The following is a 57,218-nucleotide window of genomic DNA, read 5'->3' as shown; positions in this document are numbered from 1 at the left end:
TTCTTCGCCTTGGCGCCGAGGGTCTTGAGCTGGGTGGCCTGGGTGATCAGGTTGCCATTGCCTTCGACCAGCTTGCTGACCGCCGCCTGCTGGGACTTGGCGGCACGGTCCAGGTGGCGGCCGATGTCGGTCACGTCGTCAACGAAGCCCGCGAACTTGTCGTAGAGCAGGCCGGCGCGGTTGGCGATGTCTTCCGCGTTCTTCTGCTGGCGCTCCACCTGCCACAGGCTGCCGACGGTGCGCAGCAGGGTGATCAGCGTGGTCGGCGTCGCCATGGTGATGTTCAGGCCGATGGCGAATCCGGTCAGGTCCGGGCTTTCCTGCAGCGCGGCGGCAAAGGCCCCTTCAATGGGCACGAACATTATCACGTAGTCGGTGGTCGCCCCGGTGATCCGGGAATAGTCCTTCGATGACAGGCCGCGGATATGCTGGCGCAGGGATTCGACATGGCGTTTCAGCGCCGCCGCCTGCTCCGCCTCCGTCTCCGCATTGACATAGGCCTCGAACGCCACCAGCGAGACCTTGGAATCGATGATGATCTTGTGCTCGTTCGGCAGGTTGACCACCACGTCGGGACGCAGCCGCTCTCCGCTGTCGAGGGTTTCACTCTGCTGGGTGGAGAACTCCTCCCCCTCCCGCAGGCCCGACTTCTCCAGGATCGTGGCCAGGATCATCTCGCCCCAGGCCCCCTGGGTCTGGGTCTTGCCCTTCAGCGCGCGGGTCAGGTTCAGGGTCTCCTGGGTCATCTGCGTGCTGTGCTTCTGCAGGGACTCGATCTGCTGTTTCAGGGCCGCCTGCCCTGCCGCCGCCTGCCGCTGGGCATCGGTCATGCCGGTCTGGAACTCCACGATCTTCTGGCGCAGCGGGTTCAGCAGCCCGTCAAGCTGTTCCCGGTTCTGTTCCTTGAAGGTCGTGGCATGGCCCTTCAGCACCGTGTCGGCCAGTTCCCTGAACTCCTTCGTCATCCGCTCGCGCGCGTCGGTCAGTTCCTTCAGGCGTTCCTCCGCCCGCGCCTGATCCTTCTCCTGCGCCTGCTTCAGGCTTGCATGCTCGACCTTCAGGTCACCCAGCGCGGCGGTCTCGCGCTGTAGGTCCGCGCGCAGCCGCTCCAGCATCTCATCCCGTTCGGCGAGGCGTTTCGCGGCATTGGCGCTGTCCGCCTCCAGCGTGGCAATGCGCCGGTCCTTCTCCGCATTCTCGGACCGGGCCTGCTGCAAGGCAGCTTCCGCCTGGTCCCGCGCGGCAACGATGGCCGCGTCCGGGTCCTGCTGGCCGGTGCTGCGGCGGATCGCAATGAAGGCTGCGACGGCGACAAGAACCGCGCCGCCCAGGGCAACCGCAACCAACAGGGCTGGTTCCATGGATCAGGACTCGTTTCGGGTGATCGGGTTCGCATCATCGGCCTGTTCGCGGGGATTCGGAACTCCAAAGCCCACGTCCAGATAATCCCGCTCCGGGACATGGAACAGTTCGACCGGGCGTTCCCGCGGATTCAGGTCGTATTGCGGCGCCTCGACCAGATCGTCGAGGAACAGCATCAAGGGGGCCCCGCTGTTGTGATGGCGCAGCGGAAAGCCCACGGCTTCAGCCACTGTCCGCTTGCCGGACAGATAGTGCGCCCGGTTGATGACACGCATGCCGCAGGGATGGTTCGCGGTGCAATGGAGGTGATGGTAGGCGTCCGCCTTGCGCTCGGGGCTGACGAAATCCAGGTAATCGCGCCCCGTAGGATCCAGCCCGAACCGCTCCGCGATTGCAGTACCGACCAGACGCAGAATGGATTTGCCTAGTGTCGCCAGATCATGGATCAGCAGATAGGGCAACAGGGGCTTGATCTGCCCGGGATCGATCATTGCCCTGGTCGGGACGCCGTCAGGAGTCTCCGCACGCAGGTTCCACCAGTAGTCACTCAGCGCCTGGCAACGGGGGCTGCGAAAAGCTGTCTTGTGAGTCGCCTTGTGCACAATATTCCTTTTGCCACACACGAACCCTGCCCGGCCAGCGGTGCGCCGGTTGAGCTATACTGTAGCATACCGGTTGTATTTCTCAGGTGACAGGCGGTACCGCTTGGCTAGTCTGCCGGAAGATCCTGCCTCAGACGGAAGCCTCCCATGACCCTACGCCCCGGACGCCAGTTCCTTCAGGTTCCCGGCCCGACGAACATTCCCGACCGCATCCTGAACGCCATGCATCGTCCGGCGCTGGATTTCGCCAGCCCCGGCTTCATGGACATCGCCATCGACTGCTTCGAGAGGGTGAAGCCGCTGTTCGGCACGGACGGGGAAGTCTTCTTCTACACCGCCTCCGGTCACGGCGCCTGGGAAGCCGCCTTCGTCAACCTGTTCGAAACGGGCGACACCATCCTGATGCCGGAGACGGGCCGCTTCTCCCTGACCTGGGGCGAGATGGCGAGTTCCTTCGGCCTGAAGATCGAGACCATTCCGAACGACTGGCGCACCGCCATCGATGTCGACGCGCTGGAGGATATCCTGCGCCGCGACACCGATCACCGGATCAAGGCCGTGCTGGCCGTGCATACGGAGACCGCGACCGGCGTCACCTCCGATGTGCGGGCCATGCGCACCGCCATCAATGCCGCCGGTCATCCGGCCCTGCTGGTCATCGATGCCATCGCGTCCTTCATGACCACACCCCTGCCGATGGATGAATGGGGTATCGATGTGGTGATCGCGGCCTGCCAGAAGGGGCTGATGATGCCGCCCGGCCTGTCCTTCACCGCCGCCGGACCGAAGGCCCTTGCGGCGACGCGGCGTGTCGGCACCCTGCGCGACTACTGGTCATGGGACGCGCGGCTGGGGATGGAGCAGTACCGCCGGTTCTGCGGCACGGCACCGGAGCATCTGATCTTCGGCCTGCGGGAATCCATCACCATGCTGAACGAATGGGGTTTGGATGCCGTCTTCGCCCGCCACGAGCGCCTGGCCGGTGCTGTCCGGGCCGCGGTGGCCGAGTGGTGCCGCGGTGGCGCGCTGGAATTCAACGCGCTGCACCCGGAACAGCGGGCATCGTCCCTGACCGTGGTGCGGCGGACCGATGGCGGTGACGCCGACGAAATCCGCCAGACCGCGCGGGAAACTTTCGACGTTGCCGTGGGTGGCGGGCTGTCGCACCTGGCCGGGCTGGTGTTTCGCATCGGACACATGGGCGACCTGAACGACCCCATGATCCTGGGTTCCCTCGCCGGGATCGAGGCCGCCCTGATGCAATGCAACGTGCCGCACGAAAGCGGACTCAGGGCGGCCACAGAACACCTCTCCACCACCGCACCGGTGCTGGAGAACCGGGATACCAGACGTATCGTCTGAGACGTCGCCGCGCCCTCAGCCCCCCAGTTCGCGACTGCGCTTCGCCGCCGCCTCAACGGCACGGCGTATCAGGGGGGCCAGTCCGTCGTCGGCCATCAGCACTTCCAGCGCCGCCTGCGTGGTACCGCCGGGGCTGGTGACATTCTTGCGCAAGGTTCCCGGATCCTCCGACGCGGCATGGGCCAGCGCACCCGCGCCATAGACGGTCTGGGACGCCAGTTGCGCCGCCAGATCCTCCGGCAGACCAGCGTCGATACCCGCCGCCGTCATGCATTCGATCATGTGAAACACATAGGCCGGCCCCGAACCGGACACGGCCGTCACCGCGTCCATCAGGCTCTCGTCGTCGATCCAGGCGACTGCACCGACGGCAGACAGCAATGCATCGGCACGCGCCCGCATGGCCTCCGTGACATGGGCATTGGGACAGGCGACCAGCATGCCCTTGCCCACGGCGGCCGGCGTGTTCGGCATGGTGCGGACGATGGCCGCCGCCTCCCCCAGCACCCCCTCGAAGAAGCCGATGGTGGTGCCTGCGGCGATGGACAGGAACTGGGTGTCCGGCCCCACGAAACGCGCAAACTCCCCCGTCACGTCCGCCATCATCTGGGGCTTGACCGCCAGAACCACGCAATCCGGCCAGAAACCGTCAGGCAGGTCGGCAGCGGCAGCGACCGCATTGACGCCGCGCGCGCGCAGCGGTGCGCGCAGGGCCTCGGCCGGTTCGATGACGAATACGGTTCCCGGATCCGTGCCTTCATCCAGCCAGCCGGACAGCATTGCGCCGCCCATCTTGCCGCAACCGACCAGCAACAATCCCTTCGCCATGTGGAGTCTCCCGCAGGTTCAGTTCCAATTGGGGTCGTCACCGACCTTGATCACGCGCTTGCCGAAGTTCTCGCCCGCCAGCATGCCGATGAAGGCGGCAGGCGCATTCTCCAGTCCGAACATCATGTCCTCGGCCACCGCCATGGTGCCATCGGCAATATGTCCGGCGGTCTCGTCAATGAACTGCTCGATCAGGTGCGCATGATCCCGCACCACGAAGCCACGCATGTTGAGGCGTTTCGAGACGACCTCGTTCACATGCTTCAGATGATAGGGCTCGGCCAGATTGTACTGGCTGATCATGCCGCAGACCGCGATCCGGGCGAAGGGATTGGCATGGGCCAGAACCGCATCCAGCGTCTCCCCGCCCACATTCTCGAAATCCACATCGATGCCATCGGCACAGTGCAGCCGCAGCGCCTCCAGCACGCTGGGCGCGATGCGATAGTTGAAACCGTCGTGGAAGCCGCATTCCCCGGTGATGAAGCGCACCTTCTCGTCACTGCCGGCGCTGCCCACGACGCGGGCTCCGGCAATCCGTGCCAACTGTCCCGCGACCTGCCCGACGGCCCCGGACGCGGCGGAGACGAAGACGGTCTCCCCCGGCTTCGGCTCCCCTATCAGCATCATGCCGACATAGGCGGTGAGGCCGGGAAAACCCAGCGTGCCCAGGTAGTAGGAAAGTGGCGCACGCGCGGAATCGACGCGGCGCAGGCTCTCCCCGCCCTTCGCCACGGACCAGTCGGCCCAGTCGAGCATGCCATAGACGAAATCGCCTTCCCGGAAGTCGGCGTTGCGGCTCTGCGCCACTTCACCGATGACCCGGCCGAACAGCGGCTGACCGATCTCGAACCCCGCGGCATAGGCCACGCCGCCCCCCATCAGGCCGCGCATGTAGGGATCAACGGACATGTAGATGTGCCGGACCAGCACATCCCCCTCCCCCAGGTCGGGCGTGACCGCTTCCTGCATCGCGAAATTCTCTGGCACCACAACCGTCTGCGGTCGGCTGGCAAGTGTTACCTGTCGTGTCGTTGGCATGGGCTTCCCCCCCGGACTTCATGTCATGACGACGTGTCGGCGGACAGTGTGACAGGTCTGGACCGGAAGCCTCAAGCCTGCTGAACGCGGGGCGGCATCCAGCGCAGCGCCATGATGGTGATGTCATCGGACGCAGGCGCCCCGTCAGCATGACGTTTCACGTCTTCGTAGAGCGTCAGGCTGAGGTCCTCCGACACCGCCCCCGGCTGCAGGCGGGCGATCAGTTCGTGCAGGCGGTCGTTGCCGTAGAGCTCGCCGCCGTCGTTCATCGCCTCCCCGATCCCGTCGGAGGTGATGAGCATCATCTCCCCCGGTGCCAGATCGACGCTGTCGGCCATGTACATGAAATCATCAAGGACACAGACCGGCGGGCCACCCCCGCCATCCAGCACCCGGATCCCCTCGGTTCCCGGCGTGAAGATCAGCGGCGGTTCATGGCCCGCGTTGCAATAGTCCAGATGACCCGTCCGCAGGTCGAGAATGCCCGCGAACAGGGTCACGAACAGCATGTTCGGATTTTCCCGACTGATCTCCTCGTTCGCGGCGGTCATGATGTCGTCGATCTGCTGGCGGTCACGCAGTACGGCCGATTTGTAGAGGGCCTTGGAAATGGCCATGAACAGGCTGGCCGGAACGCCCTTGCCGGAGACGTCGCCGACCGACAGGAACAGCCTGTCGTCGTCGATCATGAAGAAGTCGTAGAGGTCGCCGCCAACGTCGCGTGCCGGTTCCAGCATGGCGGCAAGGGAGAGCTGGCTGCTGATGTCGGGCAGGCTGTCCAGGCCCGGCAGCAGGCCAAGCTGGATCTCCCGTGCGGCGTCCAGTTCACCCTGCAGCCGCGCCCGTTCCTCCCGCTGCAACTGGAGGTGACGCCCCAGGGCCCGGCGGTGCGCATTCGCGATCATCAGGGTCATGCTGAGCATGGCAATACCCGTGACAACCCCGGTCAGGGTGGCCCCCATGGTATCGACGAAGACCCGCTCCGTCGCATAGGCCAGCAGGCCGCCGGCAACCGTCAGGGCCAGGACCAGCAGGATCAGCGGAATGCCGAAGCGCAGACGCAGGACGGGCACGACAAAGACGACCAGCAGGCCGACAGCGACCAGCACCGCCAGTTCCAGCCAGCGGGTCCAGCCCGGCCGGGAGATGAAATATTCCTCGTCCACGGCTTCGATCATCTGCGCATGCACATCGATACCCGGCGCGCGATAACGCAGCGGGGATGTCTGCAGGTCGACCAGCCCCTGTCCGGTCAGGCCGATCATGGCGATCGCCCCCTCCAGCGACAGCGCCACCTCGTCGTCGCGCAGCACGTCTACAGCCGAGACATAGCGGCTGGCGAACGGCGGCGAGAAGGGCACGTAGATGGTGCCATCCGCCTCCGTCGGGATGAACCAGTCACCGATCTGCAGACCATCGACCCGCCCGTCCGCGCCCCTGACCGTGATCAGCCCCCCGAGCGCGACCCGCAGCATCTCCATGGCGAAGGACGGCACGGGGCGCCCGTCGATCATCGCCACAGCCGGGAGTCTGCGGATGATCGCATCCGGGTCCTCGATGGCGTTCAGCAGTCCCTGCCCGGCGGCAGCGGCCGAGACGTCCGCGACCGACTGGTCCGCACCGGGGAATGTCGGCAGCACCTGCTTCAGTGCCGGATCGGTGAGCGCCACGGGCACGGTTCGCACGGGGCCGTTGACGCCCGTGCGGGTGCGGGTCCCCCCAAGGCCCAGGACGACAGGCCAGGCACCGACGACTTCCGCGAGAATGGCATCGTAGTCCGGCAGGGTCCTGACATAGCCAAGCACATCCGGCGGCGCATCGGTCATGCGGTCAGCCAGATGCCGGGGGGATTGCCGGTCCGGGTCGAGAAACAGCACATCGACCCCGATGGCCAGCGCGCCGCCCTGCCCCATCCGGTCGATCAGGTCGGCGACCACGGTACGCGGCCAGGGCCACTGGCCGATCTCGGCGATGCTGCGCTCGTCCACCGCGACGATCACCGGCAGGTTGCTTTCCACCGGACGCGGCATCAGCTGCTGCGACAGGTCGTAGAATTCGCGCCGGAGCGGGTTGTCGGCCAGGAAGGTCACATCCGCCAGCAGGCACAGCGCCAGCACCACAAGCCCCAGCACCCGACCGCGCCAGACAGTGACAAGGCCGCGCAGCCCGTCCATCTCCGCGCGAACGTCGTCGGAACCGTCTGCCATTGCGGATTGCGGGCCTGAGACTGCTGCGCTGTCAGTCATGCCCCCGGTCCGCCTTTCAAAGGTCGATTTCTAGCCCGTCATAGGAGGCAATGACGGTCAGCGGCGGGCCGTCACCACGCGAGATCTCCTCGAACCGCCGGGTCTCGGCCAGCACCTGATCGATCTGCGCGTCGCTGTAGACCGGTTCATGATGGAACATGCACAGCATCTTCACACCCGCCATCTGACAGAGTTCGACCCCGACCATGTTGGAGGAATGGCCCCAGTCCTCCTTCAGCGAGGTTGCGTCGGCGAGGGAATACATGGAATCGAAGACCACGGCGTCGGCATCCCGGAAGTAGCGGATGAAGTAGTCCGTCTCCTCCTGATCCTCCAGCTTGTGCTCCGAGTCCGTCGAATAGACCGCAACCTTGCCGTCCTTCTCGAACCGGTAGCCATAGGAGTCTCCGGCGTGCAACTGGCGGAACGGCGTCACCGTCATGCCCGCGATCTCGTAGGTCTGGTCCGGTTCGAGCGGCACGAACTCGATGGTCGCACCGAGAAAATCGAACGGCACGGGAAAGCTCGGATTGTCCTGCTGGCGGCGGTAGGCCATCTCCAGCACGTCGTGGCAGCCATGGATGCGGATCACGTTGCCCGGAATGAAGGCGGGAATGAAGAAGGGGAACCCCATGATGTGGTCCCAGTGCACATGGCTCTGGAAGATGTTGTAGACCTGCGGCGCGCCCGGCCCGTGCTTGCCCAGCGCATGCAGCGCAAGCCTGCGCGCACCCGACCCCATGTCGCAGACGACATATTCGTCGCCCCCGGTCTCGATCTGGACGCAGGAGCTCTCGCCGCCATAGGTCCCGCGCATGTTGAAGGGCAGGGCATCGATGGCGCTGTCCGGGTCACCCCCGGCCTCGATCACCGCCTTGACCGCTGCACCGATCTTCTCCCGCAGGTGATCCGCATTCATCGAGGTCGGAATGGAACCGCGAGTCCCCCAGAAACGGATCCGCATGGTGCTTCAGTCCTCGTCCGTGTACGCCGCTGCGGCCAGTGCCGACACCGCCTGCAGCGCCTTCGGCATTTCGTCGAACGTCGGGAAGACCTTGTCGAAGTGACTGATCGTGAAGACCTCCTTCACCACCTCCTGCATGGAGGCAATGCGGATCGTCACACCCTTCGGCTTGGCCTGCTTGTTGGCCACCATCAGCGCCCGGAGACCAACACTGGAGATGTAATCGACCTTAGACAGATCGACCACGATCTGCTTCTCGGTTCCGACCGCCGCATCCACCAGCCCGGAGAGTTCCTTCTGGAAATCGCCGGCTGACGACTGATCAATCCTGCCCTCAGCCCGGACGACAATCGCGTCGCCATAGGTCGCCGTTGTCACCTTCATTTTGCAGTGTTCCCGTCCTGCAGATCGCCCCTCGCCGACAATCATAGTGCCAGCCCCCCTTGGTCGGCAACGCCTACTGCCTGCGATTGACGTTTCAGTGGGGTGCACCATCCTGTGAGGGAGCAAATTCATGAGGAGAGACCGGAGATGGCCGAATTCGAACTGTTCTGCTTCGCGCAGTCGGGCAATGCCTACAAGGCGGCACTGATGCTGAACATGTCCGGCGCGGACTGGCAGCCGCGCTTCGTCGATTTCTTCAACGGGGAGCACCGCTCGCCCGAGTATCTCGCCATCAACGAAATGGGAGAGGTTCCCGTGCTGCGGCACGGCGATGTCGCGCTCAGCCAGTCCGGCGTGATCCTGAACTATCTGGCGGAACAGATCGGCCAGTTCGGCCCGCAGAACAAGGACGAGGAACGCGAGATCCTGCGCTGGATGCTGTTCGACAACCACAAGTTCACCTCCAACATCGCCACCTACCGCTTCATGGCCGTGCTGGCCAAGGTCGGTGACCCGGCGGTGCACGAATTCCTGAAGGGCCGGATGATGCAGGCGCTGAAGGTGGTGGAACGGCGGCTGGCACAGAACGAATTCCTGCTGGGCGACCGCATGACCATCGCCGACTTCTCCCTGCTCGGGTACCTCTACTACCCGGACGAATTCCACATGACCGGCTGGCCGGACTTCCCCAACATCAGGCGCTGGACGGAGCAGGTGCAGGGCATGAAGGGCTGGGTCGGCCCCTATGAACTGATGCCGCAGAAGGGCTGACCCGAACGACACGGGCCATGTCGCTGAACCGCAGGACAGCGCTGATCGTCGCTCTGGTCGGCCTGTTTGCGGTCAGCCATGGCGTGATCTTCATCCGGCTGGCGGGGGACGCTCCGGCGCTGCTCATCGCGCTCGCCCGGGTCGCCATCGCGACCGCCGTGATGGCGCCGTTTGGCCTGCTTGCCCTGTCCGCCCGCGCCGAACTGCCCGCTGGCGCGATGCGCCGCGCTGTCGTCGCGTCCCTGCTCGGCGGGCTGTTCCTCGCCCTGCATTTCGCAAGCTGGATCACCTCGCTGGAGCGGATCTCGATTGCGGAATCGACGATCCTGGTCAGCCTGACCCCTGTCTGGGTTGCCCTGATCGACGTGGCGACAGGGCGGGGCATGCCGAACCGGCGCCTGCTGCTGGCCATCGCACTCTGCCTGACGGGAACCCTGGTGCTTGCCCTCGACGGCGTGCAGCGTCTCGACGGGGATCCGGCCGGCCTGCTGCTGGCGGTGGCGGGCGGACTGTTCATGGCGCTCTACCTGATCAGCGGGCGGCGGGCGCGCGCCGTGCTGCAGACTTCGTCCTATGCCACGCTCTGCTATGGCACCGCAGCCCTGCTGCTGGGCGCTGCCGTAGGCGCCCTCGACGTGGAGGTCACCGGCTACGGCTGGCCGACCTGGACCGCGCTGCTGGCGCTGGGTCTGGTCAGCCAGGTGATCGGCCACACCAGCTACAACTGGACCCTCGCCACCCTGCCCCCGGCCTTCGTCGCCATCTGCCTGCTGGGGGAACCGGTGCTGGGCGCGTTGCTCGGCTGGCTCTATCTGGGCGAGGCGGTTTCCATGGCGGCGTTCGGCGCGGGCATCCTCATCCTGTCCGGCATCGGCATCGCAATCAGCGCGGAGATCAGACGAGGCTGATCGACAGTGATGCCCATGAACAGGTAGGCTTAATATTTTGAACAGGTAGGGCAGACTAATTCCATTGACTTGCATTTTACATTGACAGAAACGATGCGTATTCATGGTTGAAATTATCATTAAATGCTTGACTGGCTCTCAACCAATATGCATGAAAATAATGATAATAAAATATTAAATTATTCACAATTTTATATTATTTGAAATTTGTCTGATGCTTATTATTTTTTCTTGGCACTAAACCAGGAGAGCAAAAAATTTCGAGAAATGAATGGTGCGCCAGAATGGCTCTGGTTTCTGGTTCAAATGATATATGTTCTTATTTCTGTCTTTCTGACAAAGAAAATTGAGAAATCTCAGATTTTTTTAGAACTAAGGAGTATTTGAGAACTATATCACATCAAATCGACATGTCTTTTTGTAGCCGTCAAACAGAAAAAAGATGATCCATTGCGTAGATCTCGTATCATATTTTCGATAATAATTGCTTTGAATATGATTTCATTTTTAATATTACCTACTATGTTTTCGTGGGCGATTGGAGTGGCCTTTTTTCGCTGACAATGTAATTTTTGTTGACAACTTTCTCATGCACCACACTCAATTGAATATTGATTTGATTTTGTGGAGAAAACTGGCGCGGTAGGCGTGTTTGACGGCGAATATTCAGGAATGACAGCCTCATCAGAGATGAGGATATGAACGACCGAGCATTGGCGCAGGGTTGAATGTCAAACCTTCAGGCTGGCGTCACTAGACGGCAGCCTTGTCCATGAACCGGGCCAGCTTGATGTCCAGTTCGGTCAGGCCACCGGCATCATGGGTGGAGAGCGTGACTTCCACCTTGTTGTAGACGTTGAACCATTCCGGATGGTGATCCATCTTCTCCGCCTTCAGGGCCACGCGGCTCATGAAGCCGAAGGCGGCGTTGAAGTCCTTGAACTGGAACGTGCGGGTGATGGCATCACGCCCGTCCACCAGCGACCAGTCGCTGATGCTGGCCAGGGCTTCACCACGTTCGCTTTCTGTCAGTTTCGTCGCCATTGGAAGCTCTCCCGTTCAGTGTGTCAGATCGCGGATCAGGGGCGCGGCGTCCGGCCAGCCTGCCAGCAGCGCGTCGCGCTGACCGATCTCGAAATCCGCGAAGTCGAAACCGGGGGCTACCGTCGTGCCCAGCAGGGCAAACCCCTGCCCGCCCCGCACACGTGCACCCTGCCACACGTTGCGCGGCACCACCACCTGAGGGCGCTGGCCCGCCGCCAGATCGTTGCCGATGGTGACAAGCCGGTGGCCGCCGTCCGGCATCAGCCAGAGCTGCTCCACCGGGTCGCCCAGATAGAAGTGGAAGATCTCGTCGGAGCGCAGCCGGTGCAGGGTGGAGATCGCCGCCGCCTCCAGCATGTAATAGATCGCGGTCGAGACGGATCGGGGGCCGTCGTAGCCTGCGGGCAGCGCCTCGGCGGCCAGTTGCTCCGGCGCGCGATGGATCTCCGCGAACCAGCCCCCTTCCGGATGCGGTTGCATGTCCAGCATCCGCCTGATCTCCGCCGCAGTCGTCATCAGCCACTCTCCCGGTCGATACGCCCTCAATCGGGCACAGCCGGTGCGGCATCGTCAAGCTTGCGGCACATCGCACCGCCGCCTAGAACCACACGACCCTGAGCGGAGAGACGGGCAATGGCCACAGGTGATGGCGAGGACAAGGACCGGCGGGCTGGCAAGGCTGCCGCCGAGGCGGAGAAGCAGGCACGGCTGGCCGCACGGCTGCGGGAGAACCTGAAACGCCGCCGCGCGCCGCGCAAGACAGGTGAGCGCCCGGCGGGAGCCATCAAGAACACCGAAAAGCACTGAAAAGCATTGACCTGCCGCGGAATCGCCTGATTTGTGCGGGACTTCAGGCTGCAGGGTGAATCGCAACCACCCCGAATCGTGATCAGACAGACAGGAACGACATGGACAGCATTGTCATTCGGGGCGGCAAGCCGCTGAACGGGACCATTGCCATCAGTGGAGCCAAGAACGCCGCCCTGCCGCTGATGGTCGCGACCCTGCTGACCGATGAACCCGTCACGCTGACCAATGTCCCCGACCTGATGGACATCGCGACCATGGCCGCCCTGCTGCGCGGACACGGGACCATTGCCGAGGACAGGGACGGCGGCACCTGGCACCTGCATACGCCCGACATCACCAGCACCACCGCCCCCTATGACATCGTGCGCAAGATGCGTGCGAGCGTGCTGGTGCTCGGCCCCCTGCTGGCACGGGAGCGTCAGGCGACGGTGTCCCTGCCCGGCGGCTGCGCCATCGGCACCCGACCCGTGAACATCCACATCGACGGCCTGGTCGCCATGGGTGCCGAGATCGAGATCGAGGGCGGCTACATGAAGGCCCGCGCGCCGCAAGGGCTGCGGGGCGCGCGCATCACCATGTCGAATGTCTCCGTCGGCGCGACGGAGAACCTGCTGACCGCCGCTGTGCTGGCCGACGGCACCACGGTGCTGGAGAATGCGGCACGGGAGCCGGAGATCGCCGACCTGATCGACCTGCTGGTCGCCATGGGCGCGGAGATCGAGGGACGCGGCACCGACCGCCTGACCGTTCATGGCAAGGACCGGCTGCACGGCGCTGCGCACCGGGTGCTGCCGGACCGGATCGAGACCGGCACCTTTGCGGTGGCTGCGGCCATCACGGGGGGCGATATCCTGCTGGCCGGGGCTGATCCCGAGATCGTCGAGGCCATCATGGAACCGATCTCCCGCGCCGGGGCCACCATCGACGACCTGCCGGAGGGAATCCGGGTCCGCCGCAACGGGGCCGGTATCCTGGGCGTCGACGTCATGACCCAGCCCTATCCCGGCTTCCCGACAGACATGCAGGCGCAGATCATGGCGCTGATGTCGGTCAGTCACGGCGCGGCGATGATCACGGAAACGATCTTCGAGAACCGTTTCATGCATGTGCCGGAGCTTGGTCGCATGGGCGCGAACATCACGGTTCACGGCGGCTCCGCCCTCGTCCGGGGGGTGCCGGGGCTGAAGGGTGCGCCGGTCATGGCGACCGATCTGCGCGCCTCTGTCTCGCTGGTGCTGGCCGGTCTGGCCGCAGAAGGTGAAACCGTCGTCAATCGCGTCTATCATCTGGACCGGGGATACGAACGGCTGGAGGCCAAGCTGGTGGCCTGTGGCGCGGATGTGGAGAGGGTCAGGGAATAGTCGATGGAGCGAGGGGGTCAGGGCGAACCGCTGCCACGGCTGCATCTTCACGCAGTCAATGCAGATGATCTGGAGATATTGAGCGCCGCACTGGTCAGCATGACCGTGAAGCGCGCCGATCTCGCCCTGCAGAAGGCGCGGCGGCGGCTGGCCTTCGTCGGCAACCGGTTCCGCTGGGAGGATGAGCGGCTGGACGGCATGGGCGGCAGCCGCATCCGTGCCGGTGTGCAGATCAACGACGTGATCCGGGTGAGGACGCAGGGCATGGCAACGCTGGAGGGGGAGACGGTGCTGGAACTGCTTTCCATCAGCCAGAGGCCGCTCGACGCCCCAGCTGCGGAACTGACCCTGAACTTTGCCGGTGGAATGACCATGCTGCTGGACGTGGACTGCATCGACGTGCTGATGGACGATATGGGGCGGCCTTGGTATACGCCCAACCAGCCCGACCACGGGCTGGACGATCCGGAGCAGCACAACAGCGAAAGCTGAACCCCATGACCACGACCGAACCGCTTGTCATCGCCCTGCCGAAGGGCCGCATTCTCAAGGAAGCCATGCCGCTTGTCCGCGCTGCGGGGATCGAGCCGGAGGCTGCCTTCGATGATCCGAAGTCGCGCCAGCTGCGGTTTGCCACCAACCATCCGGGGGTGGAGATCATCCGGGTCCGGTCCTTCGACGTGGCCACCTTCGTCGCCTTCGGCGCGGCGCAGCTCGGCATTGCCGGTCATGACGTGCTGATGGAATTCGACTATTCGGACATCTACGCGCCGCTGGACCTGGGCATCGGCTTCTGCCGCCTGGCCGTGGCCGAACCGGCCGAACTGTCACGCACCGACGACCCGTCCCGCTGGTCGCACGTCCGTGTTGCGACCAAGTACCCGCACATCACCGCCACCCACTTCGCCAAGCGTGGTGTGCAGGCAGAGTGCATCAAGCTGAATGGTGCCATGGAACTGGCGCCGACACTGGGCCTGTGCCGCCGCATCGTCGATCTGGTCTCCACCGGTTCCACGCTGAAGGCCAACGGGCTGGTGGAAGTGGAGCACATTGCCGACATCACCAGCCGCCTGATCGTCAACCGTACCGCGCTGAAGACCCGGCCCGTGGAGATTCAGGGCTGGATCGAGCAGTTCCGGAGGGCGGTCGATGCTGAAGCGGCTTGATCGTTCCGCGCCATCCTTCGACGCCGACTTCGAGGCGCTGCTGAATGACAAGCGGGAGACATCGGAGGATGTCGACGCCACCGTCACGGACATCATCGCCACGGTCAGGCGGGATGGCGACGCGGCCCTGATCGAATATACCCGCCGCTTTGACCGGATGGATCTGACCAGTCCCGAGGACCTTCGTTTCACGGACGAAGAGATCGCCGCTGCGGAAGGGCAATGCGCGCCGGAGACACTGGCCGCGCTGGACATCGCCGCAGGCCGTATCGAAGCGTTTCACGCCCGCCAGCGCCCCGCCGATGACCGTTTCACCGACGAGGAGGGTGTCGTGCTCGGCGCGCGCTGGACCGCGATCGGTGCGGTCGGGCTCTATGTCCCCGGCGGCACCGCCTCCTATCCCTCCTCCGTGCTGATGAACGCCATCCCGGCGCGGGTCGCGGGGGTGGAGCGGGTGGCCATGGTGGTGCCGACACCGGACGGTGTCATCAACCCGCTGGTGATCGCCGCCGCGCGCCGCGCGGGTGTCAGCGAGATCTACCGTCTCGGCGGCGCGCAGGCCGTCGCGGCACTGGCCTATGGCACCCCCAGCATAGCCCCGGTCGACAAGATCGTCGGCCCCGGCAATGCCTGGGTCGCGGCTGCCAAGCGTCGGGTCTTCGGGCAGGTCGGCATCGACATGATCGCGGGACCGTCAGAGATCCTCGTCGTCGCTGACGGGGAAAATGATCCGGCCTGGATCGCCGCCGACCTGCTGTCCCAGTCGGAACATGATGTCTCGGCCCAGGCGATCCTGATCACCAACGATCCCCTGTTCGCGGATCGGGTGGCGGAAGCGGTCGAGAGCCATCTGCAGTCCCTCGACCGCTCCGGCATGGCGCGGCAGAGCTGGGAGAGTCACGGCGCGATCATTCTGGTCGGCGACCTGGATGACGCCCCTGCCCTGGTGGACCGCCTGGCACCGGAGCACCTGGAACTGGCCGTCAGCGACCCGGAGGCCCTGATGGCCCGGGTTCGCAATGCCGGTGCAATCTTCCTGGGCCGCTATACGCCGGAGGCCATTGGCGACTATGTGGCCGGGCCGAACCATGTCCTGCCCACCGCGCGCAGTGCCCGTTTTTCCTCCGGCCTCAACCTGCTGGACTTCATGAAGCGCACCACCTTCGTGGGCTGTGATGCCGACAGCCTGCGCCGGATCGGCCCCGCAGCCGCAACGCTGGCGGACGCGGAGGGGCTGACCGCCCATGCGCTGTCCGTCCGCATCCGAAACAACGGGTGAAAGCATGGCCGACCACGCGGACAGGATTGTCGAGATCACGCTGGATGACAGCTCCATCAAGAGCTGGGGTCCGGATGTGGACCACGAACGGCGCGTGGCGATCTTCGACCTGATCGAGGCCAACAACTTCAAGCCTTTGGGGGATGAATTCAGCGGTCCCTTCGCGGTGCATCTGCTGATCGAGGACAACCGTCTTGTCATCGACATCCGCGGGCAGGATCACACACCGCAGGGCCGCATCGTGCTGGCCCTGTCACCGTTCCGGCGGATCGTGCGGGACTACTTCAAGGTCTGCGAGAGCTACTTCAGCGCCATCAAGACCTCGACCCCTTCCCAGATCGAGGCCATCGACATGGGACGACGCGGCATCCACAACGAAGGCTCCGAAGTCCTGCAGGAGCGGCTGGATGGCAAGATCGACATGGATTTCGACACGGCACGGCGGCTGTTCACGCTGATCTGCGTACTGCACATCAGGGCCTGAGCACATGCCACGTGACCTTCCCGGTGCTGTGCTGTTCTGCTGCACCGAGAACAGTGTCCGGTCCCCGATGGCGGAGGGGCTGATGAAACAGCTGCTGGGTCACGCGGTCTATGTGGATTCCTGCGGGGTCCGGTCCCGCGATGTGGACGGCTTCTCGATCACCGTCATGGACGAACTCGGGATCGACGTCAGCCGGCACAATTCAAAGAGCTTCGACGACCTGGAGGACTCCTCGTTCGACGTCATCATCACGCTCTCGCCGGAGGCACAGCACAAGGCCATCGAGCTGACCCGCACCATGGCCTGCGACGTGGAATACTGGCCCACCATGGACCCGTCCCTGACCGAAGGCAGCCGCGAACGCCGCCTGGAATCCTGGCGCCAGGTCCGCGACCAGCTTCGCGACCGCATCCTGAAACGCTTCAGCCCCGGCCCGGCCCCGACGGTGTGACCCCCGTTTCCGGAAATGAACAGGCGATCTGCTGACCGATCGGACCAGAGGGGGTTTGAGTGGCGCGCCCGAAGACCGAAAGCGAATCTGGAATTCCGTTTCCTTGAAGATTGATCGCGACTTGCGAAGATGGCAGAAAATCGGGCAGGAACAGCAACGCGACAGCGTCAGGTCGTTTGTACGGTCGCCTGCCGGACCCTACAGTCACTGGCTCCGGGACGAAGCCCGTTCGACAATGAACGGCGTTGAACGCAGGAATCATCTGGGGAAAGCCGACTTGGCCGAGGTTGCATCGACCATAGTCAGTCTGTTGAGGGGCAGCCTGTGATTCTCTTTGGCGTCAGATCTCCGATCGTTGTCGAGCTGGAAGAAAGCTGTCTGCGCGCCGGACTGACAATCCGTGCGGCAGTGAACACCGGCGGGCCATCACGGGTGACACGCCGGGACCGTGTCATTTCCAGGGACGACTATCTGGCGGAAGAACACGGCGACAGGTTCATACCCTGCGCCTTCGCCCCGAGCCGCAGGCGCGCGCTGACCCAATCTGCCCTGGCCATGGGCCTGACGCTTGCTGATGCCCTGATCGATCCTTCGGCGATTGTCGCCAGCACCACGCGCATCTATCCGGGGTGCTACATCAATGCTGGTGCCGTCATTGGAGCTGTGACCCTGGTCGGCGAGGGTGTGCTGATCAACCGCTCAGCGTCTGTCGGTCATCACTGCATCATCGGCGAATACACGAGCATCGGCCCGGGTGCCGTGCTGGCGGGCAATGTCCATGTCGGGCAGGACGTGATCATCGGCGCCGGCGCAGTGATCCTGCCGAACGTCCGGATAGGCGACAACTGTGTCATCGCGGCCGGCGCGATTGTCCGCCGCGCCTTGCCGGCGGGCAGCATCGCCGCCGGTTCACCGGCTCGCACGATCAGGGGCGGATCGGGTGCCCTGGCCATTTCCCGGGGCGAGGACGAGTGAGCAACGACCTGCGGAAACTCTGGCTCCAGCTGGAGCGCAAGGGCCGGGGCGACTTCCTGGCCGTTCGGGACGGATCAAGGTCCTGTCGTCAGTTGATGTCCATGATCGAGACCTGTTGCGGCATCTTCGACGGATACGGTCTGACGTCAGGAGACCGCGTACTGATCATTGTGAAGGACGACTTCACGGCCAGCGCCGGCTTTCTTGCAGCTTTGCTCGATGGTCTCGTGCCCGTGATGCTTTCCCCGGAAAGTCGCCTCACCCGCATCGAAGCCGTTGCCAGGTCCACCGAAGCCAGTCTGCTGATTTCCGACGACGCGGTGGACTGTGGTCATGACTGCCCCCGGCATGTTCTCGACGCCCCCTCCGGCAGTGGCGGGCAAGCCGGCACGATCAGGAAACTGTTGCGCCGCAAGGCGCCCGCGAGCCGGGTTCGAGCACCGCATTGTGCTGACCACGCGCCGGACCAGTTGGCCTATATCCTCTTCACGTCGGGCACCACGGACCGACCGAATGGCGTCCAGATCACCCATGGCAATCTGTTCAGCCATCTGGAGACCCTGTGTCGCCTTTTCGGATATGACACGCAGAGCCGCATCTTCAATGCCACGCCCCTGGCCCATACCGACGGGCTGGTTCAGGGCCCACTGCTCGCTGCCTGGAGTGGTGCGGCGCTGGTTCGTCCGGGCCCGTTCCAGATTTCCGATATGGAACCCTGGCTGAATTTCATCCGCTCCAGCGGCGCAACTCATCTGATCGGCAATCCCACGATGCTGACCCTGATCGAGCGCCTGGCAGAGCATCGGGACTATTTCGACTCAGCAGGATTCAGAGGCGTGATTTCCACCGGCGGAATCCTGCCAGAACCCGTCTGGAAAGCATTCGAAACCGGATTCGGCACAAACGTCTGGAACGTCTACGGGATGACCGAGACGGTCGCCAACGCCCTCTATGCCGGCAAGGGGGCAGCATTCGGTGCCTGGGGGTCGATCGGCCATCCCGTGGATTGCGAAGCGCGGCTGGGCAACGGCAATGGTCAACCGCTCGGGGATGCCGAGGCGGACGAAGGCGAGTTGCAGCTCAAGGGTCCCAATATCTGCGAGGGCTACTGGCGGAACCCTGAACGAACCCGCGAGACCCATCTGCAGGACGGATGGATGCGCACGGGAGATCTGGTTCGTCGGCGGGCGGACGGATCCTTCGATTTCCTGGGCCGTCTGAAGAGCGTCATCAATCAGGGTGGCATGACCATCCTGCCTGACGAAGTGGACGAAGCCTTGCTCCGTCATCCGGCGGTGCTGGAAGCTGCTACAGTCGGGCTGCCTGATCCGGAATTCGAGCAGATTGCGGTCTCCGCAGTCGTTCTGAACGTTCCGGTCAGCAAGGCCTCCCTGACCACGCATTGCCGTGGATACCTGGAACCGCTGAAGATGCCGAAGCGGATCATGCAGATCGAGACGATGCCTCGCACGCAGTCCGGAAAGGTCGACCGACAGGCTCTGGCTGCCTGCCTGACGAAACGGATTCAGGAACCGAAGATCGCCAACACCGGCAACAGTGGGATGGGCGAAAGGATCATCGAAATCGCCAGCAGTGTCTTCCATGTCGACAGGACGTCGCTGACCTACGCATCCTCACCCGACAGCATTGAAGGATGGGACAGCTTCACGCATCTCAACCTGATCCTGGCCGTCGAAGACGCCCTGGACGTCCGGATCGCGACCCCGCAGATCGCGGCGATCCGCGATATCGGCAGCCTGGTCAGGACTGTTGAGGAAGCCCAGCGGTGACGCCACGCATCTTCGCATCAGTATGGGCTGTCGTGCTCCTGCTGACAGTCGGGTCGATCATGATGATCTGGAACTGGCAGCCCGTTACGGAGGTGCACGCTCTGGAGGCCGAAACGCCGATCGTCGTGATCGGGTCGTCGCTCAGTGCTGCCGCCATACAGCAGGATCAGGTGCAGGAGGGATTGCTGGGCGACAACCGCCGTCATGTCGTCTGGTTTGTTCCGGCCATATCTGCTTCTGAAACGATGGCCCTGAGCCAGAAAGCCATCGATGAGGGTGCCAGGGTCATCCTGATTGAACTCAATGCCTTTGCCTATTCTGATCCGCCGCGTGTGAACCGTCCGGACTATCTGCCGGGCTGGGTTGCCGCGCTTGGTGACTGGTCCGACGCATTCACCGAGCATCTCCGCGAGGCGATCTCCGTGGCATTGGACGGCAACGGGACTTCCGTCGATTATCCCGCATTCCGGGGCAGCTGGGATGGCGTCGTGCGCTGGCAAAGGAACACGGCGCTCCGGTCTTCGGGCAATGAGCACAAGGAAGCCCTGGCCTCGCTGACAGAAGTCGCGGCAAGGCAGAATATCGATCTGGTCTTCTTCGAACCGCCCCGGCATCGGCAACGGCTGCAGGAAATCGCGCAGGAGCTGGGGATTCCCCTGCACCATTACCTCACGTCTTACGTGGTACCACCGGATGCCACTGCAATGCTGGCAGATGCCGCGTGGCCCGACGCGCTGTTTGCCGATGAAGTAGGACACCTGAACCTCTCTGGGCAAGCCAGGTTCATGGCGGAACTCCGACGATACTGGCGGCAAAGTGCCGACCAACGCTGAATTCATCGTACTGCTCGCAGGCGCGTTGCTGTGCGTGCTCAGCTATTGGGCATTGCCCGCTCGGCACGTCCAGTCGGCAATATCGGTACTGACCCTTGTCTGCCTGTGCATCCTTTCCGTGAGCAGTGCCATCTGGCTGCTGGCCGGCTCCCTCATCTCGATCTGGTCGATGCAACTGGGTGACCGGTCCGGTCGCAAGGGGGCCTTCTTCGGCCTGACCGTGTTTCTGCATGTTGCGGCGCTCGTCTGGTTGCGTGACCTTCCCGGATACCTCTGGATCGGAGCCGCCTATTTCACCCTGCGTCATGTCCATGTCCTGTCGGACTGGTGGATGGGGACTCTGACCCGGCCCGGCTTGACGGACTACATGCGGTACCAGTTGTTCCTGCCGGTACTGGCAGCCGGCCCGATCCATCGGTTCCAGAACTTCCAGCGCGAGCTCTCCCGTCGCCGGAAGAATGCCGCGGAACTCTTCACGGGCGCCGAGCGCGCGTTGTGGGGAGCGTTTCAGGCGGTTGTGATCGGAACCTGGCTGATGACCCGCATCGAGCGAGAGTGTCGCTCCCTGCTCGAGCCGCTCCCCGTGTTCCTGAGCGACTGGATTGTCGGAGCGATCGACTGGATCAGCCTCTATCTCACGTTCGCCGGGTTCAGTTCGCTGGCGATCGGGCTGTCGCTGATGACGGGGCTGAGGATCGAGGAGAACTTCAACGCCCCCTGGCGCGCCAGGAACCTGGTCGAGTTCTGGAATCGCTGGCACATGACACTGACCGGCTTTTGCCGCGACTACGTCTTCCGACCCGTATCCGCTGCAACCAGATCAGCCTATCCCGGAGTACTTGCGGCCATGCTGGCCATGGGTCTCTGGCACGAAACCTCATTGTACTGGCTCGGGTGGGGTCTGTGGCAGGGACTGGGTATCACCATCACCCAGCTTGCCTTCCGCATACCGACCGGTAATCTGCCGACAAGTCTGGTATCCGTGATCGGAATGGCCTTCGCCGCCCTTTGGCTCAGTGCCACACACCCGGTCCTGTCCCGCCTGGCAGAGTACATGTCCCCATGACACCCTGGTCCAGATCCATCGGTCGGCTAATGCCGCAATGGCTAGTCGCACCTGCCTTGGTGCTCATCTACTCTTTCATGCTGTTCGCGGTGATCGCCTTGCTCGGGTACTACGCAGGAGACCAGATCCTGTATTTCGACGTCGGGTCATCGCGCTGAGAACCTGATGACAGCTCTGATCCGCGCCGGCTCCGCGACCGCATCCTGAAACGCTGCAGCCCCGGCCCGGCACCGACGAAATGACTCGGCGACAGGTCCGGGGCTGCGGTCAGGCCTATTCCTTCGGTGCGGCGGGCTGGCCGGGTTCGGTCAGGGGGGAGCCGTCGAGGTTCAGCTCCTCGATCTTCGCGTCCTTGCGCAGGTCGGCGATGATGTTGCCGATCATCTCACCGGTCATTTCCTGCTCCAGTTCCTGACGCTTTTCCTCGAACGTCGGGCGCGGCTGGTCGCGGCGTTCCTCGACCTTGATCACGTGCCAGCCGAAGCGGGTCTGGACGGGCTCGGCGCTGATCTCCTGCTCCGCCATCTTATATGCGGCATCGGAGAACGGCTTCACCATCTTGTCCGCCGTGAAGAAGCCCAGGTCGCCACCGGTGGGTGCGGACGGTCCCTGTGACTTCGCCTTGGCGAGTTCGGCAAAGTCGGCACCGCCCTGCAGTTCGGCGATCACGGCCTTGGCCTCATCCTCGGTCTTCAGCAGGATGTGGCGGGCGCGGATCTCCTGGGTCGCGGGATTGTCGACCAGGAAGCGCGCGTAGGCGGCGCGCAGGGCCTCCTCCGTCACGTCCTTCTCCAGCTGACCGAGCAGCAGATATTCGCGCATCTTGTTCTGGCGAAACTCCTCGACCTCGGCTTCCAGTTTCTCGTTGCCCCGCAGGCCGGCAGCCTCCGCCGCATCAAGCAGCAGGGAGTGGTTGACGGCACGCTTCACCAGCATCGGGTAGAGCGTCGAGATCGGCACCTGCTGGTACTGCGGCGGCAGGTCCTGGATCATCGACATCACGGCCTCCAGCCGGATCTCCTCACCATTCACACGGGCCACGACCGGGTTCTGTTCCACCTTCTCGGCCTCGGTCGGTTCCGCAGCGGGCGTCGGCGCGGTCGTGGTCTGGGCGAGGGCGGCAGGCGCGGTGAGCGCCAGGCCGAGCACGAGGGCCAGACCATGACGGTGGTTGATCAGCATGAATGCGTTCCTTCTCGATGATCCGTACGGCGCTTCGCCGTCCGTTGGAGCGGGTTTCAGCCCTCTCACATAAAGATGCAGGCCCGCAGTCACAAGGCGATTGGATCACGATCCGGTGCACTGTCCGGTTACTGCAGGGGGCAGCGCACTTGCGCCGCGTTGACAGTGCCACGCGCCCCGCCTATGTCACCCGGGTAATTCCCGGTCCGCCGCACGCGCTGTCGCGACACATGCGCGGGGTCGTGCGGACACTCTCTCGCATGAGGATCCAGCGCATGATCGGCGCCCTGGCCCGAAAGATATTCGGAACCCCGAACGACCGTCTGGTGAAGACGTACCTGAAACGGGTGGAACCCATCAACGCGCTGGAGCCGCAGATCGCGGCCCTGAGCGACGATGAAATGCGCGCCCGGATCACGGAACTGAAGGCCGAGGTCGCAGCCGGCAAGACGCTGGATGCGGTCATGAACGAGACCTTCGCCATCGTGCGCGAAGCGGCGAAACGCACCCTGGGGCAACGCCACTACGACGTCCAGATGGTCGGCGGCATGGTGCTGCATGAAGGCAATATCGCCGAGATGAAGACCGGCGAGGGCAAGACGCTGGTGGCAACGCTGCCCGTCGTGCTGAACGCCCTGTCAGGCAAGGGCGTGCATGTCGTCACCGTCAACGACTACCTGGCCCAGCGCGACAGTGCCTGGATGGCGGAGATCTATCAGTTCCTGGGGCTGACCGTCGGCTGCATCGTGCATGGCATGTCCGATCTGGAACGCCGCGCCGCCTATCTGTGCGACGTCACCTATGCCACCAACAACGAGCTTGGCTTCGACTATCTGCGCGACAACATGAAGTTCACACGCGGCGAGATGGTGCATCGCCCGTTCAACTTCGCCATCGTCGACGAGGTCGACTCCATCCTGGTCGACGAGGCGCGGACGCCGCTGATCATCTCCGGCCCTGCCGAGGATTCCTCCGACCTCTACACGACCATCAATCCGCTGGTCGCCGAACTGTCGGATGAACATATCGAGGTCGACGAGAAGACCCGCAGCGCCTCCCTGACCGAAGAGGGCCAGGAGCATATGGAGGCCCGGCTGGCCGAGCTGGAAATGCTGCATGCCCCCAGCCTCTACGACATGGAGAACATCTCCATCGTCCACCACATCAATCAGGCCGTGCGGGCGCACAAGGTATTCCAGCGCGACACCGACTACATCGTGCGCAACGACAAGGTGATCATCATTGATGAGTTCACCGGGCGCATGATGGAGGGGCGGCGCTATTCGGAGGGGCTGCATCAGGCGCTGGAGGCCAAGGAAGGCGTCACCATCCAGCCCGAGAACCAGACCCTCGCCTCCATCACCTTCCAGAACTATTTCCGCATGTATCCGACCCTGTCGGGCATGACCGGCACGGCGGCAACCGAGGCCGAGGAGTTCCAGCAGATCTACAAGCTGGATGTGGTCGAGATCCCGACCAACGTGATGGTCCAGCGCGACGATCAGGACGACGAGGTCTATCGCACCGCCGCCGAGAAGACCGCCGCCATCGTCGATACGCTGGAGGACTGCCAGAAGCGGGGCCAGCCGGTGCTGGTCGGCACCGTCTCCATCGACAAGTCCGAACTGCTGTCGGAGGCGCTGAAGAAGCGCAACATCAGGCACAGCGTGCTGAACGCGCGCTATCACGAGCAGGAAGCGCAGATCATCTCCCAGGCCGGGCGTCTGGGCGCGGTAACCATCGCCACCAACATGGCCGGTCGCGGCACCGACATCCAGCTCGGCGGCAATCTCGACATGCGGCTGGAACAGGAACTGGCCGAACTGCGCGATGAATCGAAGCGCGAGGAACTGGCGAAACGCATCCGCGACGAGGTCGCTGAGGAACGCGCCAAGGTGAAGGCGGCGGGGGGCCTGTTCGTGCTCGGCACCGAACGCCACGAGAGCCGCCGCATCGACAACCAGTTGCGGGGCCGTTCCGGCCGTCAGGGCGATCCCGGCACGTCGCGGTTCTACCTCAGCCTTGACGATGACCTGATGCGCATCTTCGGGTCGGAGCGCATGGACAGCATGCTGCGTCGCCTGGGCCTGAAGGAGGGGGAGGCCATCGTCCACCCCTGGATCAACAAGGCCCTCGAGAAGGCGCAGCAGAAGGTGGAGGCGCGCAACTACGACATCCGCAAGAACCTGCTGCGCTTCGACGACGTGATGAACGACCAGCGCAAGGTGATCTACGAACAGCGCATCGAGCTGATGGAAACCGACGACGTGTCGGAGACCGTGGTCGACATGCGCCGCGAAACCGTGGACGTCATCGTCAGCCGCCACATTCCCGCCAACGCCTACCCCGAGCAGTGGGACTCGGAGGGGATGGAGGAAGAGGTGAAACGCGTTCTGGCGCTCGACCTGCCGATCCGGGAATGGGCGGCGGAGGAAGGCATTGCCGACGAAGGCATTCGCGATCGCCTGAACGATGCCCTGGACCGCCACATGGCGGAAAAGGCCGCGCGCTATACCCCGGACGTGATGCGGATGGTGGAGAAGAGCCTGGTGCTCCAGATTCTCGACCAGACGTGGAAGGAGCATCTGCAGCAGCTCGATTTCCTGCGCCAGGGTATCGGCCTGCGCGCCTACGCCCAGCGCGACCCGCTGAACGAGTACAAGTCGGAAGCCTTCGAGATGTTCGAGGCGATGCTGAACCGGATGCGGGAGACCGTGACCGGCGCGCTGGCCAATCTGGAACTGCGCATGCAGGACCCGGAAGCCGCCATCGCCCCGCCCAGCGGCCCCGACCCCGACGCCCTGCAGGAAGTGCACGAGGACGCCTCTGCCCTGGGTGGTGCCGAGCCTGCCGCCCCTGCTGCACCCGCGGGCCCGCAACCGGTCGCCAACCGCCGCGCCAACGGCCTGGACAAGGACGACCCCTCCACCTGGGGCCGCGTCGGCCGCAACGCCCCCTGCCCCTGCGGCTCCGGCAAGAAGTACAAGCACTGCCACGGGGTTGCGAAGTAGCAACTTCCGCCGGGCGATGGTCTCATGGCATCGACTGCGGCCATTCCGCAGACGAAGCCGCGATTCTGCATGCGATCTGACGCCTCTCTCCTAAGTGCCCGGCGCAATCGGCCATAGCCTCCCTGTCACAACCGGACAGGAGGACAGGCACATGGCCCATGCGGCAACCACGCAAAGTCTCACCGAGGTATTCGAGGACTGGACCAGGGCGCTCAACGGCGATCTGGACAGGTTCTGGTCCTATTTCGACGCTGAGTCGGAGACGCTGGACGAAGACTATCCCTGGCGCATGACCAAGGACGAGATCATCGATCACATCGACTTCCATGCTGCCGGCGGCGGCCAGGGCCTCTGGGAGTTCTTCCAGTGGGTCCCGCGGGAGGTGAACGTGAAGGTCTTCGGCACCACCGGGCATGTCAGCGGCTTCTCCACCTTCCGCGGCAAGCCGCGCGACTGTGGCTTTCGCCAGCGTTTCATGGGCTTCACCCTGACCTGGTACCTGTCCGATGACGGCTGGAAGCTGGTCTGCTGGCACCAGAGCGTACTGCTGGGCCGGATCGTCGGCGCCTCCCCCAGCTAGGAACGCTGGCCATCCAGAGCACTGAATTTCACGACCGAGCCTGAGACACGGAGCAGGGACCATGTCGGATATCGAAGAGATCATCCAGTTGAAGAACCGCTACTGGCACTACAACGATACCGGTTTGCTGGGCGACAGGATCGCGGAACTGTTCACGGAAGACGGCATCTGGACGAACGCGGAACTGGGTCACTACGAGGGGCGGGAGGCAATCCGGGACTTCTTCAACGGTGCTTCGGAAGCCCTGCCCTTCTGCGCCCACCTCGGCATGAATCCGGTGATCGAGGTGGACGGCGCAACAGCCACCGGCATATGGCGCGCGATCCTGCTTGGCACTTTCGTGGAAGAGGGCAGACAGGTCAGCCGTCATATCCTGATCGATTACCGGGATGACTATGCACGCCAGGGCGGACGCTGGCTGATCCGCAAGCTCGACATCCTCTTCAACTTCAACATCCCCTTCGGCGAGGGCTGGGCCGGGCAGACGGTGATCCGGCGGTAGACCGGCCGGACACAGAGACGGCTTCAGACCGTACCGCCGCGCTGACCGGCTCTCACGGGAGATGGCGCTGGCGATAGGCGCTCGGCGACAGTCCCGACTCCGCGCGAAAGACCCGGCTGAAATAGCCCGCATCAAGGAAGCCGACATCGAACCCGATGGCTGCGACGGACTGGCTCGCCCTGGTCGGGTCCGAGAGATAGGCGCGTGCCTGCTCCAGCCGTCGCTGACGGATCAGGTCGGAGAGGGTTTCGCCGCGCTCGGCCAGCAGTTTCTGGATGTACCGCAGCGAAAGTCCCAGATCGTCGACGAACTGGCCAGACGACAGCTGCGGGTCCGTGAACCGTCGCTCGATGGCATTGAAGATACGGCTGCGATGCGCCGCGCGGACGGAGTTGTCCCCGCTGAGGTGTGCCGTCTCCGGCGCATCCAGCGACAGTGCCAGCAGGTCGATCAGGTTATGCGCCATCCGCCCGGCTGACGCCGCGTCGAGATCGGCGGCATTGCTGGCAAAGGAGCGCGCCATGTCCACGAACATGCGCACTGCCGGGAAGCGACCGGAAAAATGCTGCCCCAGCAGATCGTCGATCATCGGAATGCGTTGCCGCAACTGATCCCCCTCGATCCGCAGGGAGATCAGACGGTTCTCCGTCGGCTGTTCGTAGGTATAGGTCTGATAGGTCGAGATCACGGAGAAGTCTCCGGGCGACAGTTCGGCAGCGGCATCGTTCCGCTGGGTCACGGCCAGCATCTCGTCGTGCGGAATTGGCAGGAAATAGTAATCACTGCCCGATCGGGCCGTATGCGTACGGCGTCTGGTACAGAGCATCGGGTCACAGTGAACACTTGCAACCCGGATACGTCCCACGTCGAAGATGCCAAGGCGACCGTAGCGAAAGTCGGAGCCCAGACTCTTCAGGTCCAGGGGGTAATAGGTGTCGTTGATGGTATCCGCCCAGGCACCGACCCGCTTGTGGTCCGGTTGCCCGCTCACTTCAAACCAGGAACGGGGGGATGATGCTTCAACTCGCAAGATCGGGGGCCTCCCCAGTCACCGCAACGGAAAGACGAAATGGTGACAGTATCCCCATGGTGACGCAATGCGGCCGCAGGAACCTTCAGCCGAACCCGAATGACCGGCGCGATTCTGCATGGTTTGGGACGCGAATGTCCCATTGGCGCACCTGGGTGAACTGTGCCGCGCGCTTCCGGCCTTCATTTTCCCTGCAGGCATTCTAGGTTATCGGGAACGTCCAACGCGGGGAGAGCATTGCCATGGCCGGACCATTGAGCGGATTTCGCATTCTTGATCTGAGTGCGGTGATCTCCGGGCCGTTCGGGACCATGATCCTGGCGGACCAGGGGGCCGACGTGATCAAGGTGGAGCCGATGGGCGGGGACTTCACGCGCTCAGCGGGCAACCGCATGAACGGCATGTCTGCCAGCTTCCTGAACAACAACCGCAACAAGCGCTCCATCGCCGTGGACCTGAAGGCACCGGGCGGTGTCGATCTGATCAGGCGCCTGGCGCAGGACTGCGACGTCTTCGTGCAGAACTTCCGCCCCGGCGTCGTCGAGCGCCTCGGGCTGGGGGAAGACTCGATCCGCGCGGTGCGCCCCGACATCGTCTATGTCTCGCTGAGTGGCTTCGGGGAGAAGGGACCGTTCGCAGGCAAGCCGGTCTATGATCCGATCGTGCAGGCGCTGTCCGGTCTCGCGTCCGTACAGGGCGGCTCCGACGAGCAGCGCCCGCGCCTGCTGCGCACCATCCTGCCCGACAAGCTGACCGCCATCACCGCGTCGCAGGCCATCACCGCCGCCCTGCTGGCGCGGGAGCGTACCGGGGAGGGTCAGCACGTGCGCCTGTCGATGCTGGACGCCGTGGTCGCCTTTCTCTGGTCATCGGACATGGGCGGGCAGACCTATGTCGGCCATGACGTCAGCCAGCAGCGCGCCGCCAGCTTCATCGACCTGATCTACGAGACGAAGGACGGGCACATGAGTGTCGCGGTCATGACCAATCCGCAGTGGAAGGCGCTGGCGGAGGTCACGGGCCATCCCGAATGGCTGGACGATCCGCGCTTCGCCACGACGGAACTGCGTGACCTGAACATCAACGACCGGCTGGAACTGATCCAGTCGGTACTGGTGGAGCGCACGACGGATGAATGGATGGCCGTGCTGGAGCCCGCCGGTGTGCCCTGCGCGCCGGTGCTTCACCGCAAGGACATGATCCACCATCCGCAGGTGCAGGCCAGCGGTATCGTGACGGAGAATGACCACCCGGTGGCCGGCAGGCTGCGCCAGGCCCGCAATGCCGCCCGCTTCAGCGGGACCACGCCGGAGCACCGCTTCGGCGCGCCGCAACTGGGCGAGCACACGGACGAGATCCTGCGCGAGGCCGGTTTCAGCGATGCGGAGATTTCGGACATGCGGGCGCAGGGCACGGTGACCTCCGCCGCGCCGGTCGCCAGCGAAACCGGCGCCGACTGAAGATCCGCGCCGGGGCCGGGTGCCAGCGGTCCAGCCCCAGTGCCATCAGTGTCGCGTGGTCATAGTAGCTCATGGTCAGGCCTCCTTCGCCTGACCTGAAGCTAGTGATCGCTGCTGACAGACCCTTGTCAGGGGTGGTCGCTATGCTGTCAGCAGTTCAATGACGGAGAGCCAGATGAAACGATCCAACCGCATGTTCGAGGTGATCCAGATCCTGCGGGCCACCCCGTGCCCGCTGACTGCTGCGACACTGTCGGAGCGGCTGGAGGTTTCGGTGCGCACGATCTATCGCGACATCGCTGCCCTGCAGGCCATGGGCACGCCGATCGAGGGCGAACCGGGCGTCGGCTACATGATGCGGCGCGGCTATGACCTGCCACCGCTGAATTTCGACCAGGAGGAGGTGGAGGCCCTGCGTGTCGGCCTCGCCATGCTGTCACGCACCGGCGACCGGGCCCTGCAACGCGCCGCCGACCGGATCTGCGCCAAGATCGACGCCCTGCATTCGCCGCTGGACTGGCTGCAGGTCTCGCCCTGGGGCGCGCCACTGGATGATCCGGGACAGGGCTGTGTCTCCAAGGCCGTGCTGCGGGAGGCGGTGCGCAGCGAACGGAAACTGCGCCTGCTCTACGCCAATGCTGGGGGCACCCGCACCACCCGCACGGTGCTGCCGCTGGCCCTGACCTATCACGTGGACTGCGTGGTGCTGGCCGCATGGTGCGAGATGCGCGGTGCCTTCCGCCACTTCCGGACCGACCGGATGTGGGATGCGAAGATGCTGGCGGACACCTTCACCTGTCAGGGCATGGCGCTGCGCAGTCTCTGGCGCCAGCAGGACCGGTCGGAACTGGACGCGCGCATGTATCGGCCGGTGGGCACCAGCGGGGGTGCCGCGACTACCGCTCCCTGAACGCCTCGTCCGCCGTGCCGATGACCCGGTCGGTGAGGTAGGAAAGGACGGAGCGGGAACCGGCCTTCAGTTCGGCATCCACCTGCATGCCGGGGCGGACCTGATTGCGGCCCGGCACGTCACCCAGGTAGTTCCGGTCGGTACGAATCTCGACGACATAGAAGATCGCACCGCTCTGTTCATCCGTATTGGCGTCACGGGCGACCCGTTCGACCGTACCGTTCAGCGCGCCATACTTGATGAAATCATAGGCGCGGACCTTGATGTTCGCCTGCTGACCGGTCTCGACACTGGAAATGTCGCTGTTGGCAACCCGCGCCTCGATCACCAGATTGTCGGACTGCGGCACCACGGACATCAGCGGCTCGTTCGGGCGCACGGCCTGTCCGGTATTGTTCACCGCCAGATTCTGCACATAGCCATCGACCGGGCTGCGCACGATGGTCCGGTCCAGTCGCGCCGTCGCCTGCTCCAGATTGCGCGCCGTGCGATCCCGCGCACCCCGGGTTTCCGCCAGTTGCGTCAGCACATCGCTGCGGGACTCATCATCGATCTCGCGCCGCCGGGACTTGGAGGCCGACAGGGCCGACAGGGCGGAATCGAGGGACTGACGGGTTTCCTGCAACTGGCCCTCCGTCTCCGCGAGCTGGCGCTGCACGGACTGGAACCGCAGGAACGGGAAGTGTCCCTTGTCGGTCAGGGTACGCAGGGACCGTACCTGTTCGGCCAGCACGTCGCGGCTCTCGCTCAGCGTATTGATGCGAACACGAAAGGAATTGATGTCGGACTGCGCCTGTTCGATCTCCCGCTCCGCCGATTCACGGCGCGATTCCAGGGAGTCACGCCGCGCCTCCAGCAGGCGGGTATGCGTTGCCACAAGATCCGGACGCTCACGCGCGACAATGTCGGGAAAGCGGATCACGGCGTCATCACCGGCCTCCGCCTCCAGCCGGGCAAGCTCGGCCTCCAGCGTCTGCAGGTCACCGCGCAACCGACGGACCTCGCCATTGATGATCTCGCTGTCGAGACGCAGCAGCGGGTCCCCCTGCCGCACCAGATCGCCGTCCCGCACCATGATCTCGGCGACCGAGCCGCCCTCCGGGTGATTGACCAGCTTCACGCGACCGCCGGGCCGCACCTGACCCTGTGCGACCACTGCCTGATCGACCTCTGCGATGGCCGCCCAGGCAAGGATGACAATGAAGAAGCCGCAGATAATCAGGACAAGCAGGGAGGCAAGCGGTGAATGCCGGGCCTCGCTGATGGCCTGTGCTTCAGGCAGGAAATCGGAATATTGCGCGCCCCGCTGCCGGGTACGCCCGCCATCGGTGTCATTCCTGCTCATGCCTTGGCGTCCGCCGAACCGGCTCCGTTCCGTGCCTCACCTGACCCCGGTCGCGGCCGGTCGCCGGGACGCATCGCGGCGTCACGCATCCGGGTCCGCGCGAAGGCAATGACCTCCTCCGGCGAGCCCACACGCTCGATATGCCCGTCGATCAGCAGGGCGACCCTGTCCGCGATCACCATCGGTGCCATACGGTGGGAGATCATGATGATCGTCCGACCGCGTTTCGCGCGCTTCAGGGCGCGGATCAGCCGTTCCTCCGTACCCGGATCAAGCGCGCTGGTCGCCTCGTCGAAGATCAGGATCTTCGGGTTGCGGATCAGCGCCCGCGCGACTGCCAGCAACTGCTTCTGCCCTGACGACAGACCGCCGCCCCGTTCGCTCAGCACCGTGTCATAGCCCTTGGGCAGGCGCTGGATGAACTCATGCGCGCCGACGAAGCGGGCAACCGATTCCACCCGCGCCGGGTCCTTGTCGTCGATACCCATGGCGATGTTCTCGCGCACCGTACCGGCGAACAGCTGCACGTCCTGCGGCACCACACCCACCTGCCGCCGCAGGGTGGCGGGCGAGATATGGGCGATGTCGGTGTCATCCACCAGAACACGCCCGTTGTCCGGCAGATAGAGCCCCTGGATCAGCTTCGACAGCGTGGTCTTGCCCTGCCCCGACGGCCCGATGATGCCGAACACCTGTCCGGCCTCCACCGTCAGGTTGATGTCGTAGAGTACCGGCGGCAGGTCGTCGGCGTAGCGGAAGGCAATGTTCTCGAACGTCACCTTGCCGTCGAACGTCGTGCCGGGGCTGAGTTCGCCCGGCTCCGACTCCGGCGGTTCCTGCATCAGGTCATCGATGCGCGCGAAGGCCGTCCGCACTTCCTGCACCTGATGCCAGGCCCCCACGACCTGCCGCATCGGTGCGACAGCCCGGGTGGCAAGAATGTTGGTGGCGATCAGCGCACCGATCGACATCTCGTTTTCCATGATCAGCATGGCACCGACGACGATGACGATCAGACTCAGGATCTGCTGCAGGTTCTGGCCCAGCGCCGACAGCACACCCGACAGCGTGCTGGAGCGATAGCCGGTCCAGGCAGACAGGCCGAGGCGGTGGTCCCAGCGCCGCTCGATCTCCGCTTCCAGACCCAGCGCCTTCACGGTCAGCGCATTGGCCATGGTCTCGTGCAGGGCGGAGGACTTCGCGGCCTGACCGATGAAGTTCTGCTCCGTCAGCTTCTTCTGCCGACCGTGTGAAACGACCGACAACAGGATGAAGATGGGAATCGAGACCAGCACGATCATGGCGATCAGCGGTTCAATCATCAGCAGTGCGAACAGGAAGACGAAGACAAACAGCAGGTCGGCGCAGACCAGCGGCATCTGGCCGGTGAAGAAGGCGCGGATGGAATCGAGCTGCCGCATCCGCTCCGAGATCACGCCGCTCGCCGTGGTCTCGAAATGACGATAGGGCAGCCGCAGCAGGTGATGCACCAGCTCGCCGCCGATCAGCGATTCGACCCGGGCACCCGTGTGACTGGAAATGTAGACCCGGACGATGCGCAGGATCAGATCGAAGGCGTAGATCACCACCATGCCGATGGCCAGCGCCATCAGGGTCGACTGCGCGCCGCCACCCGTACCCACGACCTTGTTGAACACGGTCATGATGAACAGCGGGGCCGCCAGCGCGAAGATGTTGATCATCAGCGACGCAGCCGCGAGTTCCAGCAGGACACCGCGCATCTTCCGCACGATGCTGGACCGCCAGTCCCGCGTGCCCTTGGTCGCCGCCTCCGGCGCCTTCAGCACGATGGCGAGATTGCCGAGCGGCTGGATCTGTTCCGCGGTCAGTATCTCGGTCTCATCGCGGATCGGATCATAGACCGCGAACCGCGTCCCTTCCTTGCGGACAATGGAACGCGCCTCGGTCGGCGAGTCCTTCGGCAGCAGGATGAACGGCGGTTTCAGATTCTCCAGCGTCTTGCGGTTGAAGCTGCGTTCCGTCACCGGGAACCCCAGCCGCTCCGCCGCCAGCCGGAAGCCGTCGAGGGTCATGGGGGATCCGGCACCGGGGGCCGCGGCCTGAATGTCGGGCGCACCGATGGGGCGACCGACTTCCCGCGTGGTGCGGATCAGCAGCCGACGCAAGACATCGACACGCAGCCCGGATGGTCCTTCGGCCTGCGCGGACGGCTGCCCGGCCTTGTCCGTCGGGGCAGCCGGCTTCTTCCTCGCGGCCCCCTGCGGTGCCTCCTCTGGCTGCGGCCTGGCGGGCGCATCGTCAGGTGCCTTCGTGGCGCTGGGACGACGCCATTCCTCGGCGGCGAGGTCGGAAATGACAGCGCTCTGGCGGTTGGTCGCGGCTTCCTTCGCCTGCGCCGCCGCCGGTCGTCCGGGCCTCGGCGCAGGCCTGTCGGCACCTATGCGGGACCAGCCGTCGCTAATCGGCGTCACCACACCCGGCCCCTTCCGGGGTTGCGGTCGCGACCAGCCACCCTCGTCGTCCTGTCCGTGCCCGTTGCTGTCCGACGGATCAGCCATTCAGCGTTCCTGCCAGTTCCAATTGATCATCGACGCGCGACTCCTAGCATCACTTGCCCTGGACCACGTCCTGCTTTCGCGTCAGCAGCCTGGGCGGACGCCGCTTTTCCGCGACGCTGAACAGGCTGAAGGTGCGTCCGACATAGTTCGTCACGCTGTTCAGCCCCTTCATGTAGTCCACCAGCCGCTGATCCTTCACGGCCTCCACCATCCGCACCGGACGGCGGGGGTCATCTGTCTCGAAACGCATGTAGAACCATGGCTCACCGCGCCTCAGCACCAGATCCTTCGACATGTCATGCCACTCGAACGCCCACATCATCGGCCGCGGCCAGATGTGGATCGGCAGACGGCCACCGATCATCAGGCCCGGCCAGTGCCGTCCGGTATAGCTGTTGAACGGCGGCATCTGGTTCATCCAGCAGACATCGTCGGCCACGAAGATATAGGGGGTGATGAACTGGATCACGGGCCGGTCGGGATGTCGCCATTCCTTGCGCGGCATCACGGCCACCATCTGCCCCAGATGCTTGGACCGGATCTGGCTGCGATCCCCCAGCGCGTTGATCAGCTGCGGCTTGCCCTGCTCGTCCAGCCTGATGCGCAGTTGCACGTCGATCGGTGCCACGACTTCGAACAGCCGCGCCTCGTAGTCGATCACCGCCGGGCAATAGGTCACCGACTTGGCGTGCGACGTCGTGGCGGCCTGGCGCTGCTGTGCGCGCGGGGCCTCCCAGATGAAACCGGCCTTTTCGGCATCGATGATGTAGCCGACATCGACCACCCGCCGCTCGGGCGGGCGCTGTCCCGGCGGGGCTGTGGGCTCCTCGGCTTTCAGATATTCGAACATGTGCCTCTCGTTTCGCTTCCCCTGCACCAAGCAAGAAACGTTCCCCGGATTCGGTGTGCGGACATTCCGATTCTGCGCGTCCACGGGTGGAGTGTCCAGCAGGCACACCTGCGCCTCTTTGCCGTTATCGCCCGGGCACGCCGGAATGGGGACGGATCAGGCCTGCAATCCGCCGTGCATCGCGCTGCAGGGCAACCGACGGTGCCGCCGCAAGCAGCCACTGCCGCGCCAGGCGCTCCCCGGTTCCGGGAACCCCTGACGGGGGAAACATGGTGCAGTGATCACGCACGACCCGTTCGAACAGCCGACCACCCACACGATCCACCGGCAGGTCGCGCGCAGCCCGTGAAACATCGGCACCCAGCCGTCCCAACAAGGCGACAAAGACCGAGAGCGGGCGCAGCATCCGCCCCTTGCGCGCGCGCTCCGCGATCTCCGGCCAGTCGATCCGGTCATCACGCTGAAACATCAGCAGGCCGTCGATCACGGTCTTTGCCGCGTCCGCCGTGAACAGGTCCCGTGCTGCGTGGCTGGCGGCCAGCATGAATGCATGTGTCGCCGACGGGATGCCCAGCCCCTCCGCGGTCTGCGCCGCCGCCAGCATGTCCGCCGTCGGCAGCGCCTTATCGAAGGGAGCCGCATCACCCGCCACATGCAGGTCGATATTGACCGCGCCATCGGGGGACAGCAGGGGCTGGAAACTGGCGTCGCTGACAAAGCCCCAGCGGCTGCGCGTCGGCGCGTCCGCAAACGCAAATCCGTGGGTTTCCAGCAGCCCGATCACGGCGCCAAGGTCTTCGCGGCGCACCAGCAGGTCCGCGTCGGAGATCCCGCGATCCTGCGGCGCGGCGTAGAGCCAGGCGCCGCTGGCCAGTCCCTTGATGGCCAGAACAGGCAATCCGGCGTCGGCAATCGCCCCGTACCATCGCCGACCGGCCGTATGCCTGAACCTGTTCAGCAATCGTGATTGCCGGACTGTTTCATCCGGCAGGTTCGCGCCCGGCAACACGGCCGCAACGGTCGCCGCGGTGACCCTGTCCGCCAATGCTGTCACCAGAACCCGATCAGGGTCTGAAACATCACCGGTCTGCGGCATGTCCCCGGCAATCCTGCGCCAGATTTCCAGGCCGTCTTCCACGCCGCGAGTCGCATCAGGTTCGGACATGTTGCCGGTCATCTGTCTCAAATCGGGACCAAAACAGGGAAAGAACATGTGTCGCCGGTCACGACAGTGCTTCTGACCGGCCCGCACAGCCTGTTGATGAAACGTTGGTATATAGTCATGTATGATCAACGATCAGATGCAAGGGCGGATTTGCCGTCTCTTGCGCGGTTCTTGCATGTCAGGCGGTGTCATGAGGAAAACAGTCCAATTCTGCACCGCCTCCATCCTGGCACTGATGCTGGGCACGGGGGCGTTCGCCCAGTCGTCGACTGATGGCTCACGCGCGGAGGCCCTGGCCGGGGCCATCGCCGGTAGCGAGGACGGCCAGCGGGCCATCGAACGCTATCTGGACAGCGGCGGACTGCCGGAGGCTGCGGCGCAGCGTGCCGTGGCACTGATCCGGGAACTGCAGCGCAGTGACCTTGTGGCCGATCCGATCGTGCTGGCAGCCGCCGCCGACCGTGTTTCATCCGCCGCCAGCAGGTCCTTCATTTCCGCACGCATCTTCAAGGCGAAGGTGACCACTTCCTTCGAGCTTGGGGAGGGTCGCTACGGTTTCGACTTCGGCCCCCCCGATGCGAAGGTGACCAAGGGCTTCACCAAGGTGACCGCCCGCAGTGATTTCGTGAAGGGTCCGAAGCCTGCCGCCATGCGCCGCCCGGAGGGTGATGCGCTGCTGCGTGACGGTATCCGCAACCTGCGTGTCGTGCGTCTGCCCGTGCCTTCGGGCAAGTATCGCGTCTTCCTGATGACCGACGACATTGGTGTGCCGGAGGCCGTGACCAGCCCGTTCGGCGAGGCCATGAAGGTGAATGGACAGCGCGTGCGTGTGGCCGCCTCGACCCCCGAGACCTGGGCCGCCGAAACCTATCTTGCTGAACCCGGTGCCTATCTGCAGGACAGCGAACAGGCCGATGCGGTATCCCGGCGCGGCAATGCCCGCGGTGCCAGCTCCGGCGGTGTCGTGATGATGAATGCCGTGGTCGAGAACAATGAACTGGTGATCACCTTCGACGGGCGGGAGGGGCTCGAGACCTACCTGACCGGCGTGATCATCGAGCCGGAGGCCATGGAGGAGAGCATCTTCGCCCCCTCTGCCGAGGCCCGGCGGGTTCTGTTCACCGGGCAGGATCAGCTGCTGGAGGCGGAGAACCAGGTCAACCAGGCCGTGGCGCAGCTGCTGAACGACGTTGCCACGACCGCCAGACCGCAGGAACTGGCCGCGTTGCTGGACCAGCCGGAACCAGTTGTGGAACCGGCACTGGATGTCAGTCCAAACTAGAGACTGAACGAATCGGTTCGGCAGGGCAGGTATTTGGGTCGTGAGGCAGGGGAAGACAGGGATTCGCGCCGTTGCGTCGGCCACTGCGACAATCGCGCTGGCCCTTGCCGTGCTTCATGGCGCCACATCACCTGTCGCGGCGCAGGGCGCAACGGATACGGCGACCGAAGGTCAGGTGCGCCAGCAGATCATCCAGAACCCCATCATCCCCGCGATCTCTGACCCTGAGCCGAAGTTCACGACGGCCAAGCAGGATGCCATCCTCTCCCGACCCCGTCCCGAATACGACGAGATCGGGCTGGAGGCCGGCGGCCTGTTCTTCGATATCGAACATCTGGGCCGGGGTCAGCCGCTGGAAAGCTTCCTGCTGTTTCCCCAGGTCGATGTTGGCCTGACCTTCGACGACAACATCTTCGCGACCCAGAACGGCCGGGTGGCTGACTTCATCGGCTCCATCAAGCCGTCCCTCTCGCTCCGCTCCAACTGGGACAATCACGAGATCTTCGCGGAGGCGCATGGGCGTTTCACGCGCAACCTTTCCAACAGTCGGGAGAGTGTGCGTGAACATGGTTTTTCCACCGGCGGCAAGCTGGAGATTTCCGAGTTCGAGTTCATCCGCGCCTCTCTCGGCTTCGACCGCAAGACCACGGTTCGCGGCGATGTGCGTGAGGATGTTGGCGGCAATGAGCCCGGCGTCTTCTATCAGACTGGCCTGAACGCGACCTGGCAGTACCAGCGTGACAAGTTTCTCTGGCGCGCCAGGGGCGGCGTCACCCACAAGAACTTCGTCGATGTTCCGGCCGGTGTCGGCGAGATCGAGACGGACCAGAACGACCGTATCGAGTATGATGCCTCGGTCCGGCTGGGCTGGGAAGAATGGGAAGGCACCACCCTTTTCGTGCAGCCCGATGTCGGCTTCACCCGTTTCATCCAGAAGGTCGACAATACGGGTGTCGAACGCAACTTCGGCCGCTACGGCATCCTCGCCGGTTTCACCTATGACCTGACCGCCGTCACCTTTCTGGAAGGGGCGCTGGGCTTCGGGCTGGCCACGTTCGCCGACCCCAACAGCGATGATTTCTTCTTTGTCGATGCCAGCCTCGACTTTGTCTGGAACCCGCACGACAGCTGGACATTCAAGGCCGGATTCGAGCGCGACGTAACCGCGACCAACGCCGTGACCAACGTCAATGGTGTCAATGTTTCCGACGTGGCAACGATCTCGAACGAACTGAGCCTCGCCGCGCAGCTGGAAGTGACCTACGAGTTGCTGGCGGCAAATGAACTGGGCTTCCGCCGTTCGGAAACCGTTGCCGGCAACACCATCGACAATGTGCTGGCGAATGAGCTTTCGCTGCTCTGGCTGATGAACGAGAACATGCGGATGCGTGGCTTCTGGCAATTCACGCTGTTCAGTTCCAACGACGCCAATCGGGAATTCCTGCGCAACAGGCTTGGTGTGGTCCTGACCTTGCATTATTGAGGTTAACCAACCGCAACACAGCGGTTTTCCGTCGCCCAGAAGTGCAAAATCATAGCGGACACCAGGTATGAGACAGAATTCCATTCGACGTCTTGCAATCGGCATCATGGCCCTCGCAGCCGTCGCTGTCGTGACGCAGGGCTGTTCGGAACGCCGCTATGAACGCGTCACAAGCAGGGTGAGCGCCCCTGCGCCGGTGGTGCAGCAGGTGCAGCCGACGATTGTCGCGCCTGTCACACCTGCCGCCGAAGCCGTGCCGCCGGCACCTGACAATCGCCTGGTCCTGCAGAGCGAGCCGCAGGCCGTCGCACCTGCCGAGCAGAGCGTGCGCATTGTGCCGTCACAGAACCAGGGCGTCGTGATCCGGCCCACCGCCGTCGGACCGGCGGCCCTGGACGAGAACAAGCCGCCCATCAGTGTCGACGAACTGCCCAGCGATGTACCGCAGAAGCTGGAACAGTACCGCCTCGGCCCCGGCGACCGCATCCAGATCAAGGTCTTTGGCCAGGACGACATCTCGGGTGAGTTCGAGATCAGTGCGGCGGGCGAACTCTCGGTGCCTCTGATCGGACAGATCACGGCGGAGAACCTGACCCTCGGTGAACTCTCGGAAGTGCTGACCGTGGCGCTGGACACAAACTTCATCGTCGACCCGAAGGTCTCGATCGAGGTCACCAACTACCGCCCGTTCTTCATTCTGGGCCAGGTCGGCAAGCCCGGCTCCTACAAGTATCAGCCCGGTCTGAACGCCCGCATGGCCATCGCCATCGGCGGTGGCTATACCCGCCGCGCGCGGGAGGAGCCGATCACCATATTCCGCACCAACTCCGCGGGTGAACTGATCCGGTTCCGCGTTGACCAGAACGCCATCATCCTGCCCGGCGACACGGTCGAGGTGCACCGCCGCCTGTTCTGACGATTGGCCGCAGGCAAACCGGTCGACGCAGGGTTCCGAACTCCCCTTCCTCCTCGACGCGGGAAGGCCGGGATGGGGGTGAATCGGCGCAGCCGAGCAGCCGTGACCTCGCCATAGTTCAGGACCTGAAACAGGTTCCCGTTCAGCCGCGCCGCGCCCATTCGATCATGCGGGCAAAGAATTCCTCCGCCGCCGCAATCTGTTCCAGACCGACGAACTCGTCAGGCTTGTGGGCGTGGCCGATATCCCCCGGACCACAGACCACCGTCGGCACGCCGGCCCCCTGATAGTGGCCTGCCTCCGTCCCGAAGCTGACCTTCTGCGAGGCATTGGCCTGGGCGAAGGCCTTGGTCAGTGTCGTCGCCTCGGCATCTTCCGCGGTTTCCAGCCCTTCGAACCAGGAAATCTGCTCGAACGAGATACCGGTGCCCGGCTGGATCGCCTGCATCTCCTGCGTCAGCTTCGCCGCCTGCGCCTCGATCCGCCCGAAGATCTCCTGCGTGTCATCGGCAGGCAGGTTGCGGAACTCGAAATCGAAATGGCAGTCCTTCGGCACGATGTTCAGGGCCGTGCCGCCATGCACGACGCCGACATGGATCGAGGTATAGGGCGGATCGAAAGCCTCGTCGTAGGGACCATGGTCGCGCTTCTCCCGCGAGATCGCGCGGATCGCGGTGATCAGTTCGGCCGCGTACTCCACTGCATTGACCCCCTGATGCGTCAGGGAGGAATGGCATTCGAAGCCCTTGACCCGGGCGCGATAGCTCACCTTGCCCTTGTGGCCGGTGACGACGCCCATCATCGTCGGCTCGCCCACCACGCAGAGGCGGGGCTTCGGGTCCAGCCCGCGCAGCATCTCCGCCAGTTGCCGGCCGCCGAGACAGCCGACTTCCTCATCGTAGGAGATCGCCAGGTTCACCGGCACCTTCAGGTCCTGCGCCAGGAAGTCGTCAACATGGCTGAGGCAGATGGCGATGAAACCCTTCATGTCCGCCGTACCGCGCCCGAACAGCTTGCCGTCCCTCTCCACCATCGCGAAGGGGTCCGTGGACCAGTCCTGCCCGTCAACCGGCACCACATCGGAGTGGCCCGAAAGCATGATGCCCGGCACATCCTTCGGCCCGATGGTGGCCCAGAGGTTGGCCTTTTCCCCGCTCTCGTCGTGCAGCAACTGGCATTCGACGCCGCGCTGCGCCAGAAAATCGACGACCCAGTCGATCAGTTCCAGGTTGGAATAGCGGCTGGTGGTATCGAACGCGATCAGCCGGTCCAGTATCTCGAGGGTGCTCTTGCGTGGTGTTTTCATGGTTCACGCATGTACCATCCCCGGCGATGGGCAGCAATCAGCCGCGCGTGCGGGGGAGAGCGAAAACATGTGCGGACGCTACAGCCTGACCTCCCCGCTGGAGGCAATGCGCCAGACCTTCGGGATCCAGGGGCTGCCGAACCTGCCCGCCCGCTACAACATCGCACCGACCCAGACAGCCCCCGTGATCCGCCGTCACCCGGACGGACGCCTGCTGCTGCACGAGATCCAGTGGGGTCTCATCCCCTCCTGGGCGAAGGACGGCAGCGGCGGTGCGAAGCTGATCAATGCCCGCGCCGAGACGGTGGCGGAGAAGCCATCCTTTCGCGCTGCCTTCGCCCGGCGGCGGTGTCTGGTTCCGGCGGATGGGTTCTACGAATGGAAGAAGCCGGAGCCGAAGGTCCGGGAACCCTGGCGCATCATCATGCCGGACCAGCAGGTCTTCGCCTTCGCCGGCCTGTGGGAGCGCTGGCAGGACAGTGACGGCACGAAGATCGACACCTACACCATCATCACGACGGAGGCCGCGCCCGCCATCGTCGACATTCACCGTCGCATGCCGGTGATGCTGAACCCGGTGGACCATGCGCAATGGCTCGATCCGGATGCGGTGGCCGAGGATCTGCAGGCCCTGCTGAAGCCCAATCCGAACGTGCGGGGCTACAGGGTGTCATCGCGTGTCGGCAAGGTGCAGAATGACGATCCCGGTCTGATTGCGGAGATTGATGCAGACACGGATTGACTTGTCGCCCCCAGTTTCATTTGTACCGGTCCAGCCATGGCCTTTCCGAAAAGCTTCCTCGACGAGATCCGCAACCGCATCAACATGGTGGAGTTGGTGGGGCGGCGCGTGTCGTTGAAGAAGCGCGGGCGGGATCACTGGGGCTGCTGCCCGTTCCACAACGAGAAGAGTGCATCCTTCAAGGTGTCGGAAGATCGCGACGACTACCACTGCTTCGGCTGCGGCGCACATGGGTCGGCCTTCGACTTCGTGATGCATACGGAGGGACTGAGTTTCCCGGAGGCCGCCGAAAGGCTGGCCGAGACCGCCGGACTGGAAGTCCCGAAGATCGCGCCGGAACAGCGGGAGAAGGCAGATCATCTCTCCCGCCTGGCCGACGCCAACGAGGCCGCGGCGAAATGGTTCCAGGCCCAGTTGCGGGGCAGCGGAGGCGGAGAAGCCCAGGACTATCTGCGCCAGCGCGGCCTCGGCGATGCCGCGATCGAGGAGTTCCGGCTGGGGTACGCCCCCGACCGCAACGACGGACTGAAGGTGGCCCTGCTGGATCGCGGATTCACGGAGCGCGAACTGGTGGAGGCCGGACTGCTGGGCATGCCCGACGATGGCCGCGGCAGCTATGACCGGTTCCGCCACCGTCTGATGTTCCCCATCGGCGACCGCCGCAACCGGGTGATCGCCTTCGGCGGGCGCGCCCTGGGCGATGCACGGGCGAAATACCTCAACAGCCCCGAGTCACCGCTCTTCGACAAGGGCCGCAGTCTCTACAACCATGCCATGGCGCGGGAGGAAGCCCGATCCACCGGCACGGTGATCGTCGTCGAAGGCTACATGGATGTGATCGCGCTGGCGGAAGCAGGCTTTCGCAATACCGTGGCACCGCTCGGCACCGCCGTGACGGAGGATCAGATCGGCCTGCTCTGGCAGATGACGTCGGAGCCGATCATGTGCCTGGATGGCGATGCCGCCGGGCTGCGTGCCGCCCGGCGCGCCGCGGAACGCGCCCTGCCCCTGCTGAAACCCGGCAAGTCGCTGCGCTTTGCCTTGCTGGCGGAGGGTGTGGACCCTGACGACATGGTGCGCAACAACGGTCGCGAGGCCTTTGCGGCGCTGCTGGCCCGGACCACGCCCATGACCGCGATGCTCTGGCAGTCCCTGCTGGAGGAGCGGGAGATCGACACGCCGGAGCGGCGCGCGGCGCTGGAGAAGGACATCGACAGCCTGATCTTCTCCATCGCCGACGAGACGGTGCAGCGCCATTACCGCGACGATCTGAAGAACCGCATGCGAGAGGCGCTGCGCCCGCCTGCGCGCGCGCCCTACCAGGGCGGCCAGGGCAAGCCACCGCCCTGGGCGAAGGGCCGCGTCGCGGCGGAGGATGTGACCCGCCTGAAGGCCAGCATCGGCATGTCACCGCTGCGCACGCGAGAGGAGGCGATCGTCGCCGCCCTGCTGAAATGGCCGGTTCTGTGCAGCGACTTCGAGAACGAACTCGACGACCTGCAGCTTCAGAATTCCGATCTGGACACCTGCCTGATGCAGATCAGGGACGCAGTTTACAGGGACCCGGGACTTGACACAGAGGCTCTGTCACGCCACCTAAGCCGGTCAGGACTCGAACGGCTTGTGACCCGGATGAGTGCGCCCAGTGCGGCGCGTCTGGACTGGGCAGCGAAGCGAAATCCTCCTGCGGAGGCGATCCGACAGCTATTCGACGCCACGTTGCGTCGATACCGCGTAGAGGTGTTGCAGACGGACTATGAAGAAGCCGCGGCCCAGGCCCGGCGGGAAGTGACGGCAGAAGCTATCGAACGGATGGCGGCGCTCAGGCGCGCGCTTGATCGTGCGAAGGCAGAGGAACCGACGTCGGTCGGGATCGCAGGGGGTGGCGAACCGGCATGACGGCTTTCTCTGGCAGCAACGGGCTCCGATCCAGGGGAGCCCTGCGCGATCTCGAGGTTTCGGCGTTGGTGCAGGTCTGATTTCAGGACGGAAAACATATGGCGACCAAAGCAAACGAAAAAGAAGCAGCCGCGCGACCGGAACAGACGGACGGACCGTTGCTGGATCTTGCCCGGCAGGACATGAAGAAATTCGTCGCGAAGGCGAAGGAGCGTGGCTACGTCACCCATGACGAGCTGAACGCCGCGCTGCCGCAGGATCAGGTCTCCTCCGAGCAGATCGAGGATATAATGGCGATGCTGTCCGAAATGGGCATCAACGTGATCGAGAACGAGGAACAGGACCAGGAAGACAAGGACGGTGAGGAAGGCAAGCAACCCGCCACCACCTCCTCGTCCAGCACGTCATCCAGCGATGTGGAGCGCACCGACGACCCCGTGCGCATGTACCTGCGCGAGATGGGTTCGGTCGAACTGCTGTCGCGTGAGGGCGAGATCGCCATCGCCAAGCGCATCGAGGCCGGGCGCGAGAACATGATCGGTGGCCTGTGCGAGTCGCCGCTGACCATGCGTACGCTGATCGAATGGCGCGACGAGATCGTTGCCGAGAACATGCTGCTGCGTGACGTCATCGACCTGGAAAGCACCTACGGCAAGCCGGAGGGTCCGAGCGCCAACGACGACTCCGCCGATGACGAGGATGGTGAAGCCGGGACGAACGCCGATGCCACCGCGCGGAAAGCCAATGGCGAGGACAGGACCGACGGCCAGAAGGCTGCTGGCGGCAAGGCCGATGGCGAGAAGTCTTCCGACGACAGTTCGTCCGACGATGACGATGATGATTTCGACGATACCTCGCTGTCGCTCGCCGCGATGGAAGCGGCGCTGAAGCCGAGGATGCTGGAGACCTTCGACGAGATCGCCAAGCTGTTCAAGCGGATCGAGCGCGCACAGGACAAGCGCGTCAGCAGTGCGCTGGACGGTGGCGAGGTCTCGACCTCCGCCGAACGCCGTTTCCAGAAGATCCAGGCGGAAATGGTCGAGCACATGAAGGCCATCCGCTTCTCCAACGCCCGCATCGAGATGCTGGTCGGCGACCACTATGCCATCAACAAGAAGCTGATGGCGGCCGACGGCAAGCTGCTGCGCCTGGCGGAGAAGCATCGCGTGGACCGCCAGTCCTTCCTGGACCATCACTTCGGTCACGAACTTGATCAGGACTGGCTGGAGAATGTGGCCAAGCTGGACAAGAAGTGGGCCGCCTTCGCCTCCAACGAATTCGAGAAGGTGGAGGCCATTCGCGACGACTACAAGCAGATCGCCACGCTGGTCGGCCTGCCCATCGACGACCTGCGCCGCATCGTCTCCACCATCCAGCGCGGCGAACGCGACGCCCGCCGCGCCAAGAAGGAGATGGTGGAGGCCAACCTGCGCCTCGTCATCTCCATCGCCAAGAAGTACACCAACCGCGGCCTGCAGTTCCTTGACCTGATCCAGGAAGGCAACATCGGCCTGATGAAGGCGGTGGACAAGTTCGAGTATCGTCGTGGCTACAAGTTCTCCACCTATGCGACCTGGTGGATCCGGCAGGCGATCACCCGCTCCATCGCCGACCAGGCGCGGACGATCCGTATTCCGGTGCACATGATCGAGACGATCAACAAGCTGGTGCGCACGGGCCGCCAGATGCTGCACGAGATCGGACGCGAGCCGACCCCGGAGGAACTGGCCGAGAAGCTGGGCATGCCGCTGGAGAAGGTTCGCAAGGTGATGAAAATCGCCAAGGAACCGATCAGTCTGGAAACGCCCATCGGCGACGAGGAAGACAGCCACCTTGGCGACTTCATCGAGGACAAGAACGCTGTCCTGCCGATCGAGAGCGCGATCCACTCCAACCTGCGCGAGACCACGACACGGGTTCTGGCCAGCCTCACCCCGCGTGAGGAACGTGTGCTGCGCATGCGTTTCGGCATCGGCATGAACACCGATCACACGCTGGAGGAAGTCGGCCAGCAGTTCTCCGTCACCCGCGAGCGTATCCGCCAGATCGAGGCCAAGGCGCTGCGCAAGCTGAAGCACCCGTCTCGCAGCCGCAAGCTGCGGAGCTTCCTCGACAACTGATCCGGGTCCCGTCCCTTGCAGACACTGCCTGACCGCGCCGATGTCGTGATTGTCGGCGCGGGGATCGCCGGGACCGCGAGCGCCTGGTACCTGGCGCAGCGCGGCCTGTCGGTGGTGGTCTGCGAGAAGGGGCGCGTGGCGGGGGAGCAATCCTCCCGCAACTGGGGCTTCGTCCGCCAGCAGGGCCGTGACCCCGCCGAAATTCCGCTGATGATGGAATCCAACCGCATCTGGCGCACGCTGGAGCGGGATCTGAACGCCGATCTGGAATGGACGGTCGGCGGCAATTTCGTCTGCTTCCAGTCAGAGGAAGACCGCGCGACCTTCACGCGCTGGCGTGGCATCGCGGCGCAGCATGGCCTGCATTCCCGTATTGTCGAACCGTCCGAGATGCAGCAGATCGTGCCGGACAGCCAGCTTGGCAGACTGGGGGGCATCTACACCGAAAGCGATGGCCATGCGGAACCGGCCAAGGTCACCGTGGCGCTGCAACGCGCGGCGGAGGGCCGGGGTGCCACGTTCCTGACAGACTGCGCCGTCCTTGGCGTGGAGACCGCCGGCGGCAGCGTCTCGGGCGTCGAGACCGAACACGGGATGATCCGCGCGAAGACGGTCGTTCTGGCCTGCGGGGCCTGGACCAGCCGGATGCTGGCGCATCTGGGGCTGAAATTCCCACAGGTCTGGATCACCGGCTCCGTTGCCCGCACCACGGCGGCGCCACCCATCTCGAATGCGGCCACATGGGCCGGAGTCGCCTTCCGCCAGCGCCGTGACGGCACCCTGAACATCGCCACCCGATCCGCCGATCACGATCTGACCGTCGAGAGCCTGCTGTTTGGCCGGGTGTTCCTCGACGACTACCGCAAGCATGGGCGCGATCTGCGGCTGCGCTTCGGGCGGGCCAGTCTCGCCCTCGCCCTCGGTCGCTATTCGAAGGCGGCCCTGCGCCGGGAACTCACCCGCTACCGCACCCTCGACCCGGCCCCGAACCACCGGCAGCTCGACGATGTCCTGGCCCGTCTGAAACAGGCGATCCCGGCAACCGCCGACGTCACGCTGAGCAAGACCTGGGCCGGATATATCGACATGACACCGGACATGCTGCCGGTCCTGGACCATCTGGACCAGCCGTCGGGGCTGGTGGTGGCCAGCGGCTTCTCCGGCCACGGTTTCGGCATGGGACCGATTGTCGGGCGGCTGGTTTCGGAGATCATCGCCGACGGCAAGCCGTCGCTGGACCTGCATGCCTTCCGTTTCAGCCGCTTTGCGGAGGATGGCCCCCTGACCTCCGATACCGTCATTTGACGGCAGCGGACGGCTTCCCGTAACCTTCTCCCCCGGGGAGAGAATTCATGAATGAGACGTTCGAGACCGTGGTGCTGGAGCGGCCATCGCCGCATGTGCTGGTGGTGCGCCTGAACCGCCCCGAAGCCCGCAATGCGATGAACACGCAGATGGGTCACGACCTGAAGGCCATCTGGCAGCAGATGTATGTCGATCCCGGCGATACCCGGTGCATCGTTCTGACCGGAACGGGTGACAAGGCCTTCTGTGCCGGCGGGGATCTGAAGCAGCGCAACAACATGACCGACGCCCAGTGGCAGCAGCAGCATGCGCTGTTCGAACAGGGCACGCTGGCGCTGATGGACTGTCCGGTTCCGGTGATCGCTGCCGTCAATGGCGCGGCGTTCGGCGGCGGCTGCGAGTTCGTCTGTGCCGCGGATTTCGCCTATGGCTCGACCAATGCCCGCTTTGCCCTGACGGAAGTCTCGCTGGGCATCATGCCAGGCGCCATGGGCACACAGAACCTGCCCCGTGCGGTGGGCATTCGCCGCGCCAAGGAGATCATCCTGACCGCCAGCCCCTTCACGGCGGAGGAGGCTCTGGCCTGGGGCCTGCTGAACAAGGTCTGCGCGCCGGAGGATCTCATGGCGACCGCGCTGGAGACGGCGGAGCGCATCGCGGGCAATGCCCCGATCTCCACCCGGCAGGCGAAGAAGTCGATCTCCATGTCCACGCAGGTGGGGTACCATACGGGCTACATGTACGAGATCGAGGCCTACAACCGCATGGTCCCGACCGAGGACAGGCTGGAAGGCGTGCGGGCGTTCAACGAGAAGCGCCGCGCCGACTTCAAGGGCCGGTGAAAGGGAGAAGTATGATGGAACGCGATGTCATCCTGCGTGAGGTTGGTCTGCGGGACGGGCTTCAGATGGTGAAGTCCCAGTTCCCGACGGAGGCAAAGAAACAGTGGATCAGTGCCGCGGTCGCGGCAGGGATGCCTGAGATCGAGGTCTGTTCGTTCGTGCCGCCGCACGTGGTGCCGCAGTTCAGCGATCATGCCGAGGTCGTGGCGCACGCCCGGACCCTGGCAGACCTGACCGTCTCCGCCCTGGTGCCCAATGCGAAGGGTGCGGAGCGGGGCTTCCAGTTGGGCGTCGACAAGCTGAACTTCGTCCTCTCGGCCTCCGAGACCCACAATCAGAAGAACGTCCGCTGTTCGACGGAACAGTCGCTGGAACGCTTCGAGCAGGTGATGGAGGTGAAACGCTCCAATCCCGACTATGCGAAGACCAGCGTCGGTGGCGGCGTCTCAACGGCGCTTGGCTGCACCATGGAAGGCCCGATCGAACCCTCCCGCGTGATGTGGCTGATCGAGGAATATCTGAAACGGGGCGCGGACGAGGTCGGCATTGCCGACACCGTGGGCTATGCCAACCCGGCACAGGTCAAGGCCGTGTTTCAGGAGGCGATCCGCAACTTCGGCGACGACACGACCATCGTCGCCCATTTCCACGACACCCGTGGCCTCGGCCTCGCCAACGCGCTTGCCGCGCTCGATGCCGGGTGTCGGGTGTTCGATGCCTCGCTGGCCGGTCTCGGCGGCTGCCCCTTTGCGCCGCTCGCCACCGGCAATGTGGTGATGGAGGATCTGGTGTTCATGCTGGAGGCGATGGGCATGCGCACCGGCATCGATCTGGATGCACTGGTGGCGATCCGCGATCTGCTGACCACCAACCTGCCCGATGAACCGCTGCACGGCATGATCGCGAAGGCCAGCGTGCCGAAGGGCTTCGTCCCCGCCTCCGCCGCCCTCGCCGCCGAGTGAACACCAGACGGGAAACCCTGCCATGAATGCCGATACGACAATGAATGCGTCCACCGCCGTTTCCATGGAGCTGGGGGAGGACTGGCGCGACATCCGTGATCAGGTGCGCCGTATCTGCGAGGGATTTCCCGGCAGCTACTGGCAGGATCTGGACGAGAAATCGCTCTACCCGGATGCCTTCGTCGAGGCGCTGACCAAGTCGGGCTATCTGGGGGCGCTGATCCCGGAGGAATACGGCGGGTCCGGCCTGCCGGTGCGCGCGGCCTCCGTGATCCTGGAGACCATCCATGCTTCGGGCTGCTCCGCCGCCGCCTGTCACGCACAGATGTACATCATGGGCACGCTGCTGCGGCATGGATCGGAGGAGCAGAAGCAGAAGTACCTGCCGAAGATCGCGACCGGTGAACTGCGCCTGCAGGCCTTTGGCGTGACGGAACCGACCACCGGATCGGACACGACCCAGTTGAAGACCCGAGCGGTACGCGACGGCGACAGCTATGTGGTCAACGGCCAGAAGATCTGGACCAGCCGCGCGCTGCAGTCCGACCTGATGCTGCTGCTGGCCCGGACCACGCCTGCCGATCAGGTGCAGAAGCGGACCCAGGGCCTGTCCGTCTTCCTGGTCGACCTGCGGGAAGTGAAGGGCAACGGCTGCGAGATCCGCCCCATCCCGACCATGGTGAACCACAACACCAACGAGGTCTTCTTCGACAACATGCGCATCCCCGCCGACAGCCTGATCGGCGAGGAAGGTCGCGGCTTCAAGTACATCCTGGACGGGATGAATGCCGAACGCGTGCTGGTGGCATCGGAAGCCATCGGTGACGGCAAGTATTTCACGGAGAAGTCCGTGGCCTACGCCAATGACCGCTCCGTCTTCGGGCGCGCCATCGGCCAGAACCAGGCCATCCAGCACCCCATCGCGCGGGCCTATGGCGAACTGCAGGCGGCGGAACTGATGGTCCGGCAGGCGGCGGCACTGTTCGACGCGGGTCAGGAATGCGGTGAGGCCGCCAACCTGGCCAAGCTGCTGGCGTCGGAGGCGGCGTGGAAGGCGGCGGATACCTGCATGCAGACCCACGGCGGTTTCTCCTTCGCCCGGGATTTCCAGATCGAGCGGAAGTGGCGGGAGTGCCGCCTGTTCCAGATCGCCCCGATCTCGTCCAACATGATCCTGAACTTCGTCGCGCAGAACGTGCTCGGTCTGCCGCGATCCTATTGAGGGGGGCTGGACAACCCTGCACTATTGGCATGTCGGGCGGGGGCGGTTCGCCCCATACTGCTGCCGACCAACAAACGCAAAGAAACGCATAATTCCGGGAGGATCGAGAAATGCTGAGTGTGGAAACCCCGCAGGACCTGAAGAACCATGTCGGCGCCGATTGCGGCGTGTCGGATTGGGTGACCATTGATCAGGCGATGATCAACAAGTTTGCCGATGCGACCGGCGATCATCAGTGGATCCATGTCGATGTGGAACGCGCCAGGAAGGAAATGCCGAACGGCCAGACCATCGCTCATGGTTTCCTGACCCTGTCGCTGGTGCCGCTGCTGTCGGCCCAGACCCTGACGGTCGAGAAGCGCAGCAGGGGCATCAACTACGGCTCCAACAAGGTGCGTTTCACAAACATGGTGCCCGCCGGCAGCCGTGTCCGCCTGCGCCAGAAGATCAAGGAAGTGAACGATGTTTCCGGCAATGGCGTGCAGGTGATCTCCGAGATGTCGATGGAGATCGAAGGCCAGGAACGCCCGGCGATGGTGGCGGAATTCATCAGCCTTTCCTTCGCCTGACCGGGTCCCAGCAATGACCGGCACACAGGTGACGGCAGCTCTGGCGGCGCGGGCCGCCGGGCTGCACCTCGACGATATCGACGATGACGCGCGCGCGGTTGCCCGGCAGTGCCTGCTGGACTGGTTCGCCGTGACCATCGCCGGGGCGGATGAGCCCTGTGTGGCGCTGCTGACGGCGGAGGCGGAGGAGCAGGGCGGCAACCCGCAATCGACCCTGATCGGTCACGGACTGCGGCTGTCGACGCGGCAGGCCGCGCTGGTCAACGGCACCGCAAGTCATGCCCACGACTATGACGATGTGAACATGACCCTTTCCGGCCATGCGACCGTTGCCGTGGCGGGGGGACTGCTGGCGCTGGCCGAGAAGCTGGATGCCTCGGGCGAGGATGTGCTGACTGCCTTCGTTGCCGGGTACGAGACCGCCTGTCGCGTCGGGGCGCTGGTGATGCCGGGACATTATGCGATGGGGTTCCACTCCACCGCGACGGCGGGAACCTTCGGGGCGGCGGCGGCCTGCGGTCGCCTGCTGGGGCTGGATGCGGACCAGATGGCCCGCGCCTTCGGCATTGCCGGAACCATGGCCGCCGGGCTGAAGAGCCAGTTCGGCACCGACTGCAAGCCGTTCCACGCTGGCCGGGCGACGGAGGCCGGTCTGATGGCCGCCACCATGGCCGCGCGCGGCTTCACGTCCCGCAGTGACATTCTGGATTGCGAGCAGGGCTTCGCCGCGACCCATTCGAAGCACTTCAATCCGGAGGCAGCGGTGGGTGACGCACCGGGTGGCGGCTTCCATGTCCGCAACAACCTGTTCAAGTATCACGCGGCCTGCTACCTGACCCACGCCGCCATCGAGAGTGGCCGTCAGATCCGGGCCGAACACGCCCCTGCCGCGGACGAGATCGCCGCCGTCTCCATCCAGGTGGAAAAGGGCGCGGACCGTGTCTGCAACATCGCGGAACCCGCAACGGGGCTGGAGACCAAGTTCTCGCTGCGCATGACCACGGCCTTCGCGCTGGCCGGTATCGATACGGCGGGCATGGTCAACTACACGGCGGCGAATGCCACCGACCCGCGCCTGACGGCGCTTCGGGACCGGGTGCAGGTCGATCTGACCAGCGGCATCTCCGCCACCTTCTCCGACGTGACGGTGACCCTGAAGGATGGCACACGGCTGCAGGCAAGCCACGACAGCGGCATTCCCGCCGCCGACGTGAGCATGCAGGGACAGCGCATCGGGGCCAAGTTCGATGCCCTGGCCAAGCCGGTGATCGGTGACAATCGCGCCGGTGCACTGCGCGCGGCGCTGGAGAACATCGAGACGGCCCCCTCCATCGCCGAGATCATGCAGATCGCCGCCTGATCGTCGCCCGCGTTCCACGTCTATGGATAACGGCACCATGAGTGTCGCTATCGCCCCAACGAGAGATACCGCATGTCCAAGCAGCCCCGCGACCTGACCGCCCTGGTCGATCCGAAGTCCATTGCCGTCATCGGCGCGTCAAATGATCCCTACAAGTTCGGCGGTCGCCCGATCCGCTACATGCGGGAGGCGAAGTTCGCGGGACCGATCTATCCGATCCATCCGCGCGAGACGGAGATCCAGGGCCTGAAGGCCTATTCGGATATCCGCGAGGTGGGACAGCCCATCGACATGGCGATCATCACCATCCCTGCCCCCGGCGTTGCCGACGTGGTCGATGCCTGTGCGGAGGCGGGCGTGAAGTCCTGTGTCATCTTCTCGTCAGGCTTCTCGGAGGTCGGCGGGGAAGCGCATGAGTGGCAGGAGCGGATATCCGCGACCGCCGCCCGCTCGGGCCTGCTGGTACTCGGCCCCAACTGTCTCGGCACCCTGACGCCGCAGGGTTGGGCCATCGGCACCTTCAGCACCATGTTCGACCATGGCTGGCCGGTTCCCGGACACCTGACCATCATGACCCAGTCCGGCGCTGTCGGCGGCCATATCCTGGTCGCAGCGCGTGAGCGCGGACTCGGCATCCGCACCTGGGTGGCAACCGGCAACGAATCCGACGTCGATGTGGCTGACTGCATCGCCTTCGGTGCGACCGACCCGGAAACGAAGGTCATCGCCGCCTACATGGAGGGCTGCAAGAATCCGGAGCGGCTGATCGCGGCGCTGAAGATGGCGCGCGATGCAGGCAAGCCGGTGATCTGCATGAAGGTGGGATCGTCAGAGGTGGGCGCCGCCGCCGCCGCGACGCACACGGCCTCGCTGGCCGGCGCGGATGCCGTTTTCGATGCGGTCTTCCGCCAGTATGGCGTCTATCGCGCCTACAGCCTGGACGAGATGATGGATGTCGCCGGTGCGGCACTGGTCAGTCCGTTGCCGAAGGGCCGCAGGCTGGGGATCGTCACCGTCTCCGGCGGTGCCGGAGTGATGGCCGCAGACGCGGCCGCCGATCTGGGCCTCGAAGTGCCGGAACTGCCCGCCATCGCTCAGAAGGCGGTGAAGGATGCCCTGCCCTATGCCGCCGCGCGCAATCCGGTGGATGTCACCGCCACCGCGACCAACGACTTCCACCTGTTGCAGCAGGGTCTGGAGGCCATGCTGGACCATGGCAATGTGGACATGACGGTGATCTTCCTCTCCACCGTCGGCTTCAGCCCGCGCATCATGGAGGGGCTGAAGGACATCTTCCCCGCCATCCGCCGGAAGTACCCCGATGCCATCATGGCCGTGTCCATGATGTGCACCCCGGAGAACCGCCGCAAGTTCGAGGACGACGGCTATCTGGTGATCGAGGATCTGAACGATGCCGTGCATATCCTGGCGGCGCTGGCGCGCATCCGCGAGAGCCTGGAACGGCCGAACAGCGCCGATGGCCTGGACGCACCGGGTGTGCTGTCGCACATCCCGACCGGCGCGCTGAACGAGGCGGAGGCTGCCGGTCTGCTGTCGGAGTCCGGGCTGCAGTTCCCGAGCATTCATGTCGCCACCAATGCGTCCGAGGCAGAGGCCGCCGCGCGCAAGATCGGCGGACCGGTGGCGATGAAGGTGCTTTCGGGCGCCATCCAGCACAAGAGCGACATCGGCGGTGTCCGTCTGAATGTCACCGCCGACAAGGCGGCAGAGGCCTACGCCGGGATCATGAGTTCCGTCGGCAACCACGAACCCAACACACCGCTGGACGGAGTTCTGGTCGCGCCAATGGCTCCGAAGGGCGTCGAGACCATCATCGGTGTACAGAACGACCCGGTCTTCGGCCCCGTGGTGATGTTCGGTCTGGGCGGCGTGTTCGTCGAGGTGCTGAAGGATGTGACCTTCCGGGTCGCCCCGTTCAACGAGGCGGAGGCCCACCGGATGATCCGCGAGCTGAAGGGACTGCCGCTGCTGCAGGGCGCGCGTGGTGCCGAACCGGCCGATCTCGACGATCTGGCCCGGACCCTGTCGAAGGTTTCGGTCTATGCTGCGGCGCAGGGCGACCAGTTCACCTCCATCGACATCAACCCCTATGTGGCGCTGCCAAAGGGCGGCGTTGCACTGGATGCGGTGATCGTACCCAAGGCGTAGATATTGCGCCGGGAACAGGCTGCCGAGGGGGCAGGAGCATCGGGCTGTTCCGATCCGGCTGCGTGAACTCTGCCTGAGCCGTTCAGCGCGCCTGCTCGAGACGTTCGGCGACCAGATTCAGGCGGTCGCCGCCCCAGAACAGCTCACCGTCCAGAGTGATGCTCGGCACGCCGAACACGCCGGCGGCTTCGGCTCCGGCGCGCTGCCCGTCATGCAGCTTGCCGCCCTCGCCCTCGTACCACGCCGCGAACTCCGTGGTGTCGGCACCGATCTGTTTCAGCAGCGCCTCGATCACTTCCGGGTCGCTGGTTTCCAGATCGCGCTGGAAGAACCGCCTGAAGGCCGTACCGAGGTAGGGCCGGATCAGGCCCTGACGGTCGGCATAGGACATGCCGATCCCGGCGGGGCGTGAATCGAAGATCTTCTTTGGCCCGTAAAGCGTCAGCCCCTGACGGTTGGCCAGTCGGCGACAGTCCATGTAGGCGTATTTCACCTTGCGCCAGTTGTGCTCTGTCCGGACATCGACCGCGTCCAGATAGGTATCGATATGTAGGGTCAGATGACGCCAGATGAAAGGCTTGCCCCAGGCATCCTCCAGCCGACAGGTCTCGGCGTAGGCGAGAAAGGCATAGGGGCTCTTCACATCCGTGTAGCAGACGACTTCCATGATGCTCAGGCTGCCTCCTGCTTCGGCAAATGACCGGTCTTCACATAGAGCAGGCAACCGCCGTCCGACCTCGGCGCATGGTCCGTACCGTCCGCAAGACGGAACCAGGTTCCGGCCGGGTAGCTGCCGTTTTCATCCGCAATCTCGCCTTCGATGACGAAGACTTCCTCCCCGCCGTCATGGACATGATGCGGCACCGTGGTGCCGGGGGCGAGGCGGGAGAGGTAGATCGTCTCCGGGTAGCCAGGCTCGTCGAAGACCGTGAAACGCTGCCGCCCCGGTCCGGTCTCGTGCCAGCCGTCGGCATCCGTCGTATCCACGCGGCGGGTAGGCCGTTCCTCACCCGGATACTGGCAGAGCTTCACCAGCAGGGTGCAGCCGGTCTCGGTCTGCGGCTGGTGTCGTGACCCGGTCGGCAGCAGCGTGAAACTTCCCTTCGGGTAGCTGCCGAACTCGTCCGCGAAGACACCGTCCAGAACCAGCACCTCCTCCCCCAGCGGATGATCGTGCATCGGGAACCCGCAACCGGGATCGAACCGGACGATGGAGGTGACCATCCCCTTCTCCGTGTCGCCGACCAGTTCCAGGCGCTTGCGCCAGACACCCGGGGCCGGGCTGGCCTGCCACTCCAGGGCATTCGTGTCGACAACGGCGCTCTTGCGCCGGTCACCATGCAGGTCACTCATGTCCGTCACTGCCTTTCGCAAGGGTGTTCCTGGCCGCTAAACTACCGCAGCACGCACGCAAGACAAATGCTTCGGGGAGGGCAGGGTGCAAGAAATCATCATCAGCCGACGGTTCCAGGGACCGTCGCAATCCGCCAATGGCGGCTATGTCACCGGCCTGATGGCGGAACTGATCGATGGCCCGGCGGAGGTGACGCTGAAGGCACCGCCACCCCTGGAGAAGCCGCTGTACGTGAACGCCACGGACGATGGTTTCGCGATGATGGATGGCCAGACCGTGATCGCCACGGTACGCGGCGTCCCGGCAAAGCAGATGGACCTGCCGGACTGTCCTGATCCGGCCGCGACTGCCGCAGCCACGGCGCGCTATCCCGGACATGACCACAGTCCCATCCCGCACTGCTTCGTCTGCGGCTCGAAACGGGATGACGGCGATGCCCTGCGTGTCTTCACCGGCCCGGTGGAAGGCCGCGACATGGCGGCAGCGCCCTGGGTGCCACATGCCAACTTCGCCGATGAGTCGGGAACGGTTGCGAAGCGCTATCTGCTGGCCGCGCTCGACTGCCCCGGCGCCTGGGCCTGGTACGGCCAGACCGGTGGCCACATGCTGCTGGGAAGGATGCATTGCGAGACGCTGGGCAGTGTCTCGGCGGGCGAGGCCTGCACGGTAACCGCCTGGCCCATGGGACGCGATGGCCGCAAGGTCTGGGCCGGAACCGCCGTCCACAACGCGCAGGGGACCGTTGTCGCCTTCGGATATGCCACCTGGATCACGGTCGCGGAGGTCAGCTAGACCGCTCCCCCACCCGGGGACCGGTTCAGAGACCGCCGCGCGAAATGACGAAGTCCCGGATGGTGTCCACGCCGTCCCCATGCTTGACCCGGGCGAAGACATAGGGGCGGTCGCCCCGCTGCGCGGCCGCATCGCGATCCATGCGCCCCAGGTCAGCCCCCACCAGCTCCGCCAGGTCGGTCTTGTTGATGATCAGCATGTCGGAGCGCGTGATGCCGGGGCCGCCCTTCGCCGGGATCTTGTCACCCGCCGAAACATCGATGACATAGAGCGTGATGTCGGCCAGTTCCGGACTGAAGGTGGCAGCCAGGTTGTCGCCACCACTCTCGATCAGGATCACGTCCAGATCGGGGAAGCGGTCCCACATGTCGGCGACGGCGGCCAGGTTGATGGAGGCATCCTCCCGGATCGCCGTGTGCGGGCAGCCTCCGGTCTCCACCCCCATGATCCGTTCCGGTGGCAGTGCGCCGGTCCGGGTCAGGATTTCCGCATCTTCCTTGGTGTAGATATCGTTGGTGATGGCGGCGACAGAGAAGGAACGGCTGAGTTCCTTCGACAGTTGCTCCATCAGCGCCGTCTTGCCGGAGCCGACG

52 protein-coding genes (2 of these 52 cut by a window edge) are annotated in these 57,218 nt (G+C 64.4%); 33 read left to right on the top strand and 19 right to left on the bottom strand.

Features of this window, described 5'->3' with window-relative positions; genetic code table 11:
- Both rmuC and QGV54_RS03415 read right to left on the bottom strand, forming a co-directional pair.
- Nucleotides 1-1,361 carry the 5' portion of a DNA recombination protein RmuC gene (gene rmuC / locus QGV54_RS03420; protein WP_281018260.1) on the bottom strand. 100 nt of this gene lie to the left of the window's left edge, so only the first 1,361 of its 1,461 coding nucleotides appear in the window; it begins with the start codon at nucleotides 1,359-1,361; its stop codon lies beyond the left edge, outside the window.
- 3 nt (nucleotides 1,362-1,364) lie between these two features.
- Nucleotides 1,365-1,964: a PAS domain-containing protein gene (locus QGV54_RS03415; protein WP_281018261.1), complete on the bottom strand. Its 600-nt coding sequence runs from the start codon at nucleotides 1,962-1,964 to the stop codon at nucleotides 1,365-1,367.
- A 147-nt stretch (nucleotides 1,965-2,111) separates the two neighbouring features.
- On the opposite strand from QGV54_RS03415, the gene QGV54_RS03410 reads away from it, so the two are divergent.
- Complete coding sequence (locus tag QGV54_RS03410; protein ID WP_281020060.1) at nucleotides 2,112-3,326, top strand: aminotransferase class V-fold PLP-dependent enzyme; 1,215 nt, start codon at nucleotides 2,112-2,114, stop codon at nucleotides 3,324-3,326.
- A 15-nt stretch (nucleotides 3,327-3,341) separates the two neighbouring features.
- On the opposite strand, the gene proC is transcribed toward QGV54_RS03410, so the two are convergent.
- The 5 genes from proC to QGV54_RS03385 all read right to left on the bottom strand — a co-directional run bounded on the left by proC (nucleotide 3,342) and on the right by QGV54_RS03385 (nucleotide 8,789).
- Nucleotides 3,342-4,154, bottom strand: coding sequence for a pyrroline-5-carboxylate reductase (gene proC, locus QGV54_RS03405; RefSeq protein ID WP_281018263.1), 813 nt, complete (start codon nucleotides 4,152-4,154; stop codon nucleotides 3,342-3,344).
- 18 nt (nucleotides 4,155-4,172) lie between these two features.
- Nucleotides 4,173-5,195 (bottom strand): NADP-dependent oxidoreductase, encoded by a 1,023-nt coding sequence (locus tag QGV54_RS03400; protein WP_281018264.1) that lies wholly within the window; start codon nucleotides 5,193-5,195, stop codon nucleotides 4,173-4,175.
- A gap of 71 nt (nucleotides 5,196-5,266) precedes the next feature.
- Nucleotides 5,267-7,441: a CHASE2 domain-containing protein gene (locus QGV54_RS03395; protein ID WP_281018265.1), complete on the bottom strand. Its 2,175-nt coding sequence runs from the start codon at nucleotides 7,439-7,441 to the stop codon at nucleotides 5,267-5,269.
- Between the two features lie 16 nt (nucleotides 7,442-7,457).
- Entirely contained in the window at nucleotides 7,458-8,405 is a 948-nt protein-coding gene (locus tag QGV54_RS03390) for an MBL fold metallo-hydrolase (RefSeq protein ID WP_281018266.1), read from the bottom strand.
- A 6-nt stretch (nucleotides 8,406-8,411) separates the two neighbouring features.
- Nucleotides 8,412-8,789, bottom strand: a complete 378-nt coding sequence (locus QGV54_RS03385) for an STAS domain-containing protein (protein WP_281018267.1) — start codon at nucleotides 8,787-8,789, stop codon at nucleotides 8,412-8,414.
- Nucleotides 8,790-8,936: 147 nt separating this feature from the next.
- Between QGV54_RS03385 and QGV54_RS03380 the strand changes: the two genes are divergently transcribed.
- Nucleotides 8,937-9,560, top strand: a complete 624-nt coding sequence (locus tag QGV54_RS03380; protein ID WP_281018268.1) for a glutathione S-transferase — start codon at nucleotides 8,937-8,939, stop codon at nucleotides 9,558-9,560.
- A 17-nt stretch (nucleotides 9,561-9,577) separates the two neighbouring features.
- The gene (locus tag QGV54_RS03375) at nucleotides 9,578-10,468 is read left to right on the top strand and encodes a DMT family transporter (protein ID WP_281018269.1); all 891 of its coding nucleotides are present in this window, start codon (nucleotides 9,578-9,580) and stop codon (nucleotides 10,466-10,468) included.
- Between the two features lie 753 nt (nucleotides 10,469-11,221).
- Here the strand turns inward: QGV54_RS03375 and QGV54_RS03370 are convergent.
- Both QGV54_RS03370 and QGV54_RS03365 read right to left on the bottom strand, forming a co-directional pair.
- Nucleotides 11,222-11,512 (bottom strand): 4a-hydroxytetrahydrobiopterin dehydratase, encoded by a 291-nt coding sequence (locus QGV54_RS03370; protein ID WP_281018270.1) that lies wholly within the window; start codon nucleotides 11,510-11,512, stop codon nucleotides 11,222-11,224.
- 15 nt (nucleotides 11,513-11,527) lie between these two features.
- Complete coding sequence (locus tag QGV54_RS03365) at nucleotides 11,528-12,028, bottom strand: cupin domain-containing protein (RefSeq protein WP_281018271.1); 501 nt, start codon at nucleotides 12,026-12,028, stop codon at nucleotides 11,528-11,530.
- Nucleotides 12,029-12,145: 117 nt separating this feature from the next.
- Here QGV54_RS03365 and QGV54_RS03360 point away from each other — a divergent pair, with 117 nt between their 5' ends.
- The 11 genes from QGV54_RS03360 (at nucleotide 12,146) to QGV54_RS03310 (ending at nucleotide 21,727) form a co-directional block, all read left to right on the top strand.
- Nucleotides 12,146-12,319: a hypothetical protein gene (locus tag QGV54_RS03360; protein WP_281018272.1), complete on the top strand. Its 174-nt coding sequence runs from the start codon at nucleotides 12,146-12,148 to the stop codon at nucleotides 12,317-12,319.
- A gap of 101 nt (nucleotides 12,320-12,420) precedes the next feature.
- Entirely contained in the window at nucleotides 12,421-13,683 is a 1,263-nt protein-coding gene (murA, locus tag QGV54_RS03355) for a UDP-N-acetylglucosamine 1-carboxyvinyltransferase (protein ID WP_281018273.1), read from the top strand.
- A 3-nt stretch (nucleotides 13,684-13,686) separates the two neighbouring features.
- A complete protein-coding gene (locus tag QGV54_RS03350) occupies nucleotides 13,687-14,175 on the top strand; it encodes a DUF2948 family protein (protein ID WP_281018274.1) in 489 nt (162 codons plus the stop codon).
- A gap of 5 nt (nucleotides 14,176-14,180) precedes the next feature.
- Nucleotides 14,181-14,849 (top strand): ATP phosphoribosyltransferase, encoded by a 669-nt coding sequence (gene hisG, locus QGV54_RS03345; RefSeq protein ID WP_281018275.1) that lies wholly within the window; start codon nucleotides 14,181-14,183, stop codon nucleotides 14,847-14,849.
- Nucleotides 14,833-16,128, top strand: a complete 1,296-nt coding sequence (gene hisD, locus QGV54_RS03340) for a histidinol dehydrogenase (RefSeq protein ID WP_281018276.1) — start codon at nucleotides 14,833-14,835, stop codon at nucleotides 16,126-16,128. The genes hisG and hisD overlap by 17 nt, the downstream gene beginning before the upstream one ends.
- A gap of 4 nt (nucleotides 16,129-16,132) precedes the next feature.
- Entirely contained in the window at nucleotides 16,133-16,612 is a 480-nt protein-coding gene (locus tag QGV54_RS03335) for a UPF0262 family protein (RefSeq protein ID WP_281018277.1), read from the top strand.
- A 4-nt stretch (nucleotides 16,613-16,616) separates the two neighbouring features.
- The gene (locus tag QGV54_RS03330) at nucleotides 16,617-17,063 is read left to right on the top strand and encodes an arsenate reductase ArsC (RefSeq protein ID WP_281018278.1); all 447 of its coding nucleotides are present in this window, start codon (nucleotides 16,617-16,619) and stop codon (nucleotides 17,061-17,063) included.
- Between the two features lie 324 nt (nucleotides 17,064-17,387).
- Nucleotides 17,388-18,038 carry an acetyltransferase gene (locus tag QGV54_RS03325; RefSeq protein ID WP_281018279.1) on the top strand — a complete coding sequence of 217 codons (651 nt, stop codon included), beginning with the start codon at nucleotides 17,388-17,390 and terminating at the stop codon, nucleotides 18,036-18,038.
- Nucleotides 18,035-19,828, top strand: coding sequence for an AMP-binding protein (locus QGV54_RS03320; RefSeq protein WP_281020059.1), 1,794 nt, complete (start codon nucleotides 18,035-18,037; stop codon nucleotides 19,826-19,828). The genes QGV54_RS03325 and QGV54_RS03320 overlap by 4 nt, the downstream gene beginning before the upstream one ends.
- On the top strand, nucleotides 19,825-20,661 hold the full coding sequence (locus QGV54_RS03315; RefSeq protein WP_281018280.1) for a hypothetical protein: 837 nt from the start codon (nucleotides 19,825-19,827) through the stop codon (nucleotides 20,659-20,661). The genes QGV54_RS03320 and QGV54_RS03315 overlap by 4 nt, the downstream gene beginning before the upstream one ends.
- A gap of 118 nt (nucleotides 20,662-20,779) precedes the next feature.
- Entirely contained in the window at nucleotides 20,780-21,727 is a 948-nt protein-coding gene (locus QGV54_RS03310) for an MBOAT family O-acyltransferase (RefSeq protein ID WP_281018281.1), read from the top strand.
- Nucleotides 21,728-22,000: 273 nt separating this feature from the next.
- Here the strand turns inward: QGV54_RS03310 and QGV54_RS03305 are convergent, their stop codons facing one another.
- The gene (locus tag QGV54_RS03305; protein WP_281018282.1) at nucleotides 22,001-22,909 is read right to left on the bottom strand and encodes a peptidylprolyl isomerase; all 909 of its coding nucleotides are present in this window, start codon (nucleotides 22,907-22,909) and stop codon (nucleotides 22,001-22,003) included.
- Between the two features lie 275 nt (nucleotides 22,910-23,184).
- On the opposite strand from QGV54_RS03305, the gene secA reads away from it, so the two are divergent.
- The 3 genes from secA to QGV54_RS03290 all read left to right on the top strand — a co-directional run bounded on the left by secA (nucleotide 23,185) and on the right by QGV54_RS03290 (nucleotide 27,002).
- Nucleotides 23,185-25,920 carry a preprotein translocase subunit SecA gene (gene secA / locus QGV54_RS03300; protein WP_348637655.1) on the top strand — a complete coding sequence of 912 codons (2,736 nt, stop codon included), beginning with the start codon at nucleotides 23,185-23,187 and terminating at the stop codon, nucleotides 25,918-25,920.
- Nucleotides 25,921-26,071: 151 nt separating this feature from the next.
- Nucleotides 26,072-26,500 (top strand): nuclear transport factor 2 family protein, encoded by a 429-nt coding sequence (locus QGV54_RS03295; RefSeq protein ID WP_281018284.1) that lies wholly within the window; start codon nucleotides 26,072-26,074, stop codon nucleotides 26,498-26,500.
- 61 nt (nucleotides 26,501-26,561) lie between these two features.
- Nucleotides 26,562-27,002, top strand: a complete 441-nt coding sequence (locus QGV54_RS03290) for a nuclear transport factor 2 family protein (protein ID WP_281018285.1) — start codon at nucleotides 26,562-26,564, stop codon at nucleotides 27,000-27,002.
- A gap of 52 nt (nucleotides 27,003-27,054) precedes the next feature.
- On the opposite strand, the gene QGV54_RS03285 is transcribed toward QGV54_RS03290, so the two are convergent.
- Nucleotides 27,055-28,032, bottom strand: a complete 978-nt coding sequence (locus tag QGV54_RS03285; protein ID WP_281018286.1) for a helix-turn-helix domain-containing protein — start codon at nucleotides 28,030-28,032, stop codon at nucleotides 27,055-27,057.
- A 242-nt stretch (nucleotides 28,033-28,274) separates the two neighbouring features.
- Between QGV54_RS03285 and QGV54_RS03280 the strand changes: the two genes are divergently transcribed.
- Both QGV54_RS03280 and QGV54_RS03275 read left to right on the top strand, forming a co-directional pair.
- Entirely contained in the window at nucleotides 28,275-29,492 is a 1,218-nt protein-coding gene (locus QGV54_RS03280; protein ID WP_281018287.1) for a CoA transferase, read from the top strand.
- 175 nt (nucleotides 29,493-29,667) lie between these two features.
- Nucleotides 29,668-30,402, top strand: a complete 735-nt coding sequence (locus tag QGV54_RS03275) for a YafY family protein (RefSeq protein WP_281018288.1) — start codon at nucleotides 29,668-29,670, stop codon at nucleotides 30,400-30,402.
- On the opposite strand, the gene QGV54_RS03270 is transcribed toward QGV54_RS03275, so the two are convergent.
- From QGV54_RS03270 to QGV54_RS03255, 4 genes are all read right to left on the bottom strand, one after another.
- Nucleotides 30,389-31,747 (bottom strand): HlyD family type I secretion periplasmic adaptor subunit, encoded by a 1,359-nt coding sequence (locus tag QGV54_RS03270; RefSeq protein WP_281018289.1) that lies wholly within the window; start codon nucleotides 31,745-31,747, stop codon nucleotides 30,389-30,391. The two genes, QGV54_RS03275 and QGV54_RS03270, sit on opposite strands and share 14 nt — an antisense overlap.
- On the bottom strand, nucleotides 31,744-34,287 hold the full coding sequence (locus tag QGV54_RS03265; RefSeq protein ID WP_281018290.1) for an ABC transporter transmembrane domain-containing protein: 2,544 nt from the start codon (nucleotides 34,285-34,287) through the stop codon (nucleotides 31,744-31,746). Before QGV54_RS03265 ends, QGV54_RS03270 begins: the two co-directional genes overlap by 4 nt.
- Nucleotides 34,288-34,336: 49 nt before the next feature.
- Nucleotides 34,337-35,137 carry a hypothetical protein gene (locus tag QGV54_RS03260; protein WP_281018291.1) on the bottom strand — a complete coding sequence of 267 codons (801 nt, stop codon included), beginning with the start codon at nucleotides 35,135-35,137 and terminating at the stop codon, nucleotides 34,337-34,339.
- Nucleotides 35,138-35,261: 124 nt separating this feature from the next.
- Nucleotides 35,262-36,302: a nucleotidyltransferase family protein gene (locus QGV54_RS03255; protein ID WP_281018292.1), complete on the bottom strand. Its 1,041-nt coding sequence runs from the start codon at nucleotides 36,300-36,302 to the stop codon at nucleotides 35,262-35,264.
- Between the two features lie 190 nt (nucleotides 36,303-36,492).
- On the opposite strand from QGV54_RS03255, the gene QGV54_RS03250 reads away from it, so the two are divergent.
- From QGV54_RS03250 to QGV54_RS03240, 3 genes are all read left to right on the top strand, one after another.
- Nucleotides 36,493-37,584 carry a hypothetical protein gene (locus QGV54_RS03250; protein WP_281018293.1) on the top strand — a complete coding sequence of 364 codons (1,092 nt, stop codon included), beginning with the start codon at nucleotides 36,493-36,495 and terminating at the stop codon, nucleotides 37,582-37,584.
- Nucleotides 37,585-37,624: 40 nt separating this feature from the next.
- Nucleotides 37,625-39,067 carry an outer membrane beta-barrel protein gene (locus QGV54_RS03245; protein WP_281018294.1) on the top strand — a complete coding sequence of 481 codons (1,443 nt, stop codon included), beginning with the start codon at nucleotides 37,625-37,627 and terminating at the stop codon, nucleotides 39,065-39,067.
- Between the two features lie 106 nt (nucleotides 39,068-39,173).
- Nucleotides 39,174-39,983, top strand: a complete 810-nt coding sequence (locus tag QGV54_RS03240) for a polysaccharide biosynthesis/export family protein (protein WP_281018295.1) — start codon at nucleotides 39,174-39,176, stop codon at nucleotides 39,981-39,983.
- A gap of 142 nt (nucleotides 39,984-40,125) precedes the next feature.
- Here QGV54_RS03240 and argE read toward each other — a convergent pair whose 3' ends face one another.
- Nucleotides 40,126-41,289, bottom strand: coding sequence for an acetylornithine deacetylase (argE, locus tag QGV54_RS03235; protein WP_281018296.1), 1,164 nt, complete (start codon nucleotides 41,287-41,289; stop codon nucleotides 40,126-40,128).
- A 67-nt stretch (nucleotides 41,290-41,356) separates the two neighbouring features.
- On the opposite strand from argE, the gene QGV54_RS03230 reads away from it, so the two are divergent.
- From QGV54_RS03230 to QGV54_RS03185, 10 genes are all read left to right on the top strand, one after another.
- The gene (locus QGV54_RS03230; protein ID WP_281018297.1) at nucleotides 41,357-42,031 is read left to right on the top strand and encodes an SOS response-associated peptidase; all 675 of its coding nucleotides are present in this window, start codon (nucleotides 41,357-41,359) and stop codon (nucleotides 42,029-42,031) included.
- Nucleotides 42,032-42,067: 36 nt separating this feature from the next.
- Nucleotides 42,068-43,930, top strand: a complete 1,863-nt coding sequence (dnaG, locus tag QGV54_RS03225; RefSeq protein ID WP_281018298.1) for a DNA primase — start codon at nucleotides 42,068-42,070, stop codon at nucleotides 43,928-43,930.
- 98 nt (nucleotides 43,931-44,028) lie between these two features.
- Nucleotides 44,029-46,050: an RNA polymerase sigma factor RpoD gene (gene rpoD, locus QGV54_RS03220; protein WP_281018299.1), complete on the top strand. Its 2,022-nt coding sequence runs from the start codon at nucleotides 44,029-44,031 to the stop codon at nucleotides 46,048-46,050.
- A 15-nt stretch (nucleotides 46,051-46,065) separates the two neighbouring features.
- The gene (locus tag QGV54_RS03215) at nucleotides 46,066-47,355 is read left to right on the top strand and encodes an FAD-binding oxidoreductase (protein WP_281018300.1); all 1,290 of its coding nucleotides are present in this window, start codon (nucleotides 46,066-46,068) and stop codon (nucleotides 47,353-47,355) included.
- A gap of 47 nt (nucleotides 47,356-47,402) precedes the next feature.
- Entirely contained in the window at nucleotides 47,403-48,197 is a 795-nt protein-coding gene (locus QGV54_RS03210; protein ID WP_281018301.1) for an enoyl-CoA hydratase-related protein, read from the top strand.
- Nucleotides 48,198-48,211: 14 nt separating this feature from the next.
- Entirely contained in the window at nucleotides 48,212-49,159 is a 948-nt protein-coding gene (locus QGV54_RS03205; protein WP_281018302.1) for a hydroxymethylglutaryl-CoA lyase, read from the top strand.
- Nucleotides 49,160-49,199: 40 nt separating this feature from the next.
- Nucleotides 49,200-50,381 carry an acyl-CoA dehydrogenase family protein gene (locus QGV54_RS03200; protein ID WP_348637656.1) on the top strand — a complete coding sequence of 394 codons (1,182 nt, stop codon included), beginning with the start codon at nucleotides 49,200-49,202 and terminating at the stop codon, nucleotides 50,379-50,381.
- Nucleotides 50,382-50,491: 110 nt separating this feature from the next.
- Entirely contained in the window at nucleotides 50,492-50,950 is a 459-nt protein-coding gene (locus QGV54_RS03195) for a MaoC family dehydratase (RefSeq protein ID WP_281018304.1), read from the top strand.
- Nucleotides 50,951-50,963: 13 nt separating this feature from the next.
- Complete coding sequence (locus tag QGV54_RS03190) at nucleotides 50,964-52,310, top strand: MmgE/PrpD family protein (RefSeq protein ID WP_281018305.1); 1,347 nt, start codon at nucleotides 50,964-50,966, stop codon at nucleotides 52,308-52,310.
- Nucleotides 52,311-52,382: 72 nt separating this feature from the next.
- Nucleotides 52,383-54,479 (top strand): acetate--CoA ligase family protein, encoded by a 2,097-nt coding sequence (locus QGV54_RS03185; RefSeq protein WP_281018306.1) that lies wholly within the window; start codon nucleotides 52,383-52,385, stop codon nucleotides 54,477-54,479.
- 82 nt (nucleotides 54,480-54,561) lie between these two features.
- Here the strand turns inward: QGV54_RS03185 and QGV54_RS03180 are convergent, their stop codons facing one another.
- Complete coding sequence (locus tag QGV54_RS03180; RefSeq protein ID WP_281018307.1) at nucleotides 54,562-55,146, bottom strand: DsbA family protein; 585 nt, start codon at nucleotides 55,144-55,146, stop codon at nucleotides 54,562-54,564.
- A 5-nt stretch (nucleotides 55,147-55,151) separates the two neighbouring features.
- Nucleotides 55,152-55,832, bottom strand: coding sequence for a cupin domain-containing protein (locus QGV54_RS03175; RefSeq protein WP_281018308.1), 681 nt, complete (start codon nucleotides 55,830-55,832; stop codon nucleotides 55,152-55,154).
- Between the two features lie 85 nt (nucleotides 55,833-55,917).
- Here QGV54_RS03175 and QGV54_RS03170 point away from each other — a divergent pair, with 85 nt between their 5' ends.
- Nucleotides 55,918-56,625 (top strand): hotdog fold domain-containing protein, encoded by a 708-nt coding sequence (locus tag QGV54_RS03170; protein ID WP_281018309.1) that lies wholly within the window; start codon nucleotides 55,918-55,920, stop codon nucleotides 56,623-56,625.
- A 25-nt stretch (nucleotides 56,626-56,650) separates the two neighbouring features.
- Here QGV54_RS03170 and ureG read toward each other — a convergent pair whose 3' ends face one another.
- A protein-coding gene (gene ureG / locus QGV54_RS03165) for an urease accessory protein UreG (RefSeq protein WP_281018310.1) crosses the window boundary here: on the bottom strand, nucleotides 56,651-57,218 show its 3' portion. It continues 53 nt past the right edge of the window; only the last 568 of its 621 coding nucleotides appear in the window; the start codon falls outside the window, past its right edge; the stop codon is at nucleotides 56,651-56,653.

The sequence above is a fragment of the Minwuia sp. IMCC3060 genome (assembly GCF_029909435.1).
Classification (GTDB): domain Bacteria; phylum Pseudomonadota; class Alphaproteobacteria; order Minwuiales; family Minwuiaceae; genus Minwuia.
The sequence above is the reverse complement of the archived record's forward strand: the minus strand, read 5'-3'. Positions and strand labels throughout refer to the sequence as shown.

What these genes read in the sequence shown, in the direction of transcription:
- QGV54_RS03410 (WP_281020060.1), top strand. Translation starts at nt 2,112, where the DNA reads ATGACCCTACGCCCCGGACGCCAGTTCCTTCAGGTTCCCGGCCCGACG.
- proC (WP_281018263.1), bottom strand. Translation starts at nt 4,154, where the DNA reads ATGGCGAAGGGATTGTTGCTGGTCGGTTGCGGCAAGATGGGCGGCGCA.
- QGV54_RS03400 (WP_281018264.1), bottom strand. Translation starts at nt 5,195, where the DNA reads ATGCCAACGACACGACAGGTAACACTTGCCAGCCGACCGCAGACGGTT.
- QGV54_RS03395 (WP_281018265.1), bottom strand. Translation starts at nt 7,441, where the DNA reads ATGACTGACAGCGCAGCAGTCTCAGGCCCGCAATCCGCAATGGCAGAC.
- QGV54_RS03390 (WP_281018266.1), bottom strand. Translation starts at nt 8,405, where the DNA reads ATGCGGATCCGTTTCTGGGGGACTCGCGGTTCCATTCCGACCTCGATG.
- QGV54_RS03385 (WP_281018267.1), bottom strand. Translation starts at nt 8,789, where the DNA reads ATGAAGGTGACAACGGCGACCTATGGCGACGCGATTGTCGTCCGGGCT.
- QGV54_RS03380 (WP_281018268.1), top strand. Translation starts at nt 8,937, where the DNA reads ATGGCCGAATTCGAACTGTTCTGCTTCGCGCAGTCGGGCAATGCCTAC.
- QGV54_RS03375 (WP_281018269.1), top strand. Translation starts at nt 9,578, where the DNA reads ATGTCGCTGAACCGCAGGACAGCGCTGATCGTCGCTCTGGTCGGCCTG.
- QGV54_RS03370 (WP_281018270.1), bottom strand. Translation starts at nt 11,512, where the DNA reads ATGGCGACGAAACTGACAGAAAGCGAACGTGGTGAAGCCCTGGCCAGC.
- QGV54_RS03365 (WP_281018271.1), bottom strand. Translation starts at nt 12,028, where the DNA reads ATGACGACTGCGGCGGAGATCAGGCGGATGCTGGACATGCAACCGCAT.
- QGV54_RS03360 (WP_281018272.1), top strand. Translation starts at nt 12,146, where the DNA reads ATGGCCACAGGTGATGGCGAGGACAAGGACCGGCGGGCTGGCAAGGCT.
- murA (WP_281018273.1), top strand. Translation starts at nt 12,421, where the DNA reads ATGGACAGCATTGTCATTCGGGGCGGCAAGCCGCTGAACGGGACCATT.
- QGV54_RS03350 (WP_281018274.1), top strand. Translation starts at nt 13,687, where the DNA reads ATGGAGCGAGGGGGTCAGGGCGAACCGCTGCCACGGCTGCATCTTCAC.
- hisG (WP_281018275.1), top strand. Translation starts at nt 14,181, where the DNA reads ATGACCACGACCGAACCGCTTGTCATCGCCCTGCCGAAGGGCCGCATT.
- hisD (WP_281018276.1), top strand. Translation starts at nt 14,833, where the DNA reads ATGCTGAAGCGGCTTGATCGTTCCGCGCCATCCTTCGACGCCGACTTC.
- QGV54_RS03335 (WP_281018277.1), top strand. Translation starts at nt 16,133, where the DNA reads ATGGCCGACCACGCGGACAGGATTGTCGAGATCACGCTGGATGACAGC.
- QGV54_RS03330 (WP_281018278.1), top strand. Translation starts at nt 16,617, where the DNA reads ATGCCACGTGACCTTCCCGGTGCTGTGCTGTTCTGCTGCACCGAGAAC.
- QGV54_RS03305 (WP_281018282.1), bottom strand. Translation starts at nt 22,909, where the DNA reads ATGCTGATCAACCACCGTCATGGTCTGGCCCTCGTGCTCGGCCTGGCG.
- secA (WP_348637655.1), top strand. Translation starts at nt 23,185, where the DNA reads ATGATCGGCGCCCTGGCCCGAAAGATATTCGGAACCCCGAACGACCGT.
- QGV54_RS03295 (WP_281018284.1), top strand. Translation starts at nt 26,072, where the DNA reads ATGGCCCATGCGGCAACCACGCAAAGTCTCACCGAGGTATTCGAGGAC.
- QGV54_RS03290 (WP_281018285.1), top strand. Translation starts at nt 26,562, where the DNA reads ATGTCGGATATCGAAGAGATCATCCAGTTGAAGAACCGCTACTGGCAC.
- QGV54_RS03280 (WP_281018287.1), top strand. Translation starts at nt 28,275, where the DNA reads ATGGCCGGACCATTGAGCGGATTTCGCATTCTTGATCTGAGTGCGGTG.
- QGV54_RS03275 (WP_281018288.1), top strand. Translation starts at nt 29,668, where the DNA reads ATGAAACGATCCAACCGCATGTTCGAGGTGATCCAGATCCTGCGGGCC.
- QGV54_RS03270 (WP_281018289.1), bottom strand. Translation starts at nt 31,747, where the DNA reads ATGAGCAGGAATGACACCGATGGCGGGCGTACCCGGCAGCGGGGCGCG.
- QGV54_RS03265 (WP_281018290.1), bottom strand. Translation starts at nt 34,287, where the DNA reads ATGGCTGATCCGTCGGACAGCAACGGGCACGGACAGGACGACGAGGGT.
- QGV54_RS03260 (WP_281018291.1), bottom strand. Translation starts at nt 35,137, where the DNA reads ATGTTCGAATATCTGAAAGCCGAGGAGCCCACAGCCCCGCCGGGACAG.
- QGV54_RS03255 (WP_281018292.1), bottom strand. Translation starts at nt 36,302, where the DNA reads ATGTCCGAACCTGATGCGACTCGCGGCGTGGAAGACGGCCTGGAAATC.
- QGV54_RS03250 (WP_281018293.1), top strand. Translation starts at nt 36,493, where the DNA reads ATGAGGAAAACAGTCCAATTCTGCACCGCCTCCATCCTGGCACTGATG.
- QGV54_RS03240 (WP_281018295.1), top strand. Translation starts at nt 39,174, where the DNA reads ATGGCCCTCGCAGCCGTCGCTGTCGTGACGCAGGGCTGTTCGGAACGC.
- argE (WP_281018296.1), bottom strand. Translation starts at nt 41,289, where the DNA reads ATGAAAACACCACGCAAGAGCACCCTCGAGATACTGGACCGGCTGATC.
- QGV54_RS03230 (WP_281018297.1), top strand. Translation starts at nt 41,357, where the DNA reads ATGTGCGGACGCTACAGCCTGACCTCCCCGCTGGAGGCAATGCGCCAG.
- dnaG (WP_281018298.1), top strand. Translation starts at nt 42,068, where the DNA reads ATGGCCTTTCCGAAAAGCTTCCTCGACGAGATCCGCAACCGCATCAAC.
- rpoD (WP_281018299.1), top strand. Translation starts at nt 44,029, where the DNA reads ATGGCGACCAAAGCAAACGAAAAAGAAGCAGCCGCGCGACCGGAACAG.
- QGV54_RS03210 (WP_281018301.1), top strand. Translation starts at nt 47,403, where the DNA reads ATGAATGAGACGTTCGAGACCGTGGTGCTGGAGCGGCCATCGCCGCAT.
- QGV54_RS03205 (WP_281018302.1), top strand. Translation starts at nt 48,212, where the DNA reads ATGGAACGCGATGTCATCCTGCGTGAGGTTGGTCTGCGGGACGGGCTT.
- QGV54_RS03200 (WP_348637656.1), top strand. Translation starts at nt 49,200, where the DNA reads ATGAATGCGTCCACCGCCGTTTCCATGGAGCTGGGGGAGGACTGGCGC.
- QGV54_RS03195 (WP_281018304.1), top strand. Translation starts at nt 50,492, where the DNA reads ATGCTGAGTGTGGAAACCCCGCAGGACCTGAAGAACCATGTCGGCGCC.
- QGV54_RS03190 (WP_281018305.1), top strand. Translation starts at nt 50,964, where the DNA reads ATGACCGGCACACAGGTGACGGCAGCTCTGGCGGCGCGGGCCGCCGGG.
- QGV54_RS03185 (WP_281018306.1), top strand. Translation starts at nt 52,383, where the DNA reads ATGTCCAAGCAGCCCCGCGACCTGACCGCCCTGGTCGATCCGAAGTCC.
- QGV54_RS03180 (WP_281018307.1), bottom strand. Translation starts at nt 55,146, where the DNA reads ATGGAAGTCGTCTGCTACACGGATGTGAAGAGCCCCTATGCCTTTCTC.
- QGV54_RS03175 (WP_281018308.1), bottom strand. Translation starts at nt 55,832, where the DNA reads ATGAGTGACCTGCATGGTGACCGGCGCAAGAGCGCCGTTGTCGACACG.